The 57671-nt window shown below is 67.5% G+C and carries 43 protein-coding genes (1 of these 43 running past the window's edge); 22 read left to right on the top strand and 21 right to left on the bottom strand.

The window, feature by feature from the left end; translation table 11 throughout:
• Positions 1-766, bottom strand: the beginning of a protein-coding gene (locus AC1DFE_RS17160) for an amylo-alpha-1,6-glucosidase (RefSeq protein WP_476907079.1). It extends 1391 nt beyond the left edge of the window; 766 of the gene's 2157 nt are visible here — the first part of the coding sequence; it begins with the start codon at positions 764-766; the stop codon falls past the left edge of the window.
• A 195-nt stretch (positions 767-961) separates the two neighbouring features.
• Here AC1DFE_RS17160 and AC1DFE_RS17155 point away from each other — a divergent pair, with 195 nt between their 5' ends.
• Together AC1DFE_RS17155 and ggt are read left to right on the top strand one after the other, a co-directional pair.
• Positions 962-2203 carry an MFS transporter gene (locus tag AC1DFE_RS17155; protein ID WP_476907101.1) on the top strand — a complete coding sequence of 414 codons (1242 nt, stop codon included), beginning with the start codon at positions 962-964 and terminating at the stop codon, positions 2201-2203.
• A gap of 99 nt (positions 2204-2302) precedes the next feature.
• The gene (gene ggt, locus AC1DFE_RS17150) at positions 2303-4129 is read left to right on the top strand and encodes a gamma-glutamyltransferase (protein WP_476907078.1); all 1827 of its coding nucleotides are present in this window, start codon (positions 2303-2305) and stop codon (positions 4127-4129) included.
• A gap of 42 nt (positions 4130-4171) precedes the next feature.
• Here the strand turns inward: ggt and AC1DFE_RS17145 are convergent, their stop codons facing one another.
• Positions 4172-4804, bottom strand: a complete 633-nt coding sequence (locus tag AC1DFE_RS17145) for a hypothetical protein (RefSeq protein ID WP_476907077.1) — start codon at positions 4802-4804, stop codon at positions 4172-4174.
• A 503-nt stretch (positions 4805-5307) separates the two neighbouring features.
• Here AC1DFE_RS17145 and AC1DFE_RS17140 point away from each other — a divergent pair.
• Together AC1DFE_RS17140 and hrpB are read left to right on the top strand one after the other, a co-directional pair.
• On the top strand, positions 5308-7017 hold the full coding sequence (locus AC1DFE_RS17140) for an HNH endonuclease signature motif containing protein (RefSeq protein ID WP_476907076.1): 1710 nt from the start codon (positions 5308-5310) through the stop codon (positions 7015-7017).
• A 52-nt stretch (positions 7018-7069) separates the two neighbouring features.
• On the top strand, positions 7070-9814 hold the full coding sequence (gene hrpB / locus AC1DFE_RS17135; protein WP_476907075.1) for an ATP-dependent helicase HrpB: 2745 nt from the start codon (positions 7070-7072) through the stop codon (positions 9812-9814).
• Between the two features lie 17 nt (positions 9815-9831).
• Here hrpB and AC1DFE_RS17130 read toward each other — a convergent pair whose 3' ends face one another.
• Together AC1DFE_RS17130 and AC1DFE_RS17125 are read right to left on the bottom strand one after the other, a co-directional pair.
• Positions 9832-10863 (bottom strand): glycosyltransferase family 4 protein, encoded by a 1032-nt coding sequence (locus AC1DFE_RS17130; protein ID WP_476907074.1) that lies wholly within the window; start codon positions 10861-10863, stop codon positions 9832-9834.
• Positions 10864-10940: 77 nt separating this feature from the next.
• Positions 10941-13070, bottom strand: a complete 2130-nt coding sequence (locus tag AC1DFE_RS17125; RefSeq protein ID WP_476907073.1) for an amylo-alpha-1,6-glucosidase — start codon at positions 13068-13070, stop codon at positions 10941-10943.
• Positions 13071-13320: 250 nt separating this feature from the next.
• On the opposite strand from AC1DFE_RS17125, the gene AC1DFE_RS17120 reads away from it, so the two are divergent.
• A complete protein-coding gene (locus AC1DFE_RS17120; protein ID WP_476907072.1) occupies positions 13321-15501 on the top strand; it encodes an elongation factor G-like protein EF-G2 in 2181 nt (726 codons plus the stop codon).
• Positions 15502-15509: 8 nt separating this feature from the next.
• Here AC1DFE_RS17120 and AC1DFE_RS17115 read toward each other — a convergent pair whose 3' ends face one another.
• Positions 15510-16196 (bottom strand): alpha/beta hydrolase family protein, encoded by a 687-nt coding sequence (locus AC1DFE_RS17115; protein ID WP_476907071.1) that lies wholly within the window; start codon positions 16194-16196, stop codon positions 15510-15512.
• A gap of 307 nt (positions 16197-16503) precedes the next feature.
• Complete coding sequence (locus tag AC1DFE_RS17110) at positions 16504-18468, bottom strand: alpha-amylase family protein (protein WP_476907070.1); 1965 nt, start codon at positions 18466-18468, stop codon at positions 16504-16506.
• Positions 18469-18669: 201 nt separating this feature from the next.
• On the opposite strand from AC1DFE_RS17110, the gene ligD reads away from it, so the two are divergent.
• Positions 18670-19692 carry a non-homologous end-joining DNA ligase gene (ligD, locus tag AC1DFE_RS17105; protein WP_476907069.1) on the top strand — a complete coding sequence of 341 codons (1023 nt, stop codon included), beginning with the start codon at positions 18670-18672 and terminating at the stop codon, positions 19690-19692.
• A gap of 26 nt (positions 19693-19718) precedes the next feature.
• On the opposite strand, the gene AC1DFE_RS17100 is transcribed toward ligD, so the two are convergent.
• Positions 19719-20339 carry an L-threonylcarbamoyladenylate synthase gene (locus tag AC1DFE_RS17100; protein WP_476907068.1) on the bottom strand — a complete coding sequence of 207 codons (621 nt, stop codon included), beginning with the start codon at positions 20337-20339 and terminating at the stop codon, positions 19719-19721.
• Between the two features lie 89 nt (positions 20340-20428).
• Entirely contained in the window at positions 20429-22405 is a 1977-nt protein-coding gene (locus AC1DFE_RS17095; RefSeq protein ID WP_476907067.1) for an APC family permease, read from the bottom strand.
• A 211-nt stretch (positions 22406-22616) separates the two neighbouring features.
• Between AC1DFE_RS17095 and AC1DFE_RS17090 the strand changes: the two genes are divergently transcribed.
• From AC1DFE_RS17090 to AC1DFE_RS17080, 3 genes are all read left to right on the top strand, one after another.
• On the top strand, positions 22617-24662 hold the full coding sequence (locus AC1DFE_RS17090) for an ATP-binding protein (protein ID WP_476907066.1): 2046 nt from the start codon (positions 22617-22619) through the stop codon (positions 24660-24662).
• Positions 24659-25333: a response regulator gene (locus AC1DFE_RS17085; protein ID WP_476907065.1), complete on the top strand. Its 675-nt coding sequence runs from the start codon at positions 24659-24661 to the stop codon at positions 25331-25333. The genes AC1DFE_RS17090 and AC1DFE_RS17085 overlap by 4 nt, the downstream gene beginning before the upstream one ends.
• 190 nt (positions 25334-25523) lie before the next feature.
• Entirely contained in the window at positions 25524-25955 is a 432-nt protein-coding gene (locus AC1DFE_RS17080; protein WP_476907064.1) for a VOC family protein, read from the top strand.
• Here AC1DFE_RS17080 and AC1DFE_RS17075 read toward each other — a convergent pair.
• The 7 genes from AC1DFE_RS17075 to AC1DFE_RS17045 all read right to left on the bottom strand — a co-directional run bounded on the left by AC1DFE_RS17075 (position 25924) and on the right by AC1DFE_RS17045 (position 35088).
• Positions 25924-27024, bottom strand: coding sequence for a class I SAM-dependent methyltransferase (locus tag AC1DFE_RS17075; RefSeq protein ID WP_476907063.1), 1101 nt, complete (start codon positions 27022-27024; stop codon positions 25924-25926). The genes AC1DFE_RS17080 and AC1DFE_RS17075 overlap by 32 nt on opposite strands.
• A 169-nt stretch (positions 27025-27193) precedes the next feature.
• Positions 27194-28834: a LuxR C-terminal-related transcriptional regulator gene (locus tag AC1DFE_RS17070; RefSeq protein WP_476907062.1), complete on the bottom strand. Its 1641-nt coding sequence runs from the start codon at positions 28832-28834 to the stop codon at positions 27194-27196.
• 113 nt (positions 28835-28947) lie between these two features.
• Complete coding sequence (locus AC1DFE_RS17065) at positions 28948-31371, bottom strand: phosphoketolase family protein (RefSeq protein WP_476907061.1); 2424 nt, start codon at positions 31369-31371, stop codon at positions 28948-28950.
• 68 nt (positions 31372-31439) lie between these two features.
• On the bottom strand, positions 31440-32204 hold the full coding sequence (locus tag AC1DFE_RS17060; protein WP_476907060.1) for a maleylpyruvate isomerase family mycothiol-dependent enzyme: 765 nt from the start codon (positions 32202-32204) through the stop codon (positions 31440-31442).
• Complete coding sequence (locus tag AC1DFE_RS17055; RefSeq protein ID WP_476907059.1) at positions 32204-33028, bottom strand: fumarylacetoacetate hydrolase family protein; 825 nt, start codon at positions 33026-33028, stop codon at positions 32204-32206. Before AC1DFE_RS17055 ends, AC1DFE_RS17060 begins: the two co-directional genes overlap by 1 nt.
• Positions 33025-34170 (bottom strand): cupin domain-containing protein, encoded by a 1146-nt coding sequence (locus AC1DFE_RS17050; protein WP_476907058.1) that lies wholly within the window; start codon positions 34168-34170, stop codon positions 33025-33027. The genes AC1DFE_RS17055 and AC1DFE_RS17050 overlap by 4 nt, the downstream gene beginning before the upstream one ends.
• 120 nt (positions 34171-34290) lie before the next feature.
• A complete protein-coding gene (locus AC1DFE_RS17045) occupies positions 34291-35088 on the bottom strand; it encodes an IclR family transcriptional regulator (RefSeq protein ID WP_476907057.1) in 798 nt (265 codons plus the stop codon).
• Positions 35089-35137: 49 nt separating this feature from the next.
• Between AC1DFE_RS17045 and AC1DFE_RS17040 the strand changes: the two genes are divergently transcribed.
• The 6 genes from AC1DFE_RS17040 (at position 35138) to AC1DFE_RS17015 (ending at position 40662) form a co-directional block, all read left to right on the top strand.
• On the top strand, positions 35138-36451 hold the full coding sequence (locus AC1DFE_RS17040; protein ID WP_476907056.1) for an MFS transporter: 1314 nt from the start codon (positions 35138-35140) through the stop codon (positions 36449-36451).
• Positions 36444-37700 carry an FAD-dependent oxidoreductase gene (locus AC1DFE_RS17035; RefSeq protein WP_476907055.1) on the top strand — a complete coding sequence of 419 codons (1257 nt, stop codon included), beginning with the start codon at positions 36444-36446 and terminating at the stop codon, positions 37698-37700. The genes AC1DFE_RS17040 and AC1DFE_RS17035 overlap by 8 nt, the downstream gene beginning before the upstream one ends.
• 144 nt (positions 37701-37844) lie before the next feature.
• Positions 37845-38432, top strand: a complete 588-nt coding sequence (locus AC1DFE_RS17030; RefSeq protein ID WP_476907054.1) for an HAD domain-containing protein — start codon at positions 37845-37847, stop codon at positions 38430-38432.
• A 187-nt stretch (positions 38433-38619) separates the two neighbouring features.
• On the top strand, positions 38620-39849 hold the full coding sequence (locus tag AC1DFE_RS17025; protein ID WP_476907053.1) for an inorganic phosphate transporter: 1230 nt from the start codon (positions 38620-38622) through the stop codon (positions 39847-39849).
• A complete protein-coding gene (locus tag AC1DFE_RS17020; protein ID WP_476907052.1) occupies positions 39846-40067 on the top strand; it encodes a hypothetical protein in 222 nt (73 codons plus the stop codon). Before AC1DFE_RS17025 ends, AC1DFE_RS17020 begins: the two co-directional genes overlap by 4 nt.
• A 46-nt stretch (positions 40068-40113) precedes the next feature.
• Entirely contained in the window at positions 40114-40662 is a 549-nt protein-coding gene (locus AC1DFE_RS17015; RefSeq protein ID WP_476907051.1) for a dihydrofolate reductase family protein, read from the top strand.
• Between the two features lie 35 nt (positions 40663-40697).
• Here AC1DFE_RS17015 and AC1DFE_RS17010 read toward each other — a convergent pair whose 3' ends face one another.
• Positions 40698-41240 carry a hotdog fold thioesterase gene (locus AC1DFE_RS17010; RefSeq protein ID WP_476907050.1) on the bottom strand — a complete coding sequence of 181 codons (543 nt, stop codon included), beginning with the start codon at positions 41238-41240 and terminating at the stop codon, positions 40698-40700.
• Positions 41241-41418: 178 nt separating this feature from the next.
• Between AC1DFE_RS17010 and polA the strand changes: the two genes are divergently transcribed.
• The 3 genes from polA (at position 41419) to rpsA (ending at position 47115) form a co-directional block, all read left to right on the top strand.
• On the top strand, positions 41419-44055 hold the full coding sequence (gene polA, locus AC1DFE_RS17005) for a DNA polymerase I (protein WP_476907100.1): 2637 nt from the start codon (positions 41419-41421) through the stop codon (positions 44053-44055).
• Positions 44056-44142: 87 nt separating this feature from the next.
• Positions 44143-45447 (top strand): GNAT family N-acetyltransferase, encoded by a 1305-nt coding sequence (locus tag AC1DFE_RS17000; RefSeq protein WP_476907099.1) that lies wholly within the window; start codon positions 44143-44145, stop codon positions 45445-45447.
• Positions 45448-45639: 192 nt separating this feature from the next.
• Complete coding sequence (gene rpsA, locus AC1DFE_RS16995; protein WP_214851478.1) at positions 45640-47115, top strand: 30S ribosomal protein S1; 1476 nt, start codon at positions 45640-45642, stop codon at positions 47113-47115.
• A 127-nt stretch (positions 47116-47242) separates the two neighbouring features.
• Here rpsA and AC1DFE_RS16990 read toward each other — a convergent pair whose 3' ends face one another.
• Together AC1DFE_RS16990 and AC1DFE_RS16985 are read right to left on the bottom strand one after the other, a co-directional pair.
• Entirely contained in the window at positions 47243-47809 is a 567-nt protein-coding gene (locus AC1DFE_RS16990; RefSeq protein WP_476907049.1) for a type 1 glutamine amidotransferase domain-containing protein, read from the bottom strand.
• 87 nt (positions 47810-47896) lie between these two features.
• Positions 47897-48544, bottom strand: coding sequence for a YigZ family protein (locus AC1DFE_RS16985; RefSeq protein ID WP_476907098.1), 648 nt, complete (start codon positions 48542-48544; stop codon positions 47897-47899).
• Positions 48545-48653: 109 nt separating this feature from the next.
• Here AC1DFE_RS16985 and coaE point away from each other — a divergent pair, with 109 nt between their 5' ends.
• The 3 genes from coaE to AC1DFE_RS16970 all read left to right on the top strand — a co-directional run bounded on the left by coaE (position 48654) and on the right by AC1DFE_RS16970 (position 53284).
• A complete protein-coding gene (coaE, locus tag AC1DFE_RS16980) occupies positions 48654-49901 on the top strand; it encodes a dephospho-CoA kinase (RefSeq protein WP_476907048.1) in 1248 nt (415 codons plus the stop codon).
• A 62-nt stretch (positions 49902-49963) separates the two neighbouring features.
• Positions 49964-52063: an excinuclease ABC subunit UvrB gene (gene uvrB / locus AC1DFE_RS16975; protein ID WP_476907047.1), complete on the top strand. Its 2100-nt coding sequence runs from the start codon at positions 49964-49966 to the stop codon at positions 52061-52063.
• Positions 52064-52258: 195 nt separating this feature from the next.
• Positions 52259-53284: a TerC family protein gene (locus tag AC1DFE_RS16970; protein WP_476907046.1), complete on the top strand. Its 1026-nt coding sequence runs from the start codon at positions 52259-52261 to the stop codon at positions 53282-53284.
• Positions 53285-53424: 140 nt separating this feature from the next.
• Here the strand turns inward: AC1DFE_RS16970 and AC1DFE_RS16965 are convergent, their stop codons facing one another.
• Positions 53425-54777, bottom strand: a complete 1353-nt coding sequence (locus tag AC1DFE_RS16965; RefSeq protein ID WP_476907045.1) for an alpha/beta fold hydrolase — start codon at positions 54775-54777, stop codon at positions 53425-53427.
• A complete protein-coding gene (locus AC1DFE_RS16960) occupies positions 54770-55270 on the bottom strand; it encodes an N-acetyltransferase family protein (RefSeq protein WP_476907044.1) in 501 nt (166 codons plus the stop codon). The genes AC1DFE_RS16965 and AC1DFE_RS16960 overlap by 8 nt, the downstream gene beginning before the upstream one ends.
• A 73-nt stretch (positions 55271-55343) precedes the next feature.
• Here AC1DFE_RS16960 and AC1DFE_RS16955 point away from each other — a divergent pair, with 73 nt between their 5' ends.
• Positions 55344-56102, top strand: a complete 759-nt coding sequence (locus AC1DFE_RS16955; protein WP_476907043.1) for a 4'-phosphopantetheinyl transferase family protein — start codon at positions 55344-55346, stop codon at positions 56100-56102.
• Positions 56103-56138: 36 nt separating this feature from the next.
• On the opposite strand, the gene AC1DFE_RS16950 is transcribed toward AC1DFE_RS16955, so the two are convergent.
• Positions 56139-57041: a M20/M25/M40 family metallo-hydrolase gene (locus tag AC1DFE_RS16950; protein WP_476907042.1), complete on the bottom strand. Its 903-nt coding sequence runs from the start codon at positions 57039-57041 to the stop codon at positions 56139-56141.
• Between the last annotated feature and the right edge of the window lie 630 nt (positions 57042-57671).

The raw sequence follows: 57671 nt of genomic DNA, 5'->3' as shown, positions 1-57671 counted from the left end.
TGCGCCGCAGGGTCCGCTCGATGGAACGGTTCCCCATGTGCAGCTTGGGAATCTTCGCCACCCATTCCTGCCGGCGGCGGTCGCTCGGTGATACGTCACCGAGCGCGGGACGGATTAACGACGACGGCGGCACCCCGCCGCCGTTGGAGGCAGGCGCCACGCTCACCCGCGAGCTCCATACACCGCGCGGCGGGACTACCGTCCGGAAAGTCAACGAGTCGGCTGTGACCTCGGCGCCGGCGGCGTTGACGATGACGCTCTTCACCAGGTCCTGCCAGCCGGCCCGGATCACCAGGGAGTCGCCCTCGGGCCGGCGGGATTCCTCCCAGCGCCGCTGGACACGTGCCTCCTTCACCTCAAAGAGATCAGCGAAATCCGATTCGACACTGAGCGAAACGACGCACTCGGTCTCCTTCGCAGAGTAGTTCCGGATGGTGATCTCTTCGCGGATGCCGGCACCTACCTCCCGCAGGCGCTCCACGATCAGGGGACTGTCCGCGTATCCGTCGGAGCGGGGAACGCGCCCAATAAACAGCGCCCGGTAAGGCTCCTTGGTCTCCGCCGTCAGAGCCTCCAGCGGCAAGCCGTTCACGGACAGGTTCCAGCGCGACAGGATGCGGGTGTCCTCATGGAAGACCCCGTGCGGATGCTCCGGGTGGATATCCCCGTTCGCGGAGGAAATGCAGAAGGACGAGCCTTCAACCAGGGTGACCGTGCCCGACCCCACCGGTCCGGCAGCCGTATCAGCGTTCCAGCCAGCAGCCATTCCCGCCTCCTTCGACGGCTCAGGAGTGACGCGGCGCTACGCGGACCGGAGCCGCACTTTTGGTCGCCGCCATCGTCCGTTGGGCACGACGCTACGCTCGAACGCCCCCTTATAAAAGGGTCTCTGGCGGCCCACGGAAAAGGCGACGAGAATGGGCCCGTGCCCCAACTTCGCGCCGGGACTGACAGCGAGGCGATGAACCCGGAGGCCCGCAAGGTGCAGCGCATCTACCTGACGCTGACACTGGGCAATACCCTTGCGGCCTCCTTCATCTGGGGCATCAACACGCTCTTCCTGCTCGACGCCGGGCTCAGCAACCTCGAAGCGTTTGCCGCCAACGCCTTCTTCACCGCCGGCATGGTGCTGTTTGAGGTGCCCACCGGCGTGGTGGCCGACGGCTGGGGGCGCCGGGTTTCCTTCCTGCTCGGCACCGCCACACTGGCCGTCTCAACGCTTCTCTACTACCTGCTGTGGCAGCTTTCCGCCCCCTTCTGGTCGTGGGCGGTGGTGTCCGTACTGCTCGGCCTGGGCTTCACCTTCTTCTCCGGCGCGGTGGAGGCGTGGCTGGTGGATGCGCTGCACTTCTCCGGCTATGACGGTGCGCTGGAGGCGGTACTCGGGCGCGGGCAGATGATGTCCGGCACCGCCATGCTGATCGGGTCCGTCGCGGGCGGGGTGATCGCACAGGCCACCAACCTGGGCGTGCCGTTCCTGCTGCGGGTGGGCGTGCTGCTGGCCATGTTCGGTGTGGCACTGTGGCTCATGCACGACGTCGGCTTCACCCCGGAACGCTCGGCGCTTCCCCTTCAGGCGACGCGCGCCGTGCTCTCTGCCTCCATCGAGAACGGCCTGAAGAATCCCCCCGTGCGTTACGTGATGCTGTCCGCGCCCTTTACGGCCGGCGTCGGGATTTACGTCTTCTATGCCCTGCAGCCGTTCATGCTTGAGCTGTTCGGCGACCGCAGCGCGTACGCCATCGCAGGCCTCGCGGCGGCCATCGTGGCGGGGGCCGAGGTCCTCGGCGGCTGGCTGGCGCCGCGCTTCCGGCGCCTCGTCCGCAAACGCACCACGGTACTGATCCTCAGCGGGGCCATTAGCTCGGTGATCCTGGTGGCGCTCGGGTTCACCCGTGAGTTCTGGGTGGCCCTGGTACTGCTGGCTCTCTGGGCGCTGGTGGCCGAGGTCGGGACGCCCGTGGGGCAGGCCTATCTTAACGACATGATCGATTCCAGGCAGCGTGCAACAGTGCTCAGCTTCGCCTCCCTCATGGGCTCGAGCGGCGGGGTAGTGGTGCAGCCAGTGCTCGGCAGGACCGCCGATGTGTCCGGCTATTCCGTTTCGGTGGCGTTCGGCGGTGTGATCCAGCTGCTCGCCGTGCCGTTCCTCTACGCCAGCCGGCGGCAGCGCTCGCCGGCCGACGAATCACACGGCCGCTGACACAGCACGGCGGGAAGTGTTTAGCCCGTTGAGTGTCCTTCCACCGCGGAGTAGCGTGACAGTACCGTCAACCCGCAGTACACCGACCCGGGAGCGACCATGCCATACATAAGAAGCCGAGTAGCAGCCGTCACCACGGCCCTGGCAGTCAGCGTGACGGCCGGTGCCGTCACCAGCCCCGCGTTTGCTGACGAGCGCGTGACCGAAAAAACCGCCACGGCCACCGGGTACGGCGGCGCCGTGAGCACCGTGGACCCGGAGGCATCGGCCGCGGCCATCGACATTCTCCGCAGGGGAGGCAACGCGGCCGACGCCGCCGTCGCCGCGGCTGCCACCCTCGGCGTGACCGAGCCGTACAGCGCGGGCGTAGGCGGCGGCGGATACTTCCTTTTCTACAGCGCGCACACCGGGCACGTGAGCACCATCGATGGCCGCGAAACAGCCCCGGCCGCCATGCCGCACAACGCCTTCATCGACCCGAAGACAGGCAAGCCCTACAACTTCACCCCCGAACTCGTCACCAGCGGCGTGTCAGTGGGCGTCCCCGGCACGCCGGCCACGTGGGAGCGCGCGCTGGACCGGTGGGGAACCAAGGACCTCGAGGACGTCCTCGAGCCGGCCATCAAAGTAGCGGACCGCGGCTTCGTGGTGGACGACACCTTCCGCCAGCAGACCCTCGACAACAAGCTCCGCTTCCAGGCGTTCACCTCCACCAGCAAGCTCTTCCTCCCCGGCGGTGACGCACCCGCCGTCGGCAGTATTTTCAGAAACCCTGACCTCGCCGCCACCTACCGGCTGCTCGCTGACAAGGGAACACGTGCTTTCTACCACGGCGCGCTCGCCAAGGAGATAGCGTCAACCGTCCAGGCGCCGCCGAAGACGAAGACCACCAAGCTGCCGGTCCCGGTGGGACACCTGACGACGGCCGATCTCGCGAAATACCGGGCCCTGAACCAGTCGCCTACCCACGTGGAATACCGCGGCCTGGACGTCTATGGCATGGCGCCGTCGAGCAGCGGCGGCACCACCGTGGGCGAGGCGCTGAACATCCTTGAGCCTTTCGACCTTTCCGGGATGTCCACGCCCAGCGCACTGCACCACTACCTCGAGGCCAGCGCGCTCGCCTTTGCGGACCGCGGCAAGTATGTGGGCGACCCGGCATTCGTCGATGTTCCCACCGGCGCCCTGACGGACCCGCTGTTCGGCAAGGAACGCTCCTGTGCGATTGACCCGAAGCATGCGGCCGTGAAGCCGGTGGCCCCGGGTGACGTGGCAAATTTCGACGGCGCGTGCCCGGCCGCCGCGGCGGCCCCCGCCAGCGAGAAGGACACCGAGAACATCTCCACCACCAACATGACCGTCGCAGACAAGTGGGGAAACGTCGTCGAGTACACGCTCACCATCGAGCAGACCGGAGGGTCAGGCATCGTGGTCCCCGGCCGCGGGTTCCTGCTCAACAATGAGCTGACTGACTTCTCCGCCGTGTACGACTCGAAGGACCCGAACCGGATTGACCCCGGGAAGCGGCCGCGGTCCTCGATGTCCCCGACGATTATCCTCGAGGACGGCGAGCCGTTCCTCGCCCTCGGTTCGCCCGGCGGGTCCACGATCATCACCACCGTCCTGCAGACCATCCTGAACCGGGTGGACCTGGGCATGAACATCTCCGATGCGATCGCGGCCCCGCGGGCGGCACAGCGGAACTCGGCCAAGGTCACGGCCGAGCCGGCCTTCATCACCAAGTACGGAGCTACGCTGAAGCCGTTCGGCCATGAGTTCACCCCGTCCGGTGACGCGTTCACCTCGGCAGCCGAGATCGGCGCGGCCACCGCCATCGAGTTTAAGTCGGGCGGGCGCCTGGTGGCCGCTGCCGAGCCGGTCAGACGCGGTGGAGGATCCGCCATGGTGGTCAAACCTGCGAGGTGAGGCCCGCCGTCGGAGTTTCTGGCAGTGACAGAAGGCGGGCCCCTACGTAAGCCCGTCGCCGGGAGCCGGCAGCAACTGCCGGTTCCTGATCTGCGACGCTCCGAACTCCACCGTGAGCGGACGGATTTCCCAGGCGCCGCTTCTTTCTCCGGACCGGCTTTGTGACGGTGGCCTGCCCACGGCGACGTGGGGCCGCCACTTCGGATACCGGTAGCCGAGGGCGCGGGAGCTGAGGATGAAGTCATCGACGTTGTCCACGAGCAGGTCTTCCAACAGCCGGTGGAGGGCCTGGACGAGCGAGACCTGAAAGTCCCGCACGCCCTGGGGTACCTCCACCTCAAGTCCGGACAATCTGCCCCCGCCCAGCAGGATCAATCTGTCCGCAGTTCCGGAAAAGCCCTCCAGCACTGGCAGCGCGCGCAGCCAGTCGGCAGTTTTGATTGCGGCCACGGCAGGATCCGTGCCGCCCTTGGTCCAGTCAGCAACGTCAGCGGCAAAATCCTCAAGGATGCCGACGTGGAGCAGGGTCATGTGCAGGCTCTGGGGCCTGCGCAGCCCGTCAGCATACGCGGCGAGCTGTTCATAATCCGCGGGACGGGCGCCGACGCCGAGCACCGGAACCTCGACCGTGATGCGCGGAAGCCTCAGCATCCGGACCTCCTCGTCGCTGGCCACGGTGGTAAGTTTTCGCCTGTGGATGATGCCATTATGCGCTCCATAGGCCGTCCCAAGGTTTTTCCAAGGTCCTGCACCGATCATGTCCCGGGGAGTGCGAGCTGGATGGCTGCGGAGACCAAACCGAACCACAGTGAGGCCATGGGCGAGCTACGGAAACTCGGCACGATCGGAAGCCTTGGGCTGCTGCTGTCGAGCAGCCTGATTTTCGGTTCATCGCAGACGGCACCCGGGTGTTCGCCAACAACAGGGTTGTTCTTGGCGGCACGGGCCTGAGCAAGGTCCAGTTCGGAGCCGAGCACGCTCGCCAGATGGGCGACACCTACATCGACGACGTCGTCGTCCGGAGGTAGCGCTGTCCGGAGGTAGCGGCGTGCCCAACTAGGTGGCAGCTCAGGGCGTTCTCAGAGCTGGGAACGCCCTGTGCTGCTACCCAGTTTTTCGTTCTCGGGCGGGTGCACTTTCCACCCTTAATTGTCACAGCCCCCTGCAATGCTGTGGCTATGGATAACGCGGCAGTTGCGGAGACGTTGGAGGCCATTAGTGCCTCCGCTCTTTCGCTGGCCACCGAGCTCCGTCGGGCGGCTGATCCGGGTCAGGCTCCGCTGCCCGATGAGGCGGACCCAGTGCGGGATCAGGCGGACGTGTGCCTGGATGGGCTGTCAGGGGTGGCAAGGATGGAGGCCCGTCTGGCGGCCGTGAAGGTGGGTCTCACCGCCGGTTTCGCAGCGGCGGAGGAGGCCTTGGCAGGGCCTGATAGGTCCGCGCAGGACCGCACTGTCCGGCGGATGTCCCTGACTGCTGAGGTTGCGGGGGCGCTGACTGTGAGTGAGGGGGCGTCGGAGCGGTTGCTGGTTGAGTCGGCCATGTTGAGTAATGACCGGCCGTTGACGTTGGCCGCGTTGGGGTCGGGGAGTATTTCTTGGCAGCATGCGCGGATCATGTGCGATGAGACCGAGGGGCTGGATCCGGCGGCTATTGCGGCGTTTGAGGCGCATTTCCTGGACGCGGACACGCCCGGGTATGCGAGGGGTTGCCCGGCCGGGGAGCTGACTCCGGCGAGGTTCCGTGCGAAGTCGCGGTATTGGCGGGAGCGGCATCATCCGGTCAGCATTGAAAGACGCCACCACAAGTGTGTGAAGGACCGGCGGCTGGAGTWYGTTCMGGACCGGGACGGCATGGCCYGGCTGTCGGCSTAYCTGCCCGCGGACCAGGCSGCCGGGATCTGGAACAGCACCACCGCCGCAGCCCGCGCCGCACAGGGCCCAACCGAGTCCCGCACTCTGACCCAGCTACGGGTGGATGCCTTCGCCAGCTGGTTGCTCGGCCCGAGTCCGCGGGTTGACGACGGACCTGAGGACCGGGCTGCAGGTCCTGCCCCGGCCGGTGGCTCCCTTCCCGAAGGATCTCCGCCCACAAATTACCTGACCAACGGGTCCAGGCCGACTGGTGGGTTCCTCCCCGCAGTTTCCCCGCCCACGGGTTCTGTCCCGGAGGGATCCGTAGGCTCGATTCCGGTTGATGTCCCGTCGCCGTCGGCGCAGGTCCTGGTCACCGTTCCGGCGTTATCGCTGCTCGGCCTGACCGAAGAACCGGCCACACTCGACGGCTACGGTCCGATCCCGCCGTCGATGGCCCGCCGGCTCGTCGCAGACGGCGCAACATCATTCCTCCGGGTCCTCACCGACCCGCGGGACGGGGCACCTTTGGAGATCGGACGCACCAGCTACCGGCTGACGAAACCGATGCGCCAATGGCTGCGACTCCGCGACGCCAAGTGCACCTTCCCCAACTGCAACAACTACTCCCTGGACAACGACGCCGACCACATCCTCGCCTGGGCCGAGGGTGGCGGCACCGGCGTCGCCAACCTCGGCCAAACCTGCCCCAGACACCACCGGCTCAAACACAACACGCAATGGAGACCGGTCGGCGCCACCCGGGAAAGTCCGCCCGGATGGATCTCGCCCAAGGGACGGTCCTACCCGGCGGAGTATCAGGACTGGGAACCACCTACCTGGCCAGAACCACCGCCCGGCCAGGACTGGCGGGAACTGCCACTCGGCGAAGACTGGCCCATGCCACCGAACCGGCCCGACGCATCGGACCCTCCCGACGAACTTGCCGATGTTGGGAGCCCGATGGATATCGACGGCGTTGCCCCACGGCTGCCAGCGGATCCGTGGCCCTACTGGTCATCCATAGCAGCCTAGGAAGGCGCCTGCCCGTGTCAGTTCCCTCGGCTGCCACCGGCACAATGGAAGGGTGACCTCCGCGCCCCTCCCGCAAAACGCCGCCCCACACGACGGACCGGCCCATTCCGCGCCCTTCAACCTGCAGGCCATCGGCTCCGGGCTGGTCTTTGCGGAGTCTCTGCCGGAGCTGGCCGGTGTGCTGGGAAGGCAGGGTGCCGGCGGCGCCGCAGTGGTCCAGGCCCCGCCCGGCACCGGCAAAACGACACTGGTGCCTCCGCTGGTCGCCAACCTGGCGCAGGCTGCCAGCAGGGATGGAAAGTCGCGCATCGTGGTGACCCAGCCGCGCCGGGTAGCCGCCCGCTCGGCCGCGCGGCGGCTCGCCTCCCTTGACGGGACAAAGCTGGGGGACAGGGTGGGTTACACCGTCCGCGGCGAACGGCAGGCTGGTCCCGCCACCCTGATCGAGTTCGTGACGCCGGGCATCCTCCTGCGCCGGCTGCTGGCCGATCCCGGCCTGGAGGGCACTGCCGCCGTCATCCTCGATGAGGTGCACGAACGCGGCCTGGAGACCGATCTGCTGCTGGGCCTGCTCGCCGAGGTGCGCCAGCTTCGCGGTGACCTCATGCTGGTCGCCATGTCCGCCACCCTGGACGCGCCGCGGTTTGCTGCCTTGCTCGGGGCGGACACCGGCGGAGAGGAACGCGGGAAGGCCGATGACGGCAGCCCGGCTCCCGTCGTCGATTGCCCCTCTGCTCTTCACCCGCTGAAAACGGCGTGGGTTCCGGCGTCGGTGGCGCGACTGGACGAACGCGGTGTGACCCGCGGCTTCCTGGACCATGTGGCGGACACGGCCGCGGCGTCCTACGCGGAAGCCCTTGCCGCCGACGCCGGCACCGACGCGCTGGTGTTCCTTCCTGGCGCGTGGGAGGTGTCCCATGTGGCGGGCCGGCTGCGCACCCGGGTGGGTCCCGGCGTCGAAATCCTCGAACTGCACGGCCAGGTCAGCCCCACGGCCCAGGACCGTGCAGTGTCCGGCCGCAAACCCGGCGATCCCGCCAGGGTCATCGTCTCCACGGGGCTCGCTGAATCGTCGCTGACGGTGCCCGGAGTGCGGCTGGTGGTGGACGCCGGGCTGTCCCGCGAACCGCGCCGCGACGCCGGCCGCGGTATGACCGGCCTGGTCACTGTCTCCTGCTCCCGTGCCTCGGCGGAACAACGCGCCGGGCGGGCGGCGCGGCAGGGGCCGGGGACGGTGGTCCGCTGCTATGACCAGAAGACCCTCGGGGCGGCGCCAGCGCACCAGACGCCCGAGATCGCCGTGTCCGACCTGACGGGCGCCGCCCTGATCCTCGCCTGCTGGGGTTCGCCGGGCGGCCGCGGGTTGGCGCTTCCCGATGCCCCGCCGCAGGCAGCGATGGGTGACGCCGTCGAGGTGCTGCGGGAGCTCGGCGCGGTGGGGGAGGACGGCCACGTCACGGAGCTGGGCAAGGCCCTTGCCCGTATCCCCGCCGACCCCCGCCTGGGACGTGCCCTGCTGGTCGGGTCGGCGCTCCTAGGTGACCGGACGGCCACCCGCGTGGATCACGGAACTGCGCGCCATGGGACGGCGCGCTACGGGACGGCCGCGGAGGTCGTCGCCGCCGTTGCAGGGGATCAGCGCGCTACGGGAGCCGACCTGCCCCGGCTGGTGTCCGACCTCCGCTCGGGCAAGGATCCCGCCTCAAGGCGGTGGGCCGAGGAGGCACGGCGGCTGGACACCCTGGCACGCCAGGCGGGAACCGGCGTCGGGCTTCCAGCTGTCGCGGTGCCGGCCGGAACAGCCGAACAGATCGGGCTGGTGGTGGCACTGGCGTTCCCGGACCGGGTGGGCCGCCGCGTCCCCGGCGACGGGCCGGAACGCTACCTGCTGGCCTCCGGCACCCGGGCCGGGCTTCCCGCGGGCAGCCCGCTTGCCGGGCATGAATGGCTCGCCGTGGCCGAGGTTGCGCGCACAGACGGGCGGGACGCCGCCGGAACGGGCGCGGTGATCCGCTCTGCCGCGCCGCTGACGGCGGACACAGCCGAGGCCGCCGCAGCCCATCTGCTGGGCGACTCCGTGGAGGCAACGTTCAGCCAGGGCCGGGTGACTGCCCGCAGGGAGCGGCGGCTGGGCGCGATTTTGCTTTCGTCCACGCCGGTCCGGGCGTCCGCGGGCGAAGGCCGCGCAGCCGTGGCCCGGGCGGTGGCGGAGCAGGGGCTGGGAGCCATCGGATGGTCGACGGCGGCCGATGCGCTGCGCCGTCGGCTCGCCCTGCTGCACCGGGAACTGGGCGATCCCTGGCCTGACATGTCTGAGCAGGCCTTGCTGTCCCGGCTCGACGAATGGTTGGGCCCGGAGCTCGAGACGCTGGCCGGCGGGGCCGCGACCTCGGGCATTGACCTGACGGACCCGCTGCGGCGGCTGCTCCCGTGGCCCGATGCGGCCCGGCTGGGCGAGCTCGTCCCGGAGTTCCTGGAGGTGCCCAGCGGTTCCCGCGTCCGGATCGACTACCCGGCGGCCGGAGACGACGGCGGCCGGCCAGTGGTCGCCGTCAAGCTCCAGGAATGCTTCGGCTGGGACCGGACGCCGCTGCTGGCCGGCGGACGGGTGGCGGTGCAGTTTCACCTGCTGTCGCCAGCCCGGCGGCCGCTGGCCGTCACGGACGACCTCGCCTCCTTCTGGTCTGGCCCCTACGCGCAGGTCCGCGCCGAGATGCGGGGCCGCTATCCGAAGCACCCGTGGCCCGAGGACCCGTGGACCGCGACGGCGACCGCACGGACCAACACGCGGAAGTGACTACCGCGTAGAAGTGACTACCGCGCGGACCTCACACCGGTCAGCCGTGCGTAGAGGGCCAGATGTTCATCCACCATGCGCTCGGTGCTAAATCGTTCTTCGGCCTGGGCACGTACCGTCCTGCGGTCCAGGTCCGCCGTGCGCAGTAGCAGGCGCGCCAGGTCCTCCGGTGACGAGGCCAGGAAGCCGCTGACGCCGTCGTCAATGATTTCTGGCGCTGACCCCGTTGGTGTGGCCACAACGGGCGTGCCGGTGGCCATCGCCTCGATCATCACCAGCCCGAACGGCTCCATCCACTGAATGGGATTGAGCAGGGCCATGGCAGCACCCAGCAGTTCATACTTGTCCGCGCCGCCCACCTCGCCCAGGAACTCCACGTCCGGGCCCTGCAGCGGCTCCACCACGTCGTGGTAGTACTGCACTTCAGCGGGTTCCCGCATTTTGGCGGCGATCCGCAGCGGGATCCCGGCCAGTTGGGCCACTTCGATGGCCTCGACCACCCCCTTGTCGGGGCACATCCGGCCAAGGAAACACGCATAGCCGCCCTGCCCGTGCCCCACCGGAACTGCGGCTACCTCCATGCCGTGGGGAATGACGGCCGCGACACGGTCTGCCAGCGCGCTGCTGACCTGGCTTTTGGAGATGGCGACCAGGGTTGTGTCCCGGGACGCTGCGGCATAGACGGCTGCGAAAGCAGGGGTCAGCTCGCTGTGGATGGTGGTGACCACTGGCAGCCGCTCCGGACGGCCGCGGTAGAGCGGCCCGGCGAGGGTGTGGTCATGGACCAGGTCAACCATGCCGTCCATGCCGGCGTAGGCGTCGATGACGTGGCTCAGTTCGGAGGAGGTGAATCCGACGAGGTCGGGTTCGGAGACGCGCATCCCGGGAAGCCGTTCCACCGGGCAGGTGCTGTCGGCGGCCGCGGCGAGCAGCACCTCATGGCCCGCCCTGGAAAATCCCCTGGCCAGGGCATCGACCACCAGTTCGATGCCTCCGTAACCGGCCGGCGGAATCGTATACCAAGGCCCCGCAATTAAACCGATACGCATCCGCAGCTCCCTTGTCGTCCGGATGTACTGAGACCGATTAACCACTGAGACCATTCAGTTATGGGTGGGACCGCAAGCTAGGGTGCCATCAGCCTTTCCAGCGGTGGCCGGGGCTGGTTGAGCACCGTCATGCCCTCCGGCAGTCCGTCAATGGATCCTTCGTTGCCGGTGGCGCTCACCGTGATCCGGGAATGGTCCATCTGCACGTTGTCAGCGCGGAAGCTGCCGAACCCCGCCGGCAGCACCGGGGCCAGGCAGACCTCCTCGCGGGGAAGCAGTGGGTCGAAGCGCAGGAGAGTCCGCATCAGGTGCACCGGCGCCGCTGATGCCCAGGCCTGCGGCGAGCAGGACGTGGGGAAGGGGACGGCCTCCGGGAAATCCTCGCGGGAGAACCCGCAGAAGAGCTCCGGCAGCCGCCCGTCGAACTGTTCCGCGGCGTCGAACAGCCCCGTGGCAATGCGCGTGGCCTCGTCAACGAACCCGTACCGCATCAGTCCGGCGGCCACGAGCGCCGTGTCGTGCGGCCACACCGAACCGTTGTGGTAGCTGACCGGATTGTAGGCGCCCATGTCCGAGGCGAGCGTACGGATTCCCCAGCCGGTGAACATCTCCGGGGACATGAGCCGCTCGGCCACCAGGGGCGCCTTGTCGGCGTCGACGATGCCCACCCAGAGGCAGTGGCCCATGTTGGAGGTGCAGGCATCCACGCGGCGCTTGTCCTTGTCCAGGGCGACGGCGAAGTATTCCTGCTCGGGGAGCCAGAACTTCTCGTTGAACGCAGCCTTGATGTCGGCAGCCCGGCGGTTCCATTTGGCCGCGGTCTCTCCATCGCCCAGCTGCTGGGCAAGCAGCGCGCGTCCCAGGTAGGCGCTGTAGACGTAGCCCTGCACTTCACATAGTGCGATGGGGGCCTCCGCCATCCGGCCGTCGGCGAAGTTGATACCGTCCCAGGAGTCCTTCCAGCCTTGGTTCAGCAGTCCGTGCTCGTTGGCGCGCTGGTACTCCACGAAGCCGTCCCCGTCACGGTCGCCGTAGTGCTGTACCCATTCCAGGGCCCGGTCAGCATGCGGCAGGAGCGAGTCCAGCAGGTCGCCCGCCAGCCCCCAACGTCCCAGCTCGGCCAGCAGCGTCACGAACAGGGGCGTCGCATCCGCGGTGCCGTAGTAGGCCTGGCTGCCGCCGAGCGCCAGCCCGGCGGTGACGCCCAGCCGCACCTCGTGCAGGATCCGGCCCGGCTCCTCCTCGGTGTCCGGGTCAACCTTCTCTCCCTGCAGCGAGGCCAACGTCTGGAGGGTCCCCGCCGCCAGCTTCGGATCCACCGGAAGCGCCATGTAGGAGGACAGGATGGAGTCCCTGCCGAACAGGGCCATGAACCACGGTGCGCCGGCGGCCACGGCGGCGCGCCCGGGGTGGTCGGGGTCGAAGATCCGGAGGGCGCCCAGGTCCTCCTGGCTCCGGGTCAGGACCTTCTCCACGTTCTTGTCCGTCACGGTCAGCCGGGGAACATGCTCTTCCCAGGCGGCGTAGCGCTGGGCGCCCACGTGCAGAGCCGCCTCGTGCGTGAAGGGCTGCTCCGGTCCGGTGCCGTCAACTACGGGCGTGGTGAATACACTGGCCGTCCACACGCCGCGGGGAGCCAGCTCGGCGTCGAACGTCACGGCATCCTCGGTGACGGTGGCGCCGGGGGCGCTGATGACCACGCCGCGGTGGATGCTGTTGCGCATGGCGTCAATCTGCAGGGCGTCCGCCCGGACCTTCCGGCTGTATTCGGCCGACGGGACCACCTTTCCGCCTTTGACGTCGAAGAGGTCGCTCAGGTCTGCATCAACCCTGATCTGGATCCGGCAGGTCCGCGGCTGTTCCGAATAGTTGTGGACCTTGATGTCATCGCGCAGGCCGGGCCCGACCTGGCGGCTGTGCTCCACCACCAGCGGGCTCTCTACCGCTCCGTTGGCCCCGCGGGGCCTGCCGACAAACACTGCCCGGTAGGGCTCCCGGGTCTGGCCGGACAGCGGTTCCAGCGGAACGCCGTCGACCGTCAGCTGCCAGCGGGACAGTATTCGGGTGTCCTGGTAGAAAGCGCCTTGCGGCTGGCCGGGAAACACGTCCCCGCTCTCGGCGGAGATGCAGAAGGAAGAACCTTCCACCACGGTCACCGCTGTCAGTCCGGATGATCCGGCACCGATGTTTTCATTCCACGCACTCATCGACCGCTCCCTGGCGACTAGTCGGATGGCATGGGCCGGCCCGTGCGGCCACGTTATCCATCGTCCCCCTACCGGGATGACGCCGCAACGGCTTATTGCTTACCGCCGGGGCCGGCCACGGAGAGCCGCGCCGCCGCGCCGCCGGACCCCCGGGAAGGGGCCGGACCCCTTGCTGAAGAGCAGCTTTAGGTGTCGAATCGTCTTACTAAGGCCGCGTGGCGGCTCACGACTAGCACGCCGGGAGATGGTCATGTCGGTTAAGGGCACTAATGGCCGGGGCAAGGGTCCCGGCCGCGGCAGTTCCGATCTCCGGCGGGCGGACGCGTCGGCCGGAGCGCCGGTGGACAAGCCGGAGGGCATCCGCAACGTCGCACTGGTGGGACACTCCGGGGCCGGCAAGACCATGCTGCTCGAGGCCCTGCTCGCCGCCGCCGGGACCATCCCGCGGATGGGTTCCATCGTTGACGGCAACACGGTCAGCGATGCGGAGCCGTCGGAGATCCACCAGCAGCGCTCCGTGGTCCTTTCCGTGGCCCCGCTGATTTACGACGGCGTGAAGGTGAACCTGCTGGACACACCAGGCTACGGGGACTTCACCGGCGAGCTGCGGGCCGGGCTGCGGGCTGCGGACGCGGCGCTGTTCGTGGTGTCGGCAGTGGATGGCATCGATGCCGCCACCACCGCGCTGTGGGCGGAATGCGCCCAGCTGGACACGCCGCGGGCCGTGGTGATCAGCCGGTTGGATCACCCGCGGGCGAATTTCGACGCCGCCCTGGCCGCCTGCCAGCGTGCCTTTGGCCAGTCCGTGGTCCCCGCTTACCTCCCGGTCAGCGGAGACGGCGGGGCCACGGGACTCTTGGGGCTGCTGTCCGGGCACGTCTCGGAGTACGACGGCGAATCCCCGGAACCCGCGGTCCGGGACGCGAGTGCCGATGAGCTCGCCGCCGCGGAGTCCGAGCGCGGCACGCTGATCGAGGGGATCATCTCCGAAAGCGAGGATGAGTCCCTGATGGACCGCTACCTCGGCGGTGAGGATATTGACACCGACGTCCTGGTGGGCGACCTCGAAACGGCAGTGGCGCGCGGATCGTTCTTCCCGGTCCTGCCAACCTCGGCAGAAACGGGCCTGGGGATCACCGAACTGCTGGACATGATGACCCGGGCGTTCCCGACACCCCAGGAGCGGGCCGTGCCGGACGTGACGGACCTTGCCGGGGAACCGGCCGGGCCGCTGTCCTGCGATCCCGAAGGGCCGCTGGCCGGTGAGGTGGTGCGCACCACCATGGACCCGTTCCTGGGCCGGGTCTGCCTGGTGCGCGTCTTTTCCGGCACGCTGCGCGAGGATTCCGCAGTGCACGTCAGCGGCCGCGGCCTGGCCGAACGCGGCCATGAGGACCACGACAGCGACGAACGCCTCACCCACCTCTACTCCCCAATGGGGGCAAGCCTGCGTCCCGTCCCGTACTCCGTGGCCGGCGACATCTGCGCCATCACCAAACTGGGCAGCGCCGAGACGGGGGACACCGTGTCAGCGAAGGATGCCCCGCTGCTGATCACCGCCTGGGACATGCCGGAACCGCTCATGCCGGTGGCCGTCGAGGCCGCCACCCGCAGCGACGAGGATGCCCTCGCCAAAAGCCTGGGCAAGGTGGCCGCCGGCGACCCGACGCTCCGGGTGGAACGCAACTCCGAAACCCACCAGCTGATCCTGTGGTGCATGGGTGAGGCCCACGGCGAGGTGATCCTGGACCGGCTGCGGGACCAGGGCGTGAAGCTGCAGACCGTGCCCGTGGTAACGCCGCTGCGGGAGACCTTCGCCGCGCCCGCCGCCGGGCACGGCCGCTACGTCAAACAGTCCGGCGGGCACGGCCAGTACGCCATCTGCGACATCGAGGTGGAGGCGCTCGACCGCGGGGCGGGCTTCCAGTTCGTGGACAAGACCGTGGGCGGGGTGGTGCCAAACCAGTTCATCGGCTCGGTGGAAAAGGGCGTGCGGGCGCAGATGCAGAAGGGTGTCTCGGCAGGTTTCCCGGTGGTGGACATCCGGGTCACCCTGGTGGGCGGCAAGGCCCACAGCGTTGACTCCTCGGACGCCGCCTTCCAGTCCGCCGGCGCGCTGGCCCTGCGAGAGGCTGCAGCCGCCGGACGCATCCAGCTGCTGGAGCCTGTCTCCGCCGTCACCATCAGCGTCCCGGACGAGTACGTGGGATCGGTCATGAGCGACCTGTCGTCGCGCCGTGGCCGGCTCACGGGCACGACGTCGTCCGGCGGGGACGCCACGGAGGTCACCGCCGAGGTCCCGGACGGCGAACTCCTGCGGTACGCCGTCCAGCTGCGGGCACTGACCGCCGGCACCGGTCGGTTCCGCCGCAGTTACCTGCGGCATGAACCGGTCCCGGGCAACGTGGCGCCGGCGGCAGCGAACGCCTGAGCGCAGGTCTAGCCGGCCGGGCTGTTGGCGCGCAGAAACGCGGCCACCGGCGCCGCCAGGGAGGCGCCGATGTCCTCGGCGGTGCGTTTGTTTCCGGCAACTGCGAACGAGTGGTCGCCGCCCTCGCACCACTGCAGCGTGGCGGTCGGGCCGATGCGTGACACCACGCCTTCCAGCAGCTCCCTGGTGGCGAAGGTGTCGCGGGTTCCCTGCAGGAAAAGCATCGGGGTTTCGAGCCCGTAGAGGTGCTCGTCGCGGAGCTTCTCCGGCTTGCCCGGCGGGTGCAGCGGGTAGCCGAGGTAGACAAGACCCGAGGCGGGCATGCCCTCTGCCACCGCCATGGACGCCATCCGGCCGCCGAACGACTTCCCGGCCGCCCACACCGGCTCGGCTTTCCCGGCGGACGCCGCCCGGGCCGCCGCCTCTTCCATCGCCGCCCGCCAGGTGGCAATCGCGGCCGGCGGCCGGTCGGGGAACTTCCGGCCTGCCTCGCGGTAGGGGAAGTTGAAGCGCAAGGTAGCGACGCCGTCGTCGTTCAACGCACCCGTAAACCCGCGCATGAACGGATGCTCCATGCCCGCGCCGGCGCCATGGGCCAGCACCAGCGTTGCGAACGGACTGGCCGGCCGCGCGTACGCGCCGGAGACGTGGCCGTCGCCGACGGCGATGGTGACGGGGGAATCAGCGGTGGGCATGACTCCATCATGCCCGATCCGGGCGAACGGGTTCGGACGTAAAGCATGGATGCCGGCGTCGTGATGCACAGCAATGGCACAGACGGGCGAAAGTCTCCAGCCAGCTCGGGGCCCGACAGTTGATGCAGAAGCCGGATTCACCGGCCACGGCATATCAACCGCCAGGAGGAACCCTCATGATCGTGTACCGACCCATTGCACCCCTGACCGTCGGCAGAGGCAGGCTCGGCGCGGCTCTGCTTGCCATGGTGGTCGCGGCCTTCTGCGGCACGGCGGCGTTCAGCCTGGATGAAGCCAGTGGGAGTTCTCAGGAAGCCGGGACTACCCTGAGCCAGGCATAATCCTGCGGCCGCAGTACCAGCCCCTCGTCGATCCGGACCCGTTCCCCGGAAAACAGGTCCAAAGCCTCGGCGGCAAATCCGGACAGCGTCTCCGCAGACACCACCTGCGGCCCGTCACTGAAGTTGGCCAGAGCCAGCACCACCGTTCCTTCGCCGGGCCGCTGGTACCCGAGCACGGCGGTGTTCTTCGTGGCGAACGGCACCAGGCGGGTGCCAGCCAGTTCGGGGGTTGCCGCGCGGACCTCCGCCAGGCGCCGCAGCCCTGCAAACACTGCGCCCTCAGGCGTGGCCGGGTCCAGGCGCTTCGCGTACCGTTCGGCGGGAAACTGCGGCCGGTGCACCCACCGGCTGTCTCCGTCATGGCCGTCCTCCAGCGTGTAGTCGTAGTCATTGAGCTGCCCCACCTCGTCGCCCAGGTAGAGCAGGGGGATGCCGCCGGTGCTGAAAGCCACCGAGTGGGTCAGCAGGACGCGTCGGATGGACTCAGCCGAACCGTCTTCAAGACCGCACAGAGACGCTGTGGTGCCGGAGATGCGGCAGTCGCCGGTGCGCGGGTTGTCCTGGAACGGCACCCCGCGGGCGAAGCTGCCGGGAAACCGGTTGACGTAGAAGGAGTTCAGGAACCGGCGGTGGTCGAAGCCGTTGATGCCGAACTCGGCGGCGTCCTCATCGGCGAACGTCCAGCCGATGTCGTCATGGCTCCGCACGTAGTTCACCCAGGCCGTTCCCGGCGCAATGTTGTGCCGCCGCTCCAGGGCCTGGGCAAGCAGGGACACGTTCCGGGTAGCCAGGGCTTCCCAGGTCAATGCCATCTGCAGGGGGTTGTAGGAAATCTGGCACTCCGCAGGATCGATATACCGGGCCACTTCGTCCGGGTGCACGATCGCCTCGGACTTGAACAGCAGCGACGGCGCCGCCAAGCGGCAGACGGCGTTGAAGGCCTGCAGCAGGGTGTGCGCCTCGGGCAGGCTCTCGCACGGGGTCCCCAGCTGCTTCCAGATGAACGCCACAGCATCCATCCGCAGGATGTCCACGCCCAGGTTGGCCAGGAACAGCATCTCTCCTGCCATGGCCCGGAACACCTCCGGGTTGGAGTAGTTCAGGTCCCACTGGTACGTGTGGAACGTGGCCCAGACCCACCGGCCGTCGGGCAGCTGCACGAACGAGCCAGGGTGGGCTTCCGGGAAGATTTCACGCACGTTCTGTTCGAAGGCGTCCGGCATGGTGCGGTCCGGGAAGATCCAGTAGTAATCGCTGTAGCGCGGATCGCCCTCGATGGCCCGCTGCGCCCACTTGTGCTCGTTCGAGGTGTGGTTGAAGATGAAGTCGACCACAAGGCTGATGCCGTTGGCGCGCAGTTCCGCGGCGAGCGCCCGCAGCTGGTCCGTGGTGCCAAGCTTCGGGTTGACCTCCCGGTAGCTGGAGACCGCGTAGCCGCCGTCGGACAGGCGCTCCGGGGCCAGGAACAACGGCATCAGGTGCAGGTAGGTGAGGCCGATTTCCTTGAAATAGGGGATTCGGGCGCGGACCCCCTCCAGGTCGGCGGCGTACCGGTCCACGTAACAGACGCCGCCGAGCATGCGGTTGGACTGGTACCAGTCCATGTTGCCTTCCCGGCCGGCGTCGAGCTCCTTCAGGTCTGCGGGCCGTTCCTTCCAGGAGCCGGCAACCTCCAACGCCAGGGCAGTCAGTTGCTCCTCGACGTCAGGCCGCGATCCGTACAGCGAGCGGAACAGCCTCGACAAGTCGGGGAAGTGGCGGTCGAAGCGCTGCTCCAGCGCGATCCAGTCCCGGCTGCCCGGCTCCAGGCCGGCCTGAGCGGCCACCCTGCTGAGCAGCCGACGGTTGCCTGCCTGCGATGACTGGGATTCACCGGATTCCCGGGCGGCGGATGGTCCCTGGGTAGCGTCCAGACTGGCGGATTCAACCATGGGACGGGGCTCCTTCGACAATGCGCTGCGCCTGGCGGCGCCCGGTGTGTTTCATCCTTACAGATGGCCCCGCCGGTGCCCAGAGAGGGGCAGATGTTTCTTGTGGCCCGACGGCGGGAGGCCTCCCTGAGGGGTTGGTCCAGTGGGAATCGCGGCGGGCGTACTGCTGACGCGGCGGGCCGCGCGGGGTAGGTTGTCCCCATGGCCAGTGAACAGACCACCATCAGTGTCGACGGGCCCGATGGCCCCCGGGAAATGCGCGTCTCCAGTCCAAGCCGGGTGTTGTGGCCCGAACTGGGACTGACCAAGCTGGACCTGGCGCGCTACTTCGTGGATGTGGGGGAGGCCTTTATCCGGGCCAACGGTGACCGGCCGGTGGCGCTGCAGCGGTTTTCGGACACCGTGGACGGCGAGCAGTTCTTCTCCAAGAACCCACCGAAAGGCACGCCGGACTTCATCCGCACGGTCAAGGTCACCTTTCCGAGCGCGCGATCGCACCCCATGCTGGTCCTCGACGAGCCCGCCGCGGCGGTCTGGGCCGCGCAGATGAACACAGTGGTTTTTCATCCCTGGCCGTCCCATGCGGACAACTCGGATAACCCCGACCAGCTGCGCATCGACCTGGACCCCCAGCCGGGCACCGACTACGACGACGCCATTCCCGCCGCGCTCGAGCTGCGGAAGGTTCTCGCGGAGGCAGGGCTGGACACCTTCCTGAAGACCTCCGGTAACCGCGGCCTGCATGTCTATGCCCCCATTGAGCCCGCCCGGGAATTCCTGGATGTCCGCCACGCGGTGATCGCCGCCGCCAGGGAACTCGAGCGGCGCATGCCGGACAAGGTCACCACCAACTGGTGGAAGGAGGAACGCGGCAAGCGCATCTTCGTTGACTTCAACCAGGCCAACCGGGACCGCACCATTGCCGGCGCCTACAGCCCGCGTGCCCTTCCGCACGCTTCCGTATCGTGCCCCATCACCTGGGACGAGTTGGCTGACGTGCGGCCCAAGGACTTCACCATACTTACCGTGCCGGACCGGCTGAAAACGGTAGGTGACCCGTGGGCGGACATGCACGCGAAGCAGGGGACCATCGACACGCTGCTGGAATGGTGGGACCGCGACGTCAAAAATGGCCTGGGGGAACTGCCGTTCCCGCCGGACTACCCCAAGATGCCGGGCGAACCGCCCCGGGTGCAGCCCAGCCGGGCCAAGAAGCCGGAGTAGTCGGCGCCGTCCCTGAAACCGCGCCCCTACTCAAACCGGGACGGGTCGCCGGTGCCGCGGCGCACCACCTCGGCGGTGCCTCCGGAGAAGTCGACGACCGTGGTGGGCTCGGCGCCGCAGTCACCGGAATCGACCACCGCGTCCACTACGTGGTCCAGCCGTTCCTTGATCTCCCAGCCCTGGGTCAGCGGCTCCTCCTCGTCCGGCAGCAGCAGTGTGCTGGACAGCAGCGGTTCGCCAAGTTCGGCCAGCAGTGCCTGGACGAAGTTGTGCTGAGGGATGCGGACCCCCACTGTCTTCTTCTTCGGGTGCAGCAGCCGGCGCGGGACCTCCTTGGTGGCAGGCAGGATGAACGTGTAGCTGCCCGGCGTGACGGACTTGATGCTGCGGAACACGTCGTTGCCGATGTTCACGAACTGACCAAGCTGCGCGAAGTCCCGGCAGACCAGGGTGAAGTGATGCTTGCTGTCCAGCTGGCGGATGGAACGGATCCTGTCCAGCGCCTCCTTGTTCCCCAGCTGGGCGCCGAGGGCGTAGCAGGAGTCCGTGGGGTACGCGATCAGGCCGCCCGATCGAAGGAGCTCCACGATCTGTGAAATCGCGCGGGGCTGGGGGTCCTCGGGGTGGACATCAAAGAATTTCGCCATGCGCTGAGCCTACGGCCCGGCAGCCGTCCACGCACGCACCCCCGCGCCCTTACCGGCCACCGCGCCGGTTCGCGCGGGCGGACAAGCACTCACCCCACATGCACCCACGGACGCTTGGTGACATCCGGTTCGGCCTCGCGCAGCACTTCGCGGGTGACCGGCGCGATCTCCCCCTCGCCAAGGAACAGGAAGCGCAGCAGGTTCACCACCGGATTCCCTTCGGTCCAGCGGAAATAGATGTGCGGCATGAGCCCGGTGACGTCCCGGATGTGCAGGAGCACGGAGGCGATGGTGTTGGGCACCACGGGCCCATGGACCTCCAGCACCCGGTACCCGTGCCGCACCACGCCGTGCACCTGCAGTTCGGTCTCGAAATCGGACGAGTCGTCAACGATCACTTCAAGGAACAGCGCCTGGTAATGGACCGGCAGGTGGCTGACCTCGATGGCGGACGTCAGCTTTTGCCGGTACGCCTCCGCGGTGAGCCTGCGTGGCTCGTGCGCAATGATGCCGATGAGTCCGCTCTCGTCCTCGGCGACGAATTCCAGGGCCGTCCGGTCGAGGCGCACATGCGTGGCGTGCAGCTCAAAGGACCGGCCGATCCTGGACAGCAGCGAGATGACGACAATGCCAAGGATGAAGAACCCGGCGATCCGGATGCCCTCGGGCCGCTCGATGACGTTGGCCACCGTCGTGTAGATAAACACCAGGGCGACCAGCCCGAAGCCCACGGCGCGCATTCGCTGCCGGCGGCGCCGGGCGGACAGCGCGACCGCCACGGCGGCGGAAGTCATCAGCACCAGCACGCCGGTGACGTAGGCACCGCCCTGGGCGTCGACGTCGGCTTCGAAAAGAATGGTGACCAGGAACGCGATGACGCCGAAGACCAGCACCAGAGGCCGGACAGCCTTGGCCCACTCCGGCGCCATCCCGTACCGCGGAAGGTACCGCGGCACCAGGTTCAACAGCCCGGCCATCGCGGACGCGCCGGCGAACCAGAGGATGGCGATGGTGCTGAGGTCGTACACCGTGCCGAAGCCGTTCCCCAGGTACTGATGGGCCAGGTAGGCAAGGGCGCGCCCGTTGGCCTGCCCGCCGGGCTCGAATTCGGCTGCGGGAATGAGGATCACCGTGGTGAGGCTGCTGGCAATGAGGAATGCGCTCATGATCAGCGCCGAGGTGGTCAGCATCCGCCGCGTCCCCTCGACGCGGCCCGCCGGATTCTCCTCCGTGTCCGTGTCCCGGCCGCGTACCTGCGGCATGACGGCCACGCCGGTTTCGAAGCCGGACAGGCCCAGCGCCAGTTTGGGGAACACCAGCAGGGCTATGGCGACGGCGAGCGCCGGGTTGCCGTGCGATGTCCCCAGCGCCTGCCACCAGTTGCCGACGGCGGCGGGGTGGCTGAGCGTTTCGACGGCGGCCCTCGCCACCACCACGACGTTCAGTCCCAGATAGACGGCCACCAGGACCACGGCGATGCCGATCGCCTCCTTGAATCCGCGCAGGAAGACGGCGGCGAGCAGGGCCAGGAGGACCAGAGTCACCGTCACCTCCTGCCCCTGCAGCCACGCCGGGGCAAAAGGGTTCTGGATGAGGTGCGCCGTGGCGTCGGCTGCGGAGAGGGTCATGGTGATCATGAAGTCCGTCGCCGCGAAGCCGAGCAGCACCAGGACGAACAGCTTGCCGCCCCAGCGGGGGAGCAGCCTCTCGAGCATCGCAATGGAACCCTCACCGTGGGAGCTTTCGCCCGCCACCCTGCGGTACACCGGCAGTGCCCCGAACAGGGTGACGGCCACCAGGACCAGCGTGGCCAGCGGCGAAATGACGCCGGCGGCGAGGGCGGCGATGGCCGGCTGGTAGCCGAGGGTGGAGAAGTAGTCCACGCCGGTCAGGCACATGACTTGCCACCACGCGTGCTTCCGCTCGTGGGCCATGGTCCGTCCACCGGGTCCCTGGTGGGATCCCTTGCTGTCCTGCAGGCCCAGCAGTAGCCAGCTGTGAAGCCGCTGCCTCCGGCTGTGGCGCACCTCCGAGGGGTCCGCCGGTGGTCGGCTCATGGTTGTCATGGTGTCTTTCACGTGTGTGGGTGCCTTGCTGCCGCGGTATGTCACGGCTGCCGCGGCATTTCGCTGCGGGCACAGCCGAACGTAGCACCGGGCAGGAGCGCCGGAACCGCCGGCAGCGGAATCTTGACGGATCCTTAACGCAGGTGTGATGCACCCACCGGGGAGCAGCCTGCGCCGTGGACAGGTGCCGGACAGGTGAAAGAATGGCGTCATGGCAGGGGAACGGATCGTCATTGGCCTGTCCGGCGACGGTGAGGGGGAGATCCTGATCCGCCGCGCCGTGAAGGCCCTCAAGGGCGCCGGTGGCGGGGACCTGCTCGCAGTCCATATCCGTTCCGCGGAGGGCGCGTCGCAGGAATCAACCAGCGCCCTCGAATCCCAGCGCCGGCTGGTGGTGGAGCTGGGCGGCACTTACCACACGGTCGCCGCCCAGGACCCCGTCGAGGCACTCCTGGACTTCGCGTCGCATGCCGGCGCCACCCGGCTGGTCATTGGGCAGTCCCGGGCTCACCCGCTGTCCAGGCTGCTTTCCGGCGGCACAGAGACGCGGATCGTCCGCAGCGCGGGCGAGCTCGACGTGCAGGTGGTGCCGCACCCCCTGGCCGGCCGCGGCACAGGCCGGCGCCGGCAGCGGGATCTTGGCCGGGTACGCGTCACCGTCGGATTCGTGCTCGCGGCCGCCATCCCCATCCTGATGCAGCTGGCGCTCGCCGTCATAGAGCACAGCGTTGCTACCGCGGTCCTGGTCCAGCTTGCCGGGGCCGTGGCCGTGGCGCTCGTGGGCGGGCTGTGGCCGGCCGTCGCGGGTGCGCTCTGGAGCGGTCTGCTGGTGATCTACTTCTCGACGCCGCCGGTCGGTGAGCTGGCCATCGGTGACCCGCAGGACCTCCTGGCTCTGGGGGTGTTCGTGGGTGTTTCGGTGGCGGTTGCCGGGGTGGTGGACAGGTCCGCCCGGCGGTCCAAGGAAGCTGCCCGGGCGCGTGCCGAGGCGGCGACGCTCGGCGAGCTGGCCCGCGGTGCCACCCGCGCGGAGGACACGGTGGGCAGCCTGCTGGAGCAGGCCCTGGACGTCTTCGGTGTCCGCGGCGTGGCGCTCTTCAGCGGGCCGGCGTTCGGGGACGGGCACGCTTTCGCTGACCGGCAGGCCTTCGGCGGTAACCTGGCGTACCGTGACGGGGACGGCGGGGCCCGGAGGAAGTTGCTCGCCAGCGCGGGCAAGCTGACCGACCCTGAACGGGACGGCACGGATTTTGCCGAGCACACCGTGGAACCGGTCGACGACGGCACCTGGCTGGTGCTGTTCGGCAGGACGGTGCCGGCCACCGACAGCAGCTTGCTGGGCGCCTTCGCCGCCCACGTGCTGGCGCAGCTTGAACGCCAGCAGTTGGCCGCCAGCCGCCTCGAGGTGCTGCGGCTTGCCGAAGGGAACACCATGCGCACCGCCATCCTCCGTGCCGTCTCGCACGACCTCCGCACGCCGCTGGCCGGCATCAAGCTGGCCGTCGGAGGCCTCCTGCAGACCGCCGTCACCTATACCCCGGAGGAGAAACAGGAGCTGTTGGAAACCATCGATGAATGCTCGGACCGGCTGGACATCCTGGTGGGCAACCTTCTCGACATGTCCCGGATTACTGCCGACTCGGTCCGCCCGCTGCTGAAGCCCGTCAGGTGGCTCGATGTTGTACCGCCCGCGCTTCGCGGCCTACCGGCTGGCAGCGTGCGGGTCGAACTGCCGCCGAACCTTCCCGCTGTCGACGCCGATGCAGTCCTGCTCGAACGCGTCATCGCCAACATCACGGAAAATGCCGTTAAGTACGCGCCTGCCTCTGACATCAGGGTGACTGCAGCGGCGGGCGGGCTCAGCGGCAGCGTCCTCAACGGCCACCCGGCCGGTGAACTGAGGATCATCGACCACGGACGCGGTGTGCCGGGCCGGAACGTGCCCGCAATGTTCCGCCCCTTCCAGCGATTGGACGATCTGTCCCAGTCAACCGGCGTGGGCCTCGGCCTGGCCGTCGCACGGGGATTCGTCTCCGCCATGGGCGGCAGCCTCGCGGCGGAGGAGACGCCCGGCGGGGGACTCACCATGGTCATCCGGCTCCCGCTCTCCACGGGGACTGACTTATCGGGGTCTGGCTTATCGGCGACTGACTTATCGGAGTCTGGCGTGGCACGGAATGACGTCGCCGGCGCCGGGCCCGACGGCGCGTCACCCGCCGTCGCTCCTGCCGCGTCCCCACAGGAGACGGCCCAGTGACCGGCGTCCTCGTTGTGGATGATGACCAGCACCTGCTGAAGGCCCTGCGGATCACCCTGCAGGCGCATGGCTACAGCGTGGAGACCGCCGCTGACGGCGAGGCCGCGCTGGCCGCTGTCTCGCGGAATCCGCCCGGGCTGGTGGTCCTGGATTTGGGATTGCCCGACATGGACGGCGCCGCGGTCCTCAGGGAGCTGCGCCGCTGGAGCACCGCCCCGGTGCTGGTGCTCTCAGCCCGGCACGGCTCGTCGGACAAGGTGGACGCGCTCGATGCCGGCGCGGACGACTACATCACCAAGCCGTTCGGACTGGAAGAACTCCTCGCCCGGCTTCGCGCGCTCCTCCGCCGCGCCCCGGAAGCCACCGAGGCGTCCACGGTGGACACCGCGGAGTTCAGCGTGGACCTGGGGCGGCGGATGGTCACCCGGAACGGTGAGCCCGTCCGGCTCACGCCCACGGAGTGGAGCATCCTCGAGCTGCTGGTGCGGAACCCGGGGAAGCTCATCACCCAGCAGCAGATCCTGGCCAGCGTGTGGGGGCCCGCCTACGAGAAGGAAGCCAACTACCTTCGGGTGTACATGGCCCAGCTCCGTCGCAAACTCGAGGCAGACACAGGCAATCCGCGCCATCTCCTGACCGAGGCCGGAGTCGGTTACCGCTTCCGGCCCTGACCCGTGCTCCAGCTCTGACCCGCGCCGCGGCTCTGACCTGCGCTGCGGCTCTGACCTGCGCTGATGAACTGCCCGTGAACTTTCATGAACGCCGGTGAAACCCTATGAAGGGGAGCCCGATTCGGGCAACATGTGTAGTGCCGGGCGCCGCACACTGGGCGCCATACGTACAGCCGAAGGAGAACCGATCGTGTCCACCCTGCTCAACCCGTACATCAGCTTCCGCGACAATGCCCGCGACGCCATGACCTTCTACCAGTCGGTGTTCGGCGGCGAGCTGGCACTGAGCACCTTCGGGGAGTTCCACGTCAGTGAAGATCCTGCGGAGACTGACAAGATCATGCACGGCATGCTGACCTCGGAGAAGGGTCTCGTGCTCATGGGGGCCGACACCCCCAACTCCATGGACTACTCGCCGGGGAACACCATTTCCGTGTCGCTCAGCGGGGACGACGAGTCCGAACTGCGCGGCTACTACGACAAGCTGTCCGGCGGCGGCGGCACCGTCACGGTCCCGATGGAGAAGGCTCCGTGGGGCGACATCTTCGGCATGTGCACCGACAGGTTCGGCATCGCGTGGCTGGTGAATGTCAGCGGAGCCGCGGCAGCTCCTGCTTCCTAGCGACGAAGTAGGCATTGAACGGGTCGTCGTCCAGTTCCTTGACGGAAATCTCGCTGAAGCCGGCCTCCCGCACCATGGACTCGGCCAGCTGGACACCCCACACTGTGCCCAGGGCGTCGCCGCCCTGGGCCAGCGACACTGACATGCAGTGCGTGGTGGAGACGGCGTAGAGGAACGTGCCCCACGGAAGGTCGAGGTTTTCCTCGAGCTTGCTGGACGCCTTCATGTCCACCATCAGGAAGGTCCCTCCGGGCCGCAGGGCCCGGTGGATGTTCTGCAGGACGGTGGCGGGGTGTGCCTGGTCGTGGATGGCATCGAAGACGGTGACCAAATCAAAGCCATCGGCAGCGTCCAGGGCGGCAGCGTCGCGCTGCTCGAATCGCACGTTGGTAAGGCCAATCCGCTCAGCCTCGGCGCGCCCGGCGGACACGGCTTCCCCGAGGAAGTCGTACCCGGTAAACCTGCTGGCGGGGAACGCTGAGGCCATCAGGTTCACGGCATGGCCGGCGCCGCAGCCGATGTCCGCGACGTCGATCCCCCGCCGCAGCGCGTCCACGCAGCCGGCGAGCGGAAGGATGGTGTCTATAAGTGACGCGTCGTGCACGGAGCCGCTGTCCGCGGCCTGGATCTGCACGAACCCGGGGTAGTCGGCGTAGTCCAGGCCGCCGCCGGTCTGGAACTTGCCGGCGATTTTGCCAGCCACTTCGCCCATCAGCGTGATGTACAGCAGGGTCCGGGCCAGGTTGTCCACCCCGGGTCCGGTGACGGACGGGGCGACCTCGGGCCGCAGAAGATAGGTCCGGGCCGTCGGGTTGTAGTCGACGAATCTGGCGGTGACCATTCCGCCCAGCCATTCACGGACGTAGCGTTCATTCAGCCCCGCGGCGTCGGCTATCTGGTCGCTGGTGGCGGCCGGCAGGTCCGCCAGCGCTTCGAAGAGGCCGGTCTGGTAGCCGATGCTGGCCAGGATGGCCGCGGAGCTGTCATTGAGGATTCCCACGAGCCTGCCGGCAGCAGCCTCGACGGCTGCCTCGGGGGCGGTGACTGCCTCGCTTTGGACGGTGCTCATTGTTCTTGCCTTTCGGGGAGTGCGGGCCCTTTTGGGAACTGCGGTCCGTTACTTTCGAAGGTAGGCCCGGGGGAGCCGGCGGCGCGTCGGGAGGACCATGCATCTTTCCGCGCGGGGATGGGGCAGATGATGCAGGCCGTGGTTCCGGCCGTGCGCCTCGGACGGCCGGTTACGAGCCGGGCAGACCATGCTCGCGCGCCCACGCCGCGGCGCCGGTGCGAGAGGAGACACCGATCTTGCCGAAAATGTTCGCGAGGTGCCGGCCCACGGTTTTTTCGCTGATGACCAAGGCCTCGGCCACCCGGCGGTTGCTTGCACCGCCACTGACAAGTGCCAGGACCTCGGCCTCCCTGGCGGTGAGGCCGCCGGGCGCAAAACGCCGGCGCCGTTGCAGGTCGCCCTCGATCCGCTGAAGGTCCGGCGCAGCGCCAAGCTGCCGGTAGATGGCCGCCGCCGTGGCGAGGTCTGCCTCGGCTGCTTCCGTATTTCCCAGGGACCTGCGGCAGGACGATTCCAGTTCATGGATGACCGCCGTGCTGTAGCGGGCCCGTTGGTCGCGGTAGATGCGGCCAGCCGATTCGAGGGCCGCCATGGCTTCCGCGGGCTGGCCCGCCGCGAGGAGCACCACACCGCGGGCCTGACCTGCCCAGGCCCGCAGGCCGGGGGAGGCGTAGCGTTCCGCGGTCCGCTCCAATTCGGAGCAGCATGTTTCGGCGAGATCCTCCTGCCCGCACGCGGCTGCCACCTCGGTGGCGGCAAGCAGCAGGCGGGGTTTGTCCAGCGGCCCGCTTTCGGCCAGCGCCACCCGCAACTGCTCCAGTGCCTGGCTGGGCGCACCGGCGGCGAGGTGCAACCGGGCCTCTCCCGGTTGCGGTTGGACGCCGAGTTCCCGTGCCCGGGCATAGGCTGCGAGGGCGCCGGAGGGGTCGCCCCGCAGCCGGCGGATTTCGCCGAGCTCGTAGTAGCCGGCGCCTGCCATCCAGCCGTGGGCCTGGGCAAGCCTGTCGCTGAGGGGGCGGAGTTCCCGCTCCGCGGCCTCCCAGTCGCCTCCTGCACTCAGGAGCTGGAGTTCGTGGACCCGGGTCACATCGGCATAGACAAACGTGCTGGACTGTCCGGCGGTCCACCGCTCCATGGCCGTGGTCCAGGACCGCATCCTGGAAAGGTCGCCCAGCACGTGGCAGAGATGGGTCACCGTGCAGTAGATGTCGCCGGCCCACTCCTGTGGAACGCCACCGGCCAACACCGGAAGCATGGCCTCGTCGAGGTCCCCGAATCCTGCCTCCGTCTGCCCCTCCCGGACCAGTGCCAGGCCGGACAGGACCCTGGCGAAGCACGCAAGGGCCGGATCTCCGAAGCGGTCAGCGAGGGCTTCGATCTTTCCGGCGGACGCCCTGGCGGGTGCCGGATCGCCCTCAATGTCCATGGTCATGCCCGCTTCGAGGTAGAGCAGGTATCCGGTGGGCGGGCCGCCGGGGAGCCCCTCCAGCATCCGCCGTGCCCGGTTCAGCCAGCCGGAGGCCACGGCGACGTCTCCCCGGGTACCCCAGCGGAGGGACAGGTCAAGCGCCGCCATCGCGGCGCCGGTGCGGTCCCCGTCACTGGCCAGCCGCCGGTACAGTTCCTCGGCCGTTGCCAGCGCCCCGGACGTATCGCCCAGCCACCAGGCCGAACTCGCGAGCGCATCAAGGTCGGGCGCATCCAGCGGTCCCTGGCGGCGTGCGGCGCCGAAGCCGCTGCGTGCAGCGGCCCAGTCCCGGCGGTCATACGCCTCACGGGCAGTCAGTATCAGTTGGTCGAGTTCAGGCATGTGATCTTCCCCGGATGATGAATCCAGACTACTGCCGTGCTCTGATGCTGGAAACGCCGGGAACAGCCGGGGGCGGGGTCAGGTTCAGGAGCCGCCTTTCAAGAGCCGGCCCATCACGAACCTGGCGGCGACCAGACCCACTCGCGGATTTCGGGCAGGTCTTCGAAATGTTCCCGAATGTATTCGGCGTGGGCCTCCAGCTGACGGTGGCAGTGCCCGGCCAGGGCCTCACCGCCGTCGAACTGGCGCGGCATCCGGCGGAGCGCCTCCAAGGCGAGGTGGTAGCGGCTCATCCGATTGACCACCACCATGTCGAACGGCGTGGTGGTGGTGCCCTGCTGGCTGTAGCCGCGGACGTGGAACCTTTCCGGGTTCGGCCGCCCGTGCAGGAGCTGGTGGAAGGAGCGGGCGTAGCCGTGCCACGCCACCACCACCTCGCAGGTGTCCGTGAACAGCGAAGTGAACGCCCCGTCGTCAAGCCCGTGCGGGTGCACGTCCCGCGGCGGCAGCACCATGGCGTCCATGACGTTCACCACGCGCACCGTGGCCTCGGGAACGTGGCGCTGCAGCAGCCAGGCTGCTGCCAGTGCCTCCTCGGTGGGGATGTCGCCGGCGCAGGCGAGGACGACGTCCGGTTCAGTGCTGCCGGCCTCGTTGCCGGCCCACTCCCAGCGCGACGCGCCGGCCTCGGCGTGCGCGCGGGCTTCCGCCAGGGTCAGGTACTGCGGGTGGGATTGCTTGTCGACGACCACCAGGTTCACATAGTCCCTGCTGCGCAAGGCGTGCTCGGCCGCGGCTAGCAGCGTGTTAGTGTCCGGCGGCAGGTAGATCCTGGTCACCTCGCCGGACAGGGACAATACGGTATCGATCAGGCCGGGGCCCTGGTGGCTGAAGCCGTTGTGGTCGTTGCGCCAGCACGTGGAAGTCAGCAGGATGTTCAGGCTCGGCACCGGCGCGCGCCATTCCAGTTCGCGGGCGTGCTGCAGCCACTTGGCATGCTGGACGGTCATGGAGGCGCTGACCATGGCGAACGCCTCGTAGCTGGCGAAGAACCCGTGCCGGCCGGTCAGCAGGTATCCTTCCAGCCAGCCCTGGCACAGGTGCTCGGAGAGCACCTCCATCACGCGGCCGTCGGCCGCGACGTGGTCGTCCCCGTCGTCGTCCCCGTCGTGCCCTGGCAGCAGCAGGCAGCGGTCGGTGGCTTCGAACACGGCGCCCAGCCGGTTGCTGTTGGTTTCGTCCGGGCAGAACAGCCGGAACCGCGGGTTATCCTCCGTCCCGCTGTAGAGGTCGCGGAACAGTTCGCCCAGCGGCTTGGTGGTTTCGATGCTGGTGGAGCCCGGCTGGCCCGGGTCGACCGCGTACTGCGCCAGGTCCGGAATCTCCAGCTGGACGGACGGCTGGCCGTTGGCCCGGGGCGCCGCCCCCATCCGGAGCTTGCCTTCGGGCGCCAGCGCGGCCAGTTCGGGCAAAAGCCGGCCGTCGTCATCGAACAGCGATTCCGGCTGGTAGGACCGCATCCATTGCTCCAGCAACGCCAGGTGCTCCGGGTTGTCCCTGACGCCGGACAGCGGAACCTGGTGCGCGCGGAACGTGCCTTCCACCGGGTTGCCGTCCACGGTCTCCGGGCCCGTCCAGCCCTTGGGGGTGCGCAGGATGATCGCGGGCCAGCGGGCCGCAGTCGTTCGATTACTGCCAACGCGATTACTGCCGGATCCGGCGCCCCGGGCGTCCTGCTGGATGTGCCGGATGGTGGCATACGCGTCATCGACGGCGGCGGCCAGGGCCCGGTGGACCTTCTCGGGCTCGTCGCCGGACGCCGTCACGGGTTCCCAGCCATTGGCGCGCAGCAGCGCCTCGACGTCTCCGTCCGGGCGGCGTCCCAGGACGGTGGGTCCGGAAATCTTGTAGCCGTTGAGGTGCAGGATGGGCAGGACTGCGCCGTCCCGCGCGGGGTTGAGGAAGAACGGCGCCGTCCAGGAGGCGGCGAGCGGGCCGGTCTCGGCTTCGCCGTCGCCCAACACACAGGCGGCGATGATTCCTGGGTTGTCCATCACAGCGCCGGTGGCGTGCATCAGTGAGTAGCCCAGTTCGCCGCCCTCGTGGATGGAGCCGGGGGTGGCAGGGCCCACATGGCTGCCCACGCCGCCTGGCGTCGAAAACTGCCGTGCCAGCCGGCGCAGGCCGGCAGCGTCGCGGCTGACATCGGGGTAGATCTCCGAGTAGGTGCCTTCGAGGTAGACGTTCGCCACCACTGACGGACCGCCATGGCCAGGGCCGGCGATGAACAGAACCTCGGCCCCGGTGTTCCTGATCAGCCTGTTCAGGTGGGCATAAATCAGCGACAGCCCCGGTCCTGTGCCCCAGTGGCCCAGCAGCCGCGGCTTGATGTGCTCCGGCCGCAGCGGCTCCCTCAGCAGTGCATTGTCCTGAAGGTAGATCTGGGCCACCGTCAGGTAGTTCGCCGCGCTCCAGTAGCGGTGGAGGAGCTCAAGTTCGTCGTCGGAAATTGCCCCGTTTGCCACGGCCATGCCCATGAATGTGCCTTCCGTCGGATCCGCTCCAGCGCTGACGGGCACAGTCTACCCCGGCATTTTGGCCGCCCTCAGATCCACTTCGGGGCGGCGGGAACGTCGGCGCGGTCCTCGCTCCGGCCGGCGGCGGTGACGCCGAAGCGGCCTGCTTCGGCTGTCCGTCCGGCGGCCCAGGCAGCCACGCCGGCAAGCGGGCCGCTGACCGTGATGGGTTCCTCCGCGTTGGCGTCGCCGAACACCAGGTCCGTGCCCGTCACCGTGATGACCAGCCCGGCATCGGTGCCGCGGGTATGCCAGGCGGAGGTGATGTCCCGCAGCAGCCGTTCCAGGACGGGCTCCGGAATGTCGGCGAAGGTCGCCCCGTTGCCGAGGTCGACGGCGTGGATCCAGACTTCGCGGGTGCGCATCCAGACGGTTTCGGACGCCGGGACGCTACGGCCCTGGATGGTCTTGACCTCGTTGGCCCAGTCCCGGTCCGGCAGGTCGCGCCATTCGACGGACAGGTGCACCGCGGAGTGGTCGAAGAGATTCCGCAAAGCGATCGGCGACAGCGTGGCGCCGAAGCTGATCTCATGATCACGCACCGCTACCGAGGGGTACATGGGCGTCTCCACCCCGGTCGCCGCCCACTCCACAAGGCGGGCGATGGCCCGGGCGTTATAGCCCACGTGGGCCACGACGTGCCGGCGCGTCCAGCCGGGAAGGAGGGAGCCGCCGTCGAGCTCGTCATCGGTGAGTTCGTTGAGCTTGCGGGCGAAGAACGCGGTGCCCCGCCGGGCCTGCAGGAGTTCTTCCTGCAGGCCCGGGTCGGTGGCGAGGTCGTGCCGGGCTGCCATCAGGCTTCCTTGACCACGCGGTTGGTCAGCTGCCCCAGCCCTTCGATGGTGGTGACCAGCAGCTGGCCCTCCTGCAGGTAGCGCTTGGGATCCTGGGCGTGGCCCACGCCGCCGGGGGTGCCGGTGGCGATCACGTCGCCCGGGTTCAGCGTGATGATGGTGGAGATGTAGGAGACCAGGAACTCGGGGGTGAAGACGAGGTCACCGGTGGGCGTGCTCTGCTGGATCTCGCCGTCCACCGCCGAGGTCATCAGCGGACCGGCGCTGAAATCCTCCTTGGTGACCAGTGCGGGGCCGAACGGGGTGGAGTTTTCCCAGGTCTTCCCCTGCAGCCACTGGATGGTGCGGAACTGGTAGTCGCGCATGCTGATGTCGTTCAGCACGGAGTAGCCGGCGATGTGGTCCGCGGCGTCGGCTTCGCTGATCCGGCGGCCCTTCTTGCCGATGACGACCGCGAGTTCGGCTTCCCAGTCCACGGTGTCGGATTCCTGCGGCAGGGCCAGGTCATCGTTCGGGCCGATCAGGGATTCCTGGTACTTGGCGAACAGGGTGGGGTGGTCCGGGATGTCCCGGCCCATTTCCTTGATGTGGTTGCGGTAGTTGTGGCCCACGCAGATGATCTTGCCCGGGGCGGGCACGACGGCGGCGAGGTCGGCGCCGTCGAGCGCGTGCGTTGCGCCGTTGGCCGCCTTCGCCGTGGTTTCCCAGTCGTCGCTGCGGAGGAGTTCGCCGACGTCGGCGAAGCCGTCGATCTCGGTGAGGGTGCCGCCGTCCTGGCGGACGGCTTTGGTTCCTTCAGAAGTGCGGAGGGTGAGGAGTCTCATGCGTTCTTGCGTCCTTCGGTGTAGGTGCGGTTGAAGTTCAGGCGTTCAAAGATGGGTGCGTCGCTGAAGCGGAACAGGTCGAACTCCGTTTGGGATTCCTCGTTGGCCTGCAGCGACCATTCCTGCCAGGACGGAACGACAAACAGATCGCCCTTCCCGAGGTCCTTGCGTTCGCCGTTGAGCAGCACGCTGCCAGTGCCTTCGAAGACCTGCCACACGCTGGAGCCGACCTCGCGGAGGGCTTCGGTGGCAGCGCCGGCGCGGAGCCGGTGGAACTCGGCGCGGATGGTGGGCATCACGTCCCCGCCCGTGGTGGGGTTGGAGTAGCGGACCGCCGCGTGCCCCTGGGAGACGGTGGCCGGGTGGCCTTCATCCTCGAGGAGCAGCTGTTCGCGCAGGGCGGCGTCGGTGTGTTCCCACCGGTAGGCGGCGATGGGGGAGTTGGTGGTGTTGTCCAGCCCGGAGAGGGGGCGCAGGCCGGGGTGGGCCCAGAGCCGTTCGGAGCGGGAGATGTCCGGAGTGGCCTCGTCCGTGACGCGCTCGGTGCCGAACTCGAAGAACCCTGCGTCGGCATAGTGCACGAACGGGATGTCCAGGCCGTCGATCCAGGCCATCGGCTGGTTGGTGTCGTTGTGGTGGCCGTGGAAGTTCCAGCCGGGCGTCAGCAGGAAGTCACCGCGGCGCATCGCCACGGGGTCACCGTTCACCACGGTCCAGACGCCTTCGCCTTCGACGACGAAGCGGAACGCGTTCTGCGAGTGGCGGTGCTCGGGCGCCGTTTCGTGGGCGCCCAGGTACTGGATGGCCGCCCACAGCGTTGGTGTCGCATAGGGCGTGCCACCCAGCCCGGGGTTGGCGAGGGCTATGGCCCGCCGCTCGCCGCCCCGCCCCACGGGAACCAGGTCACCGGCGCGGGCGGCCAGGGGATAGAGGTCGTTCCAGCGCCACACATGGGGCCGGGCCTTCGGTGACGGGACCATCGGCATCAGGTCACCGATCTCAGTCCACAGCGGGACCAGGTTCTCCTGCTCGAAGTCCCGGTACAGCTGCTCCAGCTGCACTGCCTCCTCCGGCGTCGGCTCCGGGGCCGCATGGGCGGCGGCAACTGATTCGTGGGTCGTGGTCTCGGCGCTGATGGACACGGCGGCCTCCTCGGTGGGTATGGATGACGTCTTGGCGTTGTACCGAGATTAGGGACACAGTGGCTGTGAACCACAGCATATTCTGGCAGGCAGAATTCCTTGGTGATCCCTCCGCTTTCGTTATCCGGCCGCGGCGGGATTGGCGGCGATGTCGACCTCCAACTGCCGGCGGGTTTCCAGCATGACCGGCACCAGACCGGCGTCAAACACGGCACGGAACCTTGTCACCGGCGTGGCCACGCTGATCGCCCCCACCACCTCGCCCTTTCCGTTGTGCAGGGCCATGCCCAGTGCGCTAATGCCCTCCTCCGTTCCCTCGAAATTGGCCGCGAAGCCGTTCCCTCGGACCGTTTCCAGCTCCCGCACGAACGTCGGGTACTCGGCGTCGGAAATGCTGTCGCCGCCGATCTCCGCATTCTGGCTCCGGAACAGCTGCTCGATCAGTGCCGGCTCCAGCTCGGCGAGCATCGCCTTGCCGCCCGAGGCCCGGTTGGCCGGCAGCACGGTTCCCTGCCTGTCGCCCACGCGGAGGGCGCTGGTGCCTTCCACCGTTTCCAGGAACCTGACCTTGGTGCCCACCCGGATCATGAGGTTCACGGTCTCGTTGAGGCGGGAGCTCAGCAGTTCCATATGTGGGCGTGCCACGTTCCGCAGTAGCCGGGTCCAGGTGACGCCCGCCGGGCCGGCCCCCATCGCCGGACCGGGAACGTAACGCCGGGTCTCGTCCTGCACCGCGAAGCCCCGGTACACCAGCATGGCCAGCAGGCGGTGCGCCGTGGACGGTGCCACGCCCAGCTCGGTGGCTGCGTCCTTGAGCCGCAGGCTTCCCCCGTCGCGCAGCAGCTGCAGGAGCTGCAGCGCGTTGTCCACCGCCTCGATCGAATACGTGGGCTTCTTCCGCACAGGCAAGTTCTGCATAACAGAATTCTATTGGGGGGAGATGGCTTCGGCCATGAGAGTTGGTGGCATGAATCACACACCTTCCGCTGCGGCGCCGGAGCGGCCCGCGCCCGGAGCAGCCCTTCCATCGGCGGCCCCCAGGTTTTCCAAACAGTCCGCCCTAGCCGTGCTCGTCTGCTGGCTTCTGGTGGTCTTCGACGGCTACGACCTCATCGTCTACGGAACCGTCCAGTCTGCACTCATCAACGACACTGGCTGGGGGCTGACGAAGGCCACCGCCGGAACGGTCGGGTCTATGGCCTTCGCCGGCATGATGCTCGGCGCCGTCTGCGCTGGCCGGATGGCCGACACCTGGGGCCGCCGCCGAACCATCCTAGGCTGCGCGGTGCTGTTTTCCGTCTTCACCATCCTCTGCGCCTTGGCTCCGAATGCATACGTTTTCGGTTCCCTGCGGCTACTGGCCGGAATCGGCCTCGGCGGGCTGGTGCCCTCGGCCAACGCACTCGTGGCGGAACTCGTGCCCGCGAAGTGGCGGTCCACCATAGCTACCCTGATGATGTCCGGCGTCCCGATCGGCGGTTCGCTGGCAGCGCTTGCCGGCATCCCGCTGATCCCGGCCTTCGGCTGGCAGGTCATGTTCGTGGTCGCAGTCGTGGCCCTCGCGGTGGTCATCCCGCTGGGCCTGCGCCACTTGCCCGAGACCTTGCCGCCGGCCGGAAGCACCCGGAAGCCGGCCGGAGCCACAACCCCGGAAAACGGGCCCGCAGGTTTCGGATCCCTGCTCCGGGCGCACTACCTGGGCGTGAGCGTGCTCTACGCCGTGGCTACCCTCATGACCCTTTTTGCCTGGTACGGGCTGGGCACGTGGCTGCCCAACCTGATGCAGCTGGCGGGCTACAACCTCGGTTCGGCGCTCACGTTCGCGCTGGCCCTGAACCTTGGCGCCGTCGTCGGCTCCGTGGCCACAGCCTGGGCCGGGACCCGCTTCGGACCCGTCCCGACGGCGGTTGCGGCGGCCGCCGTAGCCGCCGTCGCCCTCCTGGTGCTCGTGGCCGGGCCGCCGGTCACCGTGGTGTACCTGATGCTGGTCCTGGCCGGCGTGGGAACGCACGGAACGCAGTGCCTGGTCATCGCCGCCGTCGCCGGCCACTACCCCGCCCACCTGCGCGGGACAGCCCTCGGCTGGGCCCTCGGCGTGGGCAGGATCGGCGCGGTGGCCGCTCCGCAGGCCGGCGGCCTGCTGCTGGCAGCCGGCCTGGGCGTCAACTCAAACTTCCTGGCATTCGCCGGGGCCGCCGCCGCAGCAGCACTCCTGCTGGTGGCCATCGCCGCAAAAACCATCCGCACAACGTCAACCCCTGTAGGAGCCAACAATGTCTGAACCGAAACCGTCCACCGACGTCCTGGTGATCGGAGGCGGAATGGCCGGCCTCGCCGGTGCCCTCGCCCTCCGCGAGAACGGAGCCGACGTCACCCTGCTGGAGCGGGCGCCGGAGTTCGGCGAGGTGGGGGCGGGCCTGCAGATGGCGCCCAACGCTTCCCGGGTCCTCCAGCGCTGGGGCCTGCTGGAGAAGGCGCTGGAAATCGGTGTCCGGCCCAAGCACCTCGTATTCCGGGACGCTGTGACGGGCGAGGAACTCACCCGGCAGTCCCTGGGCAGCGGCTTCGAGGAACGTTACGGCGCCCCCTACGTGGTCATCCACCGCAGCGACCTGCACCGCATCCTCCTTGAGGCCTGCAGGGACGCCGGCGTCCGTTTGGTGAACGACGTTCTGGTCGAGACCGTCCAGACCGTGGACGGCCGCGCCACGGCACAGGCGGCGGACGGGGCCACCTATTCGGCCGACGTTGTCCTCGGGGCCGACGGACTCAAGTCCACACTCCGCCGCGAGGTGGCGCAGGACGGCCCGGTGTCGTCGTCTTACGTCGCTTACCGCGGAACAGTCCCCATCACGGCGGACACACCCCGGGGCGACCTCGAGGACGTGATTGTCTACCTCGGCCCGGACTGCCATCTTGTCCAGTACCCGCTCCGGAAGGGCGAGCTGCTCAACACCGTGGCCGTCTTCAAATCCGCCTCCTTCGAACGCGGCGAGGAACAGTACGGGGGAGTGGACGAGCTCGAGGCCGCCTACCGGGACTGCGTGCCCGCGGTCCGCGAAGCATTGAAAAACCTCGCCACCGGCATCCGCTGGCCCATGTACGACCGCGACCCCATTGAAAACTGGGTGGCCGGCAGGATGGTCCTGATGGGCGACGCCGCGCACCCCATGCTCCAGTACCTCGCGCAGGGCGCCTGCCAGGCACTCGAGGACGCCGCGGTGCTGCAGGAGGCCAGCCTGGGGACCGTCTTCACGGAGGACGGTGCCGACGCCGGTGCCTGGGACGCCGCCATCAGGGACTTCAACGCGGCACGCGCCGCACGCACGGCCCGGGTTCAGCGCACCGCACGCGTCTGGGGCGAGTCCTGGCACGTGTCGGGGCTGGCCCGCACCCTGCGCAACCTGCTCTTCAAGAGCCGTAAGGACGGCGACTACCAGTACAACGACTGGCTGTACGGCCAGGACGGCGACGGCGTGCCCTCCGCTGCGGTTCCGGCGCCGGCGGTGCGGGCGAAAATTCCGGCGTAACGAACCCGGCGCTGCGGCGGAGCCTGGCCCCTTTTGGGAGCCTTGCCCCTTTTTGGGAGCCTTGCCCTTTTGGAAGCCTTGCCCGGCCCCGCGGGCGTTCCGTAGCGTTGGATCCAGCGCCGGTCACGGTGTTGGAGGAATGCCATGTTAAACGCCGAACGGAATGAAGATGAAGACAGCGCGCTGAATGCAAACACCGCGCTGAATCAACACTCAGGGAACAGGGTCACCCTGTACCTGGACGTCGACGGCGTCGTCTGCCCGTTCGGCCCCACGGGCACCTCGCCCTGGGGCTCGGCCTGGCGTTACGCGTACGCCGGAATGCTGGAAGTGGCCTACGCGGCGGAGCTCGTGGAGGCCCTGAACCGGCTGTCATCGCGGCCCGGGCTCCGCTGTGTATGGCTTACCAGCTGGGAGGAACTGGCGCCCGCGGTGCTCTGCCCGGTCACCGGGCTGGAGGGCGGCTCATGGCCGGTACTGACCGCCGACGGCGCGGGGAGCGGCGCGGAGTGGTGGAAGCTGGAAGCCATCCAGGCCGATGTGGGCAGGAGCACGCCGGAGCGCATCATCTGGGTGGATGACCAGCTCGCCTTCGAGGGCCGTGCCCAGGCGTGGGCACGGATCCTTGGCCGCGGCGCTTTGCTGGTCTCGCCGGAACCCCGGACCGGCCTGTCGCCGGGCGAGCTGGAAACCATCCGCGCCTTCGCCCGGCGCCCGGACAGGCAGGTCTGACAGCCCCTGCGCGCTGCAGGTTTGACCTCGTCTGCTGGGCGCGTACCATCGATAAGGTTTCAAGCCCGCGCTGCAGCTCCGCTACCCCAACCCACAGACGTTTTCTTAAACATGGGTGAACTATGCTGTGCAGTGCAGGCAGGGGAAATGGAACTGCTGTACGTAGACTCTGCAGATTGGGCAACAGGTGGACATCACCTTCATGGTGGCGCTGGTCATTGCACTGGCATTATTTTTCGATTTCACGAACGGGTTCCATGACACCGCGAACGCGATGGCCACGCCCATTGCCACCGGTGCCATCAAGCCGAAGACTGCGGTTGCCCTCGCGGCCACCCTCAACCTCGTCGGGGCGTTCCTGTCCACTGAAGTCGCAAAAACGGTCTCGGGCGGCATCATCCGCGAGGGGTCAGGCGGGGTCCAGATCACTCCGGACATTATTTTCGCCGGCCTGATGGGCGCCATCCTGTGGAACATGATCACGTGGCTCAAGGGACTGCCCTCCAGTTCATCCCATGCGCTATTCGGGGGCCTCATCGGTGCCGCGATCGTTGGCATCGGCTTCCACTCCGTCAACCTTGAGACGCTGCTCCAGAAGGTCATTCTGCCCGCCGTCTTTGCCCCGGTCATCGCCGGGCTCGTCGCGTACGTCTGCACCCGCATCGCCTACGCGCTCACGTCCCGGCACGATCCGGAGACGGGCAGCAAGCTGACCCAGAAGCGTGGCGGCTTCCGGACCGGCCAAATCTTCACCTCAAGCCTGGTGGCGCTGGCCCACGGCACCAATGATGCCCAGAAGACCATGGGCATCATCACCCTGGTCCTCATCTCTGCAGGAACGCAGGCCCCCGGCTCGGGCCCGCAGCTGTGGGTGATCACCGCGTGCGCACTGGCCATCGCCGTCGGAACGTACGCCGGCGGCTGGCGGATCATCAGGACCATGGGGGCCGGCCTCACCGAGGTGAAGCCCGCCCAGGGCTTCGCTGCCGAGTCGAGCACCGCCTCCGCCATTCTGGCCTCCTCGCACCTGGGCTTTGCCCTGTCCACCACCCAGGTGGCCTCCGGATCGGTGATCGGCTCCGGCATGGGCCGCCGGGGCACCACGGTGCGCTGGGGCATGGTGGGGCGCATCGCCCTCGGTTGGCTCTTCACGCTGCCTGCCGCGGGCATCGTCGGTGCCCTGACCGCGCTGCTGGTCAAGACGGGGGTTGCCGGTGTGGTGATTGCGGCCGTGGCCGGCATCGGCGCCGTGGTGTACATGTTCCTGGTGTCCCGTAAATCCCAGGTGGGGCATCACAATGCCGTCGAGGTCGAAGAGGCCGGGCAGGCAGTCCGCTTTGCGAAGAAGAAGGCCCTCGCCAGGGCACGTGCCGCCGAGCGCGCCAAGAACAACAACCCGAAGGGCCCGCAGCGATGAAGTGGCTGGAACTCCTCACCGTAGCCGGCGCCACACTGATTGCCGCCGTGACCATCGTGGTCCTCTATTCCCTCGGCGTCCGGCTAACCGCCATCGCCGGTGACCGCCAGGTCATCGCGCCGGCCTGGGTCAAGTACCTCTCCTACGCCTGCTTCGGGCTCTGCGGCATCGCCGTGCTGTTCGGCCTCTACCTGATCATTCCGTACTTCAGCAGCTAGCCTGCCGCCTCTGGGAAGAGGCAACGTGAGTGGCTAGGCTGGGCCCATGCCCAGCGTCCAGTATTACGTAGCCTCCTCCCTCGACGGCTTCATCGCCACCGCAGACGACGATCTTGCGTGGCTCCTGCAGTTCGACGGCTTCGAAGGCGGCAAGGAAAGTTACGAGACCTTCATGGCCGGCGTCGGCTGCCTCGCCATGGGCGGGAGCACCTACCAGTGGCTGATGGAGCATGAACCCGCCAACTGGCCCTACACCGGCACGCCCTGCTGGATCTTCACCCACCACGAGTTCAGCGCCCCGCCGGGGGCCGACGTCACGTTCGTCCGCGGCGAGGTAACCGAATTCATTGACGACCTCCGGCGCGACGCCGCAGGCAAGAACATCTGGGTGGTGGGCGGCGGCGAACTCGCCGCCCAGTTCGCCGGCGCCGGCCTTCTGGACGAGCTGATCGTCTCGGTCATCCCCGTGGTGCTCGGCGGCGGGAAGCGGCTGCTTCCGCTCGTGGAAGGCCCGACGGCGCCGCTTCAGTTGCAGGAAACGCGCACACAGGGGCGGGGGATCGTGGAGCTCCGCTACCGGTGGCCCGACCGCTAGTTTTATTGCCCCGCTGGTTTGATTTAGCCCTGCCGCTACCGGATGAGGTTGGTGATGCGCGCCGTGGACAGCCGGCGGCCCTGCTCGTCGGTCATCACGATCTCGTGAGTGGTCAGCGTGCGGCCCAGATGGATGGCCGTGCACGTTCCGGTCACCGTGCCTGCAAAAACGGCGCGGTGGTGCGTGGCGCCGACCTCGATGCCCAGCGCCTGGCGGCCGGGGCCAGCATGCATTCCGGCGGCAAATGATCCGAGGGTTTCGGCCAGCACCACATGCGCGCCGCCATGCAGGATTCCGGCCACCTGGGTGTTCCCCTCCACCGGCATCGTGGCCACGCACCGCTCCGGGCTCATCTCCAGGAACCGGATCCCCATCTTGACCACCAGGGCGCCGATGCCGTACTCGGCAAGCCAGTCATGGAGGTGCTCGGGAACGCCGACGGCAAACAGCTCCTCCCTGAAGTCAGCTTCCGTGGCGGCCTGCACTGGTGCTTCAACCGCGGAAGGCGGTTCCGCCGTCGTTCCGGCCTGTGTGGGGCTGGCCTCACTGGCAGGGCCGGGCGTGAAATTGTCCATCATGGCAACTAGGCTGGCACCTGTGAGTGAAACAACCAAACCGGCCCCAATTCCGTCCACAACCCAGACCCTTGAGGACATCGCCGTGTCCTCGCCTGATGCCCCGTCGGTGTCGGCCACCGAGGCCCCCGTCGTCCCCCTGACGGAGCAGCCGCGGCTTCTGGTGCTGGACGGGCACTCCATGGCCTTCCGGGCGTTCTTCGCCCTCCCGGCCGACAAGTTCTCCACCGCCCGGGGCCAGCACACCAATGCGATCCACGGCTTCACCTCCATGCTCATCAACCTGATCAAGGAGCAGAAGCCCACCCACGTCGCAGTGGCTTTCGACGTTTCGGATGACACCACTCACCGCAAAGCCGAGTACAGCGAGTACAAGGGCGGCCGCAATGAGACGCCACGGGAAATGAGCGGCCAGATCGACCTCATCGACCAGGTCATGGGCGCCTGGGGCATCAAGACCATCAAGATGCCCGGCTACGAGGCGGACGACATCCTGGCCACGCTCGCAGCCATGGGTGAAAACGCCGGCTATGAAGTGCTGCTCGTCTCCGGCGACCGAGACGCCTTCCAGCTCATCACCGACAACGTGTTCGTCCTGTACCCGAAGAAGGGCGTCAGCGACATCCCGCGCATGGACGCCGCCGCGGTCGAGGAAAAGTACTTCGTCAGCCCCTCCCGGTACTCGGACCTCGCCGCCCTCGTGGGCGAGACCGCGGACAACCTGCCGGGCGTCCCCGGCGTCGGGCCCAAGACGGCAGCGAAGTGGATCAACCTCTACGGCGGCCTCGAAGGCGTGCTGGAACACGTCGATGCCATCGGCGGGAAGGTGGGGGAGTCGCTGCGCGCCAACGTGGACGCCGTCAAGCGGAACCGTAAGCTGAACCAGCTCCACACCGACCTCGACCTTCCGGTGACGCTGGACGAACTCGCCGATCCCCGGCCCGACCAGCAGGCGCTCGAGGAGCTCTTCGACGAACTCGAATTCAAGACCATCCGCACCCGGCTCTTCGACCTCTACGCCAGCGAGGCTCCGGCGCCCGAGCGCGAAGCCCTGGAGACCAGGGACTTCACCACGATCACCGACGCGGACGTCCTCCGGGCCTTCCTCGAGGCAGGGACCGGGCAGCGCTCTGCCCTGGCCGTGGACGTGCTGCCCGGCCGCATCGGCGAGGACGCGGACGCCGTCGCCATTGTCCGGGAGGATGCCGCAGCCTACGTGGACCTCACCGCGCTGGACGCCGACGCCGAGAACGTGCTGGCCCAGTGGCTCCGCGACGGAGAATCCCGGAAGGTGATGCACGGCTACAAGGCGGCGCTGAAGGCGCTGGCCAACCGCGGGTTCGGCCTGGAGGGCGTCGTGGATGACACCTCCATCTCCGGCTACCTCATCCAGCCCGACCGCCGCACCTACGAACTGGCCGAACTGGCCCAGTTCCACCTGAACATCCACATCACGCCCGAGGCCGCCAAAGCCGGCCAGCTGGAGCTGGCGTTCGACGACGACGCCGCCGCGTCCGGCGCGCTCGTCCAGGTAGCTGCCGTCATCCATAAGCTGAGCCGGTACTTCGAATCGGAACTGAAGGACCGCAAGGCCGAGGACCTGCTGGCCACGCTGGAACTGCCGGTGAGCCGTGTGCTGGCGGACATGGAGAAGACCGGCATCGCCGTCTCCATGGAGCTGATGGATGAGCAATTGGCGGATCTGGCGAGGGTGATCGACGACGCGCAGGAACGGGCGTTCGCCGCGATCGGGCACGAGGTGAACCTCGGTTCGCCGAAGCAGCTGCAGACGGTCCTCTTTGAGGAGCTGCAACTGCCCAAGACCAAGAAGATCAAGTCCGGCTACACCACGGACGCCGCCTCCCTGAAAAACCTGCTGGAGAAGACCGGGCATGAATTCCTGGTCCAGCTCATGGCGCACCGTGAATCGGCGAAGCTGCGGCAGATGGTGGAGACGCTCAAGAAGTCAGTGGCCGAGGACGGGCGCATCCACACCACCTACGCCCAGAACGTGGCCGCGACCGGGCGCATCTCGTCCAACAACCCCAACCTGCAGAACATCCCGATCCGCAGCGAGGAGGGCCGCCGGGTGCGCGGCATCTTCGTGGTCAGCGACGGCTATGAGTGCCTGCTGTCCGCCGACTACTCGCAGATCGAAATGCGCATCATGGCGCACCTGTCCGGGGACGCCGGGCTGATCGAGGCCTACCGCGAGGGCGAGGACCTGCACCGCTTCGTCGGCTCGTCCATCTTCCATGTGCCGCCGGCCGAGGTGACCAGCGCCATGCGCTCCAAGGTCAAGGCCATGTCCTACGGCCTGGCCTACGGGCTGACGTCCTTCGGGCTGTCCAAGCAGCTGGAGATCTCGGTGGACGAGGCCAGGAACCTCATGAAGGACTACTTCGACCGGTTCGGTGCGGTGCGCGACTACCTCCGCGGCGTGGTGGACCAGGCCAGGGTGGACGGCTACACCGCCACGATCGAGGGCCGCCGCCGCTACCTGCCGGACCTCACCAGCACGGACCGGCAGATGAGGGAGAACGCCGAACGCATCGCGCTGAACTCGCCCATCCAGGGCTCCGCCGCGGACATCATCAAGCGCGCCATGCTGGGCGTGCACTCGGAACTGGCCGCACAGGGCCTCAAGTCACGCATGCTGCTGCAGGTCCACGACGAACTGGTGCTTGAAGTGGCCCAGGGCGAACGGGAGGCTGTCGAAAAGCTCGTCACGGAGCAGATGGCCGCCGCTGCGGAGCTCAGCGTTCCGCTGGAAGTCCAGATCGGCGTCGGCACCAGCTGGTACGACGCAGGCCACTAGCCCAGGCTCGACCGGGCCGCCACATGCACGTCCGCGTGCCGGTGGCGGGCCGGCGGGACCTTGGCTAGGCTCGGGGTTGTGTCGAATCTGAGCGTGGACTATGAAATCCGCCGGTTCCAAGCGGCGGCCAAGGACGATCCTGCGTATGCGGAATCAGTTGCGTGGATGCGGGCGGTGGCCTTCGGGTTCCACGATGCCCGGCGCAGCGACGAGCGCGTGGACAGGAGCATCGAGCTGCAGCGCGCTGACGGGCGCGTCATGACCGGTGTTTACCAGGCAGGAACGGTAGCCGGCCACTCGCTCGGCGCCGACGTGCCCGTTGCCACCTTCGGGACCATGAACAAGACCCTGAACATCGGCTTTGGCCGGTTGCTGGACACCAGGCTGGTGACCGCCGTGACGGTCCGCACCTCGCACCGGCGCCGCGGCCTGTTGCGCCGCATGATGGGGGAGGACCTGCGCCGCGCACGGGAGGAAGGCCTGGCGATGGCAGCCCTCACGGCGTCCGAGGCCTCGATCTACGGCCGGTTCGGGTTCGGTGTGGCCACGTCCGAGCAGTCTGTGAAAGTGGACACCACGGCGCGTTTCCGGCTCAACCACACGCCGGTGGGCAGCGTCGAGGTGGCCGAACCCAAAGTGCTGCTGGACCTGGCTCCGGAGGTCTTCGACCGCCTGCACCGCATCACGCCCGGATCCGTCGGCCGGCACGAGTTCTACCGGCAGTTCGCCTCGGGATCCGTCAGCCGCGACGGGGACGAAGACCCCAAGGTCAAGGTGGCGCTCCACTACGGGCCCGGCGGCGACGTGGACGGCTACGTCTCCTACAGGTTCGCCGGCTGGTCCAGCACCCCGTACACCATGGAGGTCGTGGACCTGGTCGCGGCGACCGGAGCGGCGTACCTGGAGCTGTGGCAGTACCTGGCCGCCATTGACCTGGTGGACCGGGTCAGCTGGGAGGAAGCGCCGGTGGACGATCCGCTGCGCTGGGCTCTCGAAGACGCGCGCTGCGTGGAGGCTTCGGAAGCCCGGGACATGCTCTGGCTGCGGATCCTCGACGTGAAGCAGGCCCTGGAAGCCCGCCACTACCCGGCCGACGGGCGGCTGGTGCTGAAAGTCGCCGACTCCCTTGGCCTGACCGGCGGCACCTTCACCCTGGACGCTGACGGCGGCTGCGCCGTAGTCAGCGGCGCGCCGGACCTCAGTGCACCCGATATCAGTGCGCCCGACCTCGAACTGGACGTGGCGGCACTGTCCGCCATTTACCTTGGCGGGGTCAGCCCCGTGACCCTGGCAGCGTCGGGACGCATCCTGGAGCACGCCCCGGGGGCGGCATTCCGCGCCGCCCGCATGTTCGCCGTCGAACGTCCGCCTCACTGCCTGACACATTTCTAGCGCTTTGACCCCGGTTGGCGCTTGCCACTAGAATAAACGGGCGTGTACTACGTGCACGTTTTTTATTCAATCCACAAAATCAGGATGACCAGGCACTTCCCTGCGGAGTGCCCGCACCTGCGCCTGCGTTCCATAACTCAGGCGCGGCGGTTTGCCTGACCGACTAACTATCCACAACGGAGCCCCTACTACATGACCATCACCTCCACCGAGAAGCCCGGTACCCCCGTAGTCGCGATCAACGACATCGGTACCGCTGAGGACTTCCTCGCAGCTGTCGACGCGACCATCAAGTACTTCAACGACGGAGACCTCGTCGAAGGTACCGTCGTCAAGGTCGACCGCGACGAAGTTCTGCTCGACATCGGTTACAAGACCGAAGGTGTCATTCCCTCCCGCGAGCTTTCCATCAAGCACGACGTTGACCCCGGAGACGTCGTCTCCGTTGGCGATCAGGTCGAAGCCCTGGTGCTCACCAAGGAAGACAAAGAAGGCCGCCTGATCCTCTCCAAGAAGCGTGCTCAGTACGAGCGTGCCTGGGGCGACATCGAGAAGGTCAAGGAAGAAGACGGTGTTGTCACCGGTACCGTCATCGAGGTTGTCAAGGGTGGTCTTATCCTCGACATCGGCCTGCGCGGCTTCCTGCCCGCATCCCTCGTCGAGATGCGCCGTGTGCGCGACCTGGCTCCGTACATCGGTCAGCAGATCGAAGCCAAGATCATCGAGCTGGACAAGAACCGCAACAACGTTGTGCTCTCCCGCCGTGCATGGCTCGAGCAGACCCAGTCCGAGGTCCGCTCCACCTTCCTCAACAAGCTGGAAAAGGGCCAGGTCCGTCCCGGCGTCGTTTCCTCCATCGTCAACTTCGGTGCCTTCGTGGACCTGGGTGGCGTAGACGGCCTGGTTCACGTTTCCGAGCTGTCCTGGAAGCACATCGACCACCCGTCCGAGGTTGTCGAGGTTGGCCAGGAAGTCACCGTCGAGGTCCTCGAAGTGGATCTGGACCGCGAGCGTGTCTCCCTGTCGCTCAAGGCTACGCAGGAAGATCCGTGGCAGACCTTCGCCCGCACCCACGCCCTCGGCCAGGTTGTTCCGGGTAAGGTCACCAAGCTCGTTCCGTTCGGTGCATTCGTCCGCGTCGAAGACGGCATCGAAGGCCTCGTTCACATCTCCGAGCTGGCTGTCCGCCACGTTGAGCTGGCTGAGCAGGTTGTCTCCGTTGGCGACGAACTGTTCGTCAAGGTCATCGACATCGACCTCGAGCGCCGCCGCATCTCCCTCTCCCTCAAGCAGGCGAACGAGGGCGTTGACGCCGACAGCACCGAGTTCGATCCGGCTCTGTACGGCATGGCCGCAGAGTACGACGAAGAGGGCAACTACAAGTACCCGGAGGGCTTCGACCCGGAGTCCAACGAGTGGCTTGAAGGCTACGAGAACCAGCGCGCCGCCTGGGAGCAGCAGTACGCTGACGCCCAGACCCGCTGGGAAGCACACAAGAAGCAGGTTACCCAGCACGCTGCCGACGACGCCGCTGCTGCGACGTCCGGTGAGAGCGACTCCGGCACCACCAGCTACTCCTCCGAGCCGGCTGCCACCGATTCCGGTGCAGGCACGCTTGCTTCGGACGAGGCTCTTGCCGCTCTGCGCGAGAAGCTCACCGGCAACTAATTGCCCGGTGCTGGCTGAGAGTCAGTAATGCTGGCTGAACGTCGGTAAAAAGGTGGCCGTCCCCGGAAGGGGGCGGCCACCTTTTTGGTGCCGGCGGATAGTTGTGCCGGTGCCTAAGCCGGCGGTGTCAGGCGGTCTGCCCGGCATGCTCGCCTTCGGCGATCTCTTCCAGCACCTTGTCGTTGAAGGCGGGGAGGTCGTCCGGCTTCCTGCTGGTCACGAAGCCCTGGTCCACCACGACTTCCTGGTCGCTCCAGTTGGCGCCCGCGTTCCGCAAGTCCGTGGCCAACGTATGGTACGAAGTGAGGTTCCGGCCCTTGACGACGCCGGCATCAATGAGCAGCCACGGGCCATGGCAGATGGCCGCCACAGGCTTGTGCTGTTCGAAGAAGCTCCGGGCGAAGGCCTGGGCGTCCTTGTCCACCCTGAGGTGGTCGGCGTTCACGACGCCGCCGGGAATTACCAGGGCGTCGAAATCCGCGGCGTTGGCGTCCTTCAGGGCCAGGTCGACGTCGAAGGTGTCGCCCTTTTCGACGCCCTCAAATCCCTGGAGCTTGCCGCTTTTAGGGGCCACCAGGACAGGCTCGCCGCCGGCGTTCTTGACGGCGTCGCACGGGCTGGTCAGTTCAACCTGCTCCACGCCGTCCGTCAGCAGAAACGCGACCCTCTTGCCGGTGATGTTGTGCTCTGACATGAGTCCTCCAATTCCGGTGATGCCTTACAGGTCCACCCTAGGAAAGCGCAAACTCATAAGCAAGCTGATGATTCCTTCAGCCTGCCGTCAGCGCGGGACGTCGATCCACTCTGTGCCCTCGGGCTGGAGGGCCGCGCCCCCGGCGGTCATGGCGGCGAGGCGGTCGGCAGCCGCCGCCAGCTCAGCGGGTGCATCCGGCAGGGCCAGGCGCAGCACCGTGGACTGGGCTTCATAGCCCGTCTCCGCCATCGCGTAGCCTGCGCTGCGAAGGTCGTTCTCGAGGCGCCCCGCCGCGGCGTGCGGCACCCGCACAGCACAGATCCGCAGCCGCCGGCGCTGCACCATCGCAGCGAGCTCCAGCGCCGTCGACACCGACTCGGAGTAGGCGCGCACCAGCCCGCCGGCCCCCAGCAGGATTCCGCCGAAGTAACGCACGACGACGGCGCTCACGTCGCTGAGGTCCGTGACCCCGGGCGCTGTTTCCCGCCGGACAAGGGCCTCCAGCATGGGGATCCCGGCTGTGCCGGAGGGTTCGCCGTCGTCGCTGGAGCGCTGGACGTCCCGGTCGGGCCCCAGCACGAAGGCGGAGCAGTGGTGCCGGGCGTCGTGGAACTCGCGGCGGAGTTCGGACACGAGGGCGCGGGCGTCCGCTTCAGTTTCCGCCCGGCGCAGGACGGTGATGAACCGGGAACGCTTGATCTCGATCTCGTGGCGGAAACCGTTCCCGGCAGCCAGCGTGGTGTACTCGGACTGCCTGCTTTGCGTCGTCCCTGCCTCTGTCTGTGTTGTCGCTTTGTGTGCTGGAACTGCCTCTTCTGCCACCGGATCAGTCTAGTCTTGGGGAGTGCTGAAGATTGGGTTGACGGGCGGCATCGCCTCGGGGAAGTCGCTGGTGGCAAAACGCCTGGAGGAACGGGGGGCAGTGCTGGTCGACGCCGACGCCATCGCCCGCGAAGTCGTGGAGCCAGGCACTCCGGGCCTCACCGCCGTCGTGGACGCGTTCGGCCCTGGCATCCTCGACGGCGAGGGGCGGCTCGACCGGCCACGCCTCGGGGCCATTGTGTTCCAGGACCCGGAACGGCGCGCGCAGCTCAATGGCATCGTCCATCCGCTGGTACGCGCACGCGCCGCGGCAGTGATTTCCGCCGCGCCGGAGGGGGCGGTGGTGGTCCAGGACATCCCGCTCCTGGTGGAAACCGGGCAGCAGAAGAACTTCCATCTTGTGCTGGTGGTGGATGCCTCCGAGGACACCCGGCTGCGGCGCATGGTCGAGAACCGCGGCATGACTGAAGCTGACGCCCGCTCAAGGATGGCAGCGCAGGCGTCCCGGCGCGAGCGGCTCGCCGCTGCGGACGTGGTCCTGACCAACGCCGGGACGCCCGAGGAGTTGCTGGCCACGGTAGACGGACTGTGGGCTGGGCGGCTCGTGCCCTTCGCCCGGAACATCAGCCAGGCCACGGTGGCAGCCCGGAACGGCGCGCCCGTCCTGGCGAACCCCGACCCTGACTGGCCGCGCCAGGCCGCCGGCCTGGCGGAGCGGCTGAAGGCCGCCGCGCCGGAGGACGTCCTGGCGGTGGACCACATCGGGTCGACGGCGGTTCCCGGCCTCGAGGCGAAGGACGTCATCGACCTGCAGCTCGCGGTCACTGATCTGGCGACGGCGGACCGGATCGCGCCGCTGCTGGCGGCCGCAGGGTTCCCGCTCTGGCCGGGCATCCTGATGGACAGCCCTCACGGGCGCCCCGACCCGTCGGCCTGGTCCAAGCGCCTGCACGGGAATGCCGATCCCGGCCGTCCCGCGAATATCCATGTCAGGGTGGCTGGTTCGCCGGGCTGGCGGTTTGCCCTCTGCTTCCGGGACTGGCTGGGCGCTGACCCGGGCGCGCGGGGGGAGTATGCCGCCGAGAAACGGCGCGTGGCCGCCCTGCATGCATCCGACGCCTCCACCGCAGGCTACGCCGAGGACAAGGAAACCTGGTTCAGCGAGGTAGCGGCTCCCGGCATGGAACGGTGGGCCAAAAGCAGCGGCTGGCAGCCGCCGTCGTACGTTTCCACCACCGCCAGCACCTCCGCCAACGCCAGCCACGGCTGAACCCCATACAGCCCAAAGCGGAATCAGGAATTCCTGTCAGTGGCCGGCTGTAGATTAGATACATGAGTCTTGCGCAGGAGATCAACCGCGTCGTTGCGCCCTTCGAGGTCATCAGCGAGTTCAAGCCGGCAGGTGACCAGCCGGCGGCCATCGCCGAACTCACCGAACGCATTAAGAACGGCGAAAAGGACGTGGTGCTGCTGGGCGCCACCGGCACCGGCAAGAGTGCCACCACCGCGTGGCTGATCGAGCAGGTCCAGCGGCCCACCCTCGTGATGGTGCAGAACAAAACCCTCGCTGCGCAGCTGGCCAACGAATTCCGCGAACTACTGCCCAACAACGCGGTGGAGTACTTCGTCTCCTATTACGACTACTACCAGCCCGAGGCTTACGTGGCGCAGACGGATACCTTCATTGAGAAGGACTCATCCGTCAACGAGGAAGTGGAACGCCTCAGGCACTCCGCCACCAACGCACTGCTGACCCGCCGTGACGTCATTGTGGTGGCCACAGTTTCCTGCATCTACGGCCTGGGTACGCCGGAGGAGTACATCGCCGGCATGGTGACCCTCCGCAAGGGTGCGGAGATGAACCGCGACGATCTGCTCCGGAAATTCGTCTCCATGCAGTACACCCGCAATGACATGGACTTTCACCGCGGCACGTTCCGCGTCCGCGGCGATACCGTGGAAATCATCCCGATGTACGAGGAGCTCGCGATCCGGATCGAATTCTTCGGCGACGAGATCGAGAACATCCAGACGCTGCATCCCCTGACGGGTGAAGTGCTCCGGGACGAGACCGAAATGTACGTCTTCCCGGCCTCGCACTACGTAGCCGGTCCGGAACGCATGAGCCGGGCGATCAAGAGAATCGAAGATGAACTGGCGGAGCGGCTCGCGGTGCTCGAGATCCAGAACAAGCTGGTGGAGTCCCAGCGGCTGCGGATGCGCACCACGTACGACCTCGAAATGATGCAGCAGATGGGGTTTTGCAACGGCATCGAGAACTACTCCTCGCACATTGACGGCCGCGCCCGCGGGACCGCGCCGCACTGCCTCATCGACTACTTCCCGGACGACTTCCTGCTGGTGATTGATGAATCCCACGTCACGGTGCCGCAGATCGGCGCCATGTACGAGGGCGACATGTCGCGCAAGAGGAACCTGGTTGACCACGGTTTCAGGCTGCCCTCGGCGATGGACAACCGGCCCCTCAAATGGGACGAGTTCCAGGACCGCGTAGGTCAGGCGGTCTACCTCTCCGCCACCCCGGGCAAGTACGAGCTCGGCAAGGCGGACGGCTTTGTCCAGCAGATCATCCGTCCCACCGGCCTGGTCGACCCCGAGGTCGTCGTCAAGCCCACCAAGGGCCAGATCGACGACCTCCTGGATGAGATCCGGACCCGCACCGAGAAGAACGAGCGCGTCTTGGTCACCACCCTCACCAAGCGGATGGCCGAGGACCTCACCGACTACCTCCTGGGGCACGGCGTCAAAGTGGAGTACCTGCACTCGGACGTGGACACCCTCCGCCGGGTGGAACTGCTCCGCGAATTGCGGATGGGCGTATTCGACGTCCTGGTGGGCATCAACCTGCTCCGGGAAGGCCTTGACCTGCCGGAAGTCTCCCTGGTGAGCATCCTCGATGCGGACAAGGAAGGCTTCCTGCGATCATCCACGTCCCTGATCCAGACCATCGGACGTGCCGCGCGCAACGTCTCGGGCCAGGTCCACATGTACGCGGACCGGATTACTGACTCCATGGCCCATGCCATCGATGAAACCAACCGGCGCCGGGCCATCCAGGTCGCCTACAACACCGAAAACGGAGTTGATCCGCAGCCGCTGCGGAAGAAAATCGCCGACATCACCGACCAGATTGCCAAGGAGGACGCAGACACCCAGGAACTGCTGAACAACAACCGCCTGGCCAAGGGCGCCAAACGGGGCAAGTCGGCCGCCAAGGGCGCGGCCACGGTCCGCGCGGACGGCCTGGCCGCGGCGCCGGCCGAGGACCTGGTTGGCCTGATCGAACAGCTGACGGAGCAGATGCACGGTGCCGCCGCCGAGCTGCAGTTCGAGCTGGCTGCCCGGCTCCGCGACGAAGTGGGCGAGCTGAAAAAGGAACTCCGCCAGATGCACGCAGCCGGGCACGCCTAGCGTCACCTGGCGCGCGCGGCCGCGGCTCTAGGGTAAAGTTGGGGACACGTAGGGGAGTATCCCAAGCGCTACGAACGTCAGCACGCAAGGCACAGATGCCTTGCCGGGCGTAGCGGGCAGCCACATCAGCACCAAGTGCACAGGTTCGCCGGAGAGACTTACACCGGTTTTCTGTACCCTGCGAAAGGCACTTTTGTGGAACTTCCCGTCTGGTTTGAGGTCGGCTCATTCGTCGTCCTCGGCATCATCCTCCTCATGGACCTGCTTCTGGTAGTGCGCCGTCCGCACGAGCCCTCTATGAAAGAAGCCGGCCTCTGGGTGGCCTATTATGTGGCACTGGCCCTCGTGTTTGCCGGTGCCATGTTCCTGTTCACGGGACCCGAGTACGGCAGCCAGTTTGTGGCAGGCTGGGTGACTGAGTACAGCCTCAGCATCGACAACCTGTTTGTTTTCATCATCATCATGGCCCGCTTCTCGGTGCCGCGTAAGTACCAGCAGGAAGTGCTGATGGTGGGCATCATCATCGCGCTGATCCTGCGCGGCATCTTCATCATGCTCGGCGCCATCGTGATCGAGCAGTTCAGCTGGGTCTTCTACATCTTCGGCGCCTTCCTCCTCTGGACCGCCTGGAAGCAGGCGCAGGACGAGGGTGAAGACGAAGAGGACAAGGAGAACGTCCTCATCGGCAAGCTCCGCAAGGTCATCCCCATGTCCGAGAAGTTCGACGGCGGCAAGCTGCGCACGGTGGTGGACGGCAGGAAGGTCTTCACCCCTATGGTCATCGTCTTCGTCACCATCGGCATGACCGACCTGCTGTTCGCCGTCGACTCCATCCCGGCCATCTTCGGCCTGACGCAGAGCGCCTTCATTGTGTTCACGGCGAACATCTTCGCGCTGATGGGCCTGCGGCAGCTGTACTTCCTGCTCGGCGGCCTGATGAACCGCCTCATCTACCTCAAGCACGCCCTGTCCATCATCCTGGCCTTCATCGGTGTGAAGCTGGTCCTGCACGCCATGCACGTCAACGAACTGCCGTTCATCAACGGCGGGCACCACATCGAATGGGCCCCGGAAATCCCGACGTACGTCTCGCTCGCGGTCATCATCGGCACCATCATCATCGCCGTCATCGCCAGCCTGATGAGCTCAGGCGCACAGAAGGCAAAGCTGGACGCCCGCCTCGAGGAGGACGCCCGGAAGAGCCTGAGCGACGTCGACTAGGCTACCGCTCGCGCCCCAGCCTAAAAGCAACCCCGGCCACCTGGTGGCCGGGGTTGCTTTGTCTTCGTGCGGGGTTTGTTCGTTCGTGCCGGGGCGGGGGCTTATGGATTCGTTCGCGCTGGGGGCTTAAGTGACGGTGGTCAGCGGGCGGAGCGCACCATGCCAAGCAGGCGGCCGAAGATGGCCTCGCCGTCGTCGGCGATGCCGTCGTGGTGGAACTCGCCGGTTTCCCACGTCTTCAGCTTGCGGACGGCGGCCGCGGTCTCCAGCGAGAGCCGCTGGTCCACATATATGTCGTCCCGGTAGACGGCGGCGGCCGCCGGAACGATGTTGGCGGCCAGCTGCGCCGCGTCGTACAGCGGCTTCCAGTCCGACTTGGCCGCCAGCAGTTCCGCCACTTCCTTCAGCGGGCGGAGGGCGGGATCCTGGTCGAAGTACCATGGGTAGACCATCTCGCCGGTCAGGAGAACCTCGGCAGCGTCCGGGCTGAACTCGGGGAACTCCTCAAGCACACGCCAGGCGGCCCAGTCCGTAGCCGCGCCCTGGCCGTAGATGGACTCGTGCATCAGTGCGTAGAGGGGGTTGGCCGCGCGCGAGACGAGGGTCCGGACCTGCTCCAGGAACGGGTCCGAGAGCCGCTGCCCGTCAGGAGTCGCCACGAAGGCGTCCTCCAGCAGGTTGTGCAGGCTGTCCACCCTGGTATTCCCGCCGAGGAAGGACCCCACCATCTGAAACCTCTCCACCGTCAGCGGAGAACCGTCCGGGAGGTGTTCCGCCGCGCCGCGGAGGTGGTTGGCAATCCGGTTCACGGCCTCACGGTCCTCGGGGTACCAGCCGAAGTACTCTGCGTTGCGGGCTGCCACCCGTTTGAAGGTCTCCCGGTAGACCCGCTCCGCAGGGCCGGTCAGCGGGCCGAGCCCGCCGGTGATCAGGACCTCGCGCAGCCCCGCGGGCTCGAACGACAGGTACGTGAGGGCGCAGAAACCGCCGTAGCTTTGCCCGTAAACAGTCCACGGCTCCGCGCCGAGGGCCTGCCGGATGAGCTCTGCATCGGCAACGATCGAGTCGGCCCGGAAGTGCTCGAGGTATTTTGCCTGCGCCCGGGCGTCCCCGCGCAGCGGCAGGGTGTTGCGGTCAACGGGGGAGGACAGGCCGGTGCCCCGCTGGTCCAGCATCAGGATGCGGAAGTCCTTCGCGGCGGCCTTGCTCCAGCCGCCCAGCGACGCGAAGCGGTTGCCCCGCCCGCCGGGTCCGCCTTGCAGGTACAGGAGCCACGGCAGGTCGGCGGCGTCTGCGTCGCGGTGCTCGTCGGAGACGTACTCGCGCGCGAAGACTGTAATGGTCTCCGCGGTGTCCGCGTCCGCGCCGGCAAAATGGTCCAGCGGCACCGTGAAGTAGTGCTCCGCCGTGCGCATGCCGCGGAACTTGTGCCGGGCGCGGACGGTATGGACGGGGACCGCATGCACTGTGGCGTCCAGCGCTGCCTCAGCCATGGACACCGGCCTCGCTGCGGCTGCCAAACTCGGCCAGTGCCGTTCCTGTCAACCGGAACGTGGACCATTCCTCCATCGGGAACGCCCCCAGCTTCCGGTAGAAGTTGATGGACGGTTCGTTCCAGTCCAGTACGCTCCACTCGACGCGTGCGTAGCCGCGTTCGACGGCGGTCGCCGCCAGATGCTGCAAAAGCGCCTTCCCGTGGCCCTCGCCGCGGGCTTCCGGGGTGACGTAGAGGTCCTCCAGGTAGATCCCGTGCGCGCCTTCCCACGTTGAGTAATTCAGGAACCAGAGCGCGAAGCCCCGCACCTCCCCGTCCTCGTTCTCGGCCATGTTGGCGAAAACCCGCGGGTTGCGGCCGAAGAGCGCCTCGGTGAGCAGCTCGGGCGTGTTGCGGACGGCGTCCGGTTCCTTTTCGTAGACGGCCAGCTCGTGGATCATCTGCAGGATTGCAGGAACGTCAGCGGGTGTGGCGGGACGGATTACACTCATGAATCCGAGCTTACTGCGTCCGGCCGAGGCAGCATGCCGGCAGCAGGCGACTGGAGATAGGCTGTTGATTCCATTGATCTATCAGGAATGCAGCACCCCTTCCGGAGAGCAGGTGGAGAGGCTGGCAGAGCCAAGCATTGACCGGATCCTTCTGGCGGCCGTGAAGCTGTCCGACGTGGACCTTCGGGATGCCAACACCTTGGACGACGCCGAGCGGCGGCTGGCAGAGTCGTTCGGTTCCGAAATCCGCCGGGACCGGTTCCTGGCAGGACGGATAGCATTGCGCCGCCATGCCGCCGAAGCCGCGGCTGTCAGTGCAGGTGTGCTGCGGGCAGACTTCGTCTGCCGGGAGTGCACCAGGGACGACCATGTGCACGGTATGCCCCGCTACCGGGTGGATTCGTCCGGGGCCACCGTCCTAGCGAGCCTGAGCCGCGCGGGGGACTGGTGCCTGCTGGCCGCCACAGCGGACCAACAGGTGCTGGGGCTCGGCGTGGACCTGGAGGCCACCACGGCCGCAGGCTTCGACGGGTTCGGCGGGGTTGCCCTGTCGGCGCGCGAGCAGGAACACCTTCAGAGCGTGGAGCCAGCGCTCCGGGCCACCGTCCAGACACTCCTGTGGACCCGCAAGGAGGCAGTCCTCAAGGCGCTGGGCCGGGGACTGGCCGCCGTCGACCCCAGCCTGGTGGACGTTGCCGGACCCATTCCTCTGCTGCGGGGCCATGGAAGCGGCCCCGATCGTTGGCTGCTCAGTCCCGTGGATACAGGCTCAGTGGGGCTACCGGACTCCTTCACCGCGTCGCTGGCGGTTGTTCTTAAGCCCGGTTCCTAGCGCCCCGGTTCCCAGAGTGCAGGCCCGTTCCCGGTCTCACTGCGGCTGGGACATCAGCGCGTAGGCCACCGTGGTGTAGCCCAGTGCCCCCGCCATTTCGTTCAGCAGTTGCGCGTTGATGTTCGCCAGGGTGTCACAGCTCTTGTGGTAGCACGGGTCGAAATCGCCGTCCTCAACGCCGCCGAATTCCTCGACCTGGTCCGCCGTCTTTCCTTCAGCGTCCCCGCTGAACAGCCCGCCGGCCGGAATGCCGGCCCTTAGGAAGGTGTCGTAGTCGGAGTCGCCATCAACAAACATCGCCGCTTCAGCCGCCCGTCCATTCTGTGCGAAGTAGTCCATGAACATGTGCTCGACGCCATCCGAGCCGGCAGGGCCGGCATCCCCGAAGGTTGAGCTGTCGCCGTCGTGGACGAACCGGCCGCCGTTGGGCGAGGCCACCATGTCCAGGTTCAGGTTCAGCATCGTCTGGGACAGTTCGCTGCTGCTTAGGGAATCCACGTAGTGCTTGGAACCGAGCAGATCAACCTCTTCAGCCCCCCAGAAAGCAAAACGCACCCTGTTTTTCGGCTTGACCCCGGATTCGGCCATCCAGCGGGCGGTTTCGAGGATGGCGGCCACACCGCTGCCGTCGTCTTTGATCCCGGGACCGGGGCGCACTGAGTCCAGGTGTCCTCCCACCACGATGGTGTGGGCCGGATCGCCGGCGGTGTCCGCCAGGATGTTGAAGGTCTCCACGTCGGTGTCCCGCCTGTCGTCACTGTACGTGAATACCTGCCGGACCGGCTTGTACCCGGCTGCACGCAACTGTTGCTCAACGTAGCTGGCGGAGGCGTCGTAGCCGGAAGTGCCGGAAGCACGGTTTCCTCCCGCGGCGTCTGCGACCCGGCGGTACCGGTGGTAGCCGTTCCGCAGGTGCCGAACGAACGCCCCCAGCAACATAATGGACCACAGTAAATACGGCTCCTGCCGTGGTCCTTCCCGGCCGGCGGTTCGAGCGGAACGCGTCCATATGTGAAAACTACCGCCTCGTCCGCGGGGCCGGAAGGACTTTGACAAGAGTCGAGTATGGGGCCAGAAAAAAGCAGCGTTTGCGAGTAAGTAGGTACTCACAAGGGCTTGGATGCAGGTACTCGAAGTGGTTGCGGTAGGCCATGGAACCTGTCTACTGTCGAACCAGAGGTTTGAAGCCTCAACTGCATCCCGAAGCACTCGCGGTGGGGAAGCCAGGTATTCGCTGCTGGGGGAAATAGCGGCAGCCGCAGTGTTCCGCTCGTGCCGCTTTGCGCGGCTCTTCTTGAAAAGTGAACGTGGTCCGGACGCAGATGTCCGCCTCCCTTCACACACAAGCTGGCAGGAACATGGCAGGAACATCCCCACCCCTGACCAAGCTCATGGCAGGGGAACGAGGAAGAACATGCCGATTATCAAGGATCCGCACCTGTTCAACGAGCAGAGCCTGTTCGTCGACCTGGAAGGGGTGTTGGGCTGCCGCCTCTATCTGAAGATCGAGGGGTTCAATTTCGCCGGTTCAATCAAGCTCAAGCCCGCGCGGGAGATGGTTGAGCGCGC

This window comes from Arthrobacter sp. 05T423, from assembly GCF_056396245.1.
This window is presented reverse-complemented; position numbering and strand designations above follow the sequence as displayed.

Bases quoted from the DNA above. Each gene is read 5' to 3' on its own strand.
- AC1DFE_RS17155 (WP_476907101.1), top strand. From the start codon at position 962: ATGAACCCGGAGGCCCGCAAGGTGCAGCGCATCTACCTGACGCTGACA.
- ggt (WP_476907078.1), top strand. From the start codon at position 2,303: ATGCCATACATAAGAAGCCGAGTAGCAGCCGTCACCACGGCCCTGGCA.
- AC1DFE_RS17130 (WP_476907074.1), bottom strand. From the start codon at position 10,863: ATGCGTATCGGTTTAATTGCGGGGCCTTGGTATACGATTCCGCCGGCC.
- AC1DFE_RS17125 (WP_476907073.1), bottom strand. From the start codon at position 13,070: ATGAGTGCGTGGAATGAAAACATCGGTGCCGGATCATCCGGACTGACA.
- AC1DFE_RS17120 (WP_476907072.1), top strand. From the start codon at position 13,321: ATGTCGGTTAAGGGCACTAATGGCCGGGGCAAGGGTCCCGGCCGCGGC.
- AC1DFE_RS17115 (WP_476907071.1), bottom strand. From the start codon at position 16,196: ATGCCCACCGCTGATTCCCCCGTCACCATCGCCGTCGGCGACGGCCAC.
- AC1DFE_RS17110 (WP_476907070.1), bottom strand. From the start codon at position 18,468: ATGGTTGAATCCGCCAGTCTGGACGCTACCCAGGGACCATCCGCCGCC.
- ligD (WP_476907069.1), top strand. From the start codon at position 18,670: ATGGCCAGTGAACAGACCACCATCAGTGTCGACGGGCCCGATGGCCCC.
- AC1DFE_RS17100 (WP_476907068.1), bottom strand. From the start codon at position 20,339: ATGGCGAAATTCTTTGATGTCCACCCCGAGGACCCCCAGCCCCGCGCG.
- AC1DFE_RS17095 (WP_476907067.1), bottom strand. From the start codon at position 22,405: ATGACAACCATGAGCCGACCACCGGCGGACCCCTCGGAGGTGCGCCAC.
- AC1DFE_RS17090 (WP_476907066.1), top strand. From the start codon at position 22,617: ATGGCAGGGGAACGGATCGTCATTGGCCTGTCCGGCGACGGTGAGGGG.
- AC1DFE_RS17075 (WP_476907063.1), bottom strand. From the start codon at position 27,024: ATGAGCACCGTCCAAAGCGAGGCAGTCACCGCCCCCGAGGCAGCCGTC.
- AC1DFE_RS17070 (WP_476907062.1), bottom strand. From the start codon at position 28,834: ATGCCTGAACTCGACCAACTGATACTGACTGCCCGTGAGGCGTATGAC.
- AC1DFE_RS17065 (WP_476907061.1), bottom strand. From the start codon at position 31,371: ATGGGCATGGCCGTGGCAAACGGGGCAATTTCCGACGACGAACTTGAG.
- AC1DFE_RS17060 (WP_476907060.1), bottom strand. From the start codon at position 32,204: ATGGCAGCCCGGCACGACCTCGCCACCGACCCGGGCCTGCAGGAAGAA.
- AC1DFE_RS17055 (WP_476907059.1), bottom strand. From the start codon at position 33,028: ATGAGACTCCTCACCCTCCGCACTTCTGAAGGAACCAAAGCCGTCCGC.
- AC1DFE_RS17045 (WP_476907057.1), bottom strand. From the start codon at position 35,088: ATGCAGAACTTGCCTGTGCGGAAGAAGCCCACGTATTCGATCGAGGCG.
- AC1DFE_RS17040 (WP_476907056.1), top strand. From the start codon at position 35,138: ATGAATCACACACCTTCCGCTGCGGCGCCGGAGCGGCCCGCGCCCGGA.
- AC1DFE_RS17035 (WP_476907055.1), top strand. From the start codon at position 36,444: ATGTCTGAACCGAAACCGTCCACCGACGTCCTGGTGATCGGAGGCGGA.
- AC1DFE_RS17030 (WP_476907054.1), top strand. From the start codon at position 37,845: ATGTTAAACGCCGAACGGAATGAAGATGAAGACAGCGCGCTGAATGCA.
- AC1DFE_RS17020 (WP_476907052.1), top strand. From the start codon at position 39,846: ATGAAGTGGCTGGAACTCCTCACCGTAGCCGGCGCCACACTGATTGCC.
- AC1DFE_RS17015 (WP_476907051.1), top strand. From the start codon at position 40,114: ATGCCCAGCGTCCAGTATTACGTAGCCTCCTCCCTCGACGGCTTCATC.
- AC1DFE_RS17010 (WP_476907050.1), bottom strand. From the start codon at position 41,240: ATGATGGACAATTTCACGCCCGGCCCTGCCAGTGAGGCCAGCCCCACA.
- polA (WP_476907100.1), top strand. From the start codon at position 41,419: ATGGCCTTCCGGGCGTTCTTCGCCCTCCCGGCCGACAAGTTCTCCACC.
- rpsA (WP_214851478.1), top strand. From the start codon at position 45,640: ATGACCATCACCTCCACCGAGAAGCCCGGTACCCCCGTAGTCGCGATC.
- AC1DFE_RS16990 (WP_476907049.1), bottom strand. From the start codon at position 47,809: ATGTCAGAGCACAACATCACCGGCAAGAGGGTCGCGTTTCTGCTGACG.
- uvrB (WP_476907047.1), top strand. From the start codon at position 49,964: ATGAGTCTTGCGCAGGAGATCAACCGCGTCGTTGCGCCCTTCGAGGTC.
- AC1DFE_RS16965 (WP_476907045.1), bottom strand. From the start codon at position 54,777: ATGGCTGAGGCAGCGCTGGACGCCACAGTGCATGCGGTCCCCGTCCAT.
- AC1DFE_RS16960 (WP_476907044.1), bottom strand. From the start codon at position 55,270: ATGAGTGTAATCCGTCCCGCCACACCCGCTGACGTTCCTGCAATCCTG.
- AC1DFE_RS16950 (WP_476907042.1), bottom strand. From the start codon at position 57,041: ATGTTGCTGGGGGCGTTCGTTCGGCACCTGCGGAACGGCTACCACCGG.